The sequence below is a fragment of the Tenacibaculum sp. AWR4_210 genome (assembly GCF_056160945.1).
The window spans coordinates 344,526-402,196 of sequence record NZ_JBSWYF010000005.1; the positions used below are offsets into that span (position 1 = coordinate 344,526).

55 protein-coding genes and 2 tRNA genes (2 of these 57 cut by a window edge) are annotated in these 57,671 nt (G+C 39.2%); 30 read left to right on the plus strand and 27 right to left on the minus strand.

The annotated features are described in order from the left end of the window. The 4 genes from nqrF to ACXAG7_RS11560 all read left to right on the plus strand — a co-directional run. Window positions 1-24 carry the 3' end of an NADH:ubiquinone reductase (Na(+)-transporting) subunit F gene (gene nqrF / locus ACXAG7_RS11545; RefSeq protein ID WP_408045694.1) on the plus strand. Its footprint begins 1,284 nt before the window's first position, so 24 of the gene's 1,308 nt are visible here — the last part of the coding sequence; its start codon lies off the left edge, out of view; its stop codon occupies window positions 22-24. Between the two features lie 488 nt (window positions 25-512). Next, the gene (locus tag ACXAG7_RS11550; protein WP_408045389.1) at window positions 513-1,871 is read left to right on the plus strand and encodes a DEAD/DEAH box helicase; all 1,359 of its coding nucleotides are present in this window, start codon (window positions 513-515) and stop codon (window positions 1,869-1,871) included. Further along, window positions 1,871-2,233 carry a Na(+)-translocating NADH-quinone reductase subunit F gene (locus ACXAG7_RS11555; RefSeq protein ID WP_476666870.1) on the plus strand — a complete coding sequence of 121 codons (363 nt, stop codon included), beginning with the start codon at window positions 1,871-1,873 and terminating at the stop codon, window positions 2,231-2,233. Before ACXAG7_RS11550 ends, ACXAG7_RS11555 begins: the two co-directional genes overlap by 1 nt. 329 nt (window positions 2,234-2,562) lie before the next feature. Continuing rightward, window positions 2,563-3,126, plus strand: coding sequence for a uracil-DNA glycosylase family protein (locus tag ACXAG7_RS11560; RefSeq protein WP_476666871.1), 564 nt, complete (start codon window positions 2,563-2,565; stop codon window positions 3,124-3,126). Window positions 3,127-3,135: 9 nt separating this feature from the next. Here ACXAG7_RS11560 and polA read toward each other — a convergent pair whose 3' ends face one another. Continuing rightward, window positions 3,136-5,937: a DNA polymerase I gene (gene polA / locus ACXAG7_RS11565; RefSeq protein ID WP_476666872.1), complete on the minus strand. Its 2,802-nt coding sequence runs from the start codon at window positions 5,935-5,937 to the stop codon at window positions 3,136-3,138. A gap of 104 nt (window positions 5,938-6,041) precedes the next feature. Here polA and ACXAG7_RS11570 point away from each other — a divergent pair, with 104 nt between their 5' ends. Continuing rightward, window positions 6,042-7,265 carry a metallophosphoesterase gene (locus ACXAG7_RS11570; protein ID WP_476666873.1) on the plus strand — a complete coding sequence of 408 codons (1,224 nt, stop codon included), beginning with the start codon at window positions 6,042-6,044 and terminating at the stop codon, window positions 7,263-7,265. Between the two features lie 86 nt (window positions 7,266-7,351). Further along, on the plus strand, window positions 7,352-7,645 hold the full coding sequence (locus ACXAG7_RS11575; protein ID WP_408045384.1) for a thioredoxin family protein: 294 nt from the start codon (window positions 7,352-7,354) through the stop codon (window positions 7,643-7,645). On the opposite strand, the gene ACXAG7_RS11580 is transcribed toward ACXAG7_RS11575, so the two are convergent. Both ACXAG7_RS11580 and ACXAG7_RS11585 read right to left on the minus strand, forming a co-directional pair. Then, the gene (locus ACXAG7_RS11580; protein WP_476666874.1) at window positions 7,642-8,274 is read right to left on the minus strand and encodes a polysaccharide deacetylase family protein; all 633 of its coding nucleotides are present in this window, start codon (window positions 8,272-8,274) and stop codon (window positions 7,642-7,644) included. The two genes, ACXAG7_RS11575 and ACXAG7_RS11580, sit on opposite strands and share 4 nt — an antisense overlap. A gap of 4 nt (window positions 8,275-8,278) precedes the next feature. Continuing rightward, window positions 8,279-11,395 (minus strand): glycosyltransferase family 117 protein, encoded by a 3,117-nt coding sequence (locus ACXAG7_RS11585; protein WP_476666875.1) that lies wholly within the window; start codon window positions 11,393-11,395, stop codon window positions 8,279-8,281. A 174-nt stretch (window positions 11,396-11,569) separates the two neighbouring features. Here ACXAG7_RS11585 and ACXAG7_RS11590 point away from each other — a divergent pair. Together ACXAG7_RS11590 and ACXAG7_RS11595 are read left to right on the plus strand one after the other, a co-directional pair. Continuing rightward, a tRNA-Gln gene (locus tag ACXAG7_RS11590) sits at window positions 11,570-11,640 on the plus strand. Between the two features lie 63 nt (window positions 11,641-11,703). Further along, window positions 11,704-11,774, plus strand: a tRNA-Gln gene (locus tag ACXAG7_RS11595). 487 nt (window positions 11,775-12,261) lie between these two features. Here the strand turns inward: ACXAG7_RS11595 and ACXAG7_RS11600 are convergent. Beyond that, window positions 12,262-12,921, minus strand: a complete 660-nt coding sequence (locus tag ACXAG7_RS11600) for a hypothetical protein (protein ID WP_476666876.1) — start codon at window positions 12,919-12,921, stop codon at window positions 12,262-12,264. Continuing rightward, complete coding sequence (locus ACXAG7_RS11605; RefSeq protein ID WP_408045380.1) at window positions 12,921-13,178, minus strand: hypothetical protein; 258 nt, start codon at window positions 13,176-13,178, stop codon at window positions 12,921-12,923. Before ACXAG7_RS11605 ends, ACXAG7_RS11600 begins: the two co-directional genes overlap by 1 nt. A 455-nt stretch (window positions 13,179-13,633) precedes the next feature. On the opposite strand from ACXAG7_RS11605, the gene ACXAG7_RS11610 reads away from it, so the two are divergent. Beyond that, complete coding sequence (locus ACXAG7_RS11610) at window positions 13,634-16,069, plus strand: DUF4114 domain-containing protein (protein ID WP_476666877.1); 2,436 nt, start codon at window positions 13,634-13,636, stop codon at window positions 16,067-16,069. A 62-nt stretch (window positions 16,070-16,131) separates the two neighbouring features. Here the strand turns inward: ACXAG7_RS11610 and ACXAG7_RS11615 are convergent, their stop codons facing one another. Then, entirely contained in the window at window positions 16,132-16,476 is a 345-nt protein-coding gene (locus ACXAG7_RS11615) for an arsenate reductase family protein (protein ID WP_408045378.1), read from the minus strand. Between the two features lie 48 nt (window positions 16,477-16,524). Between ACXAG7_RS11615 and ACXAG7_RS11620 the strand changes: the two genes are divergently transcribed. The 5 genes from ACXAG7_RS11620 to ACXAG7_RS11640 all read left to right on the plus strand — a co-directional run bounded on the left by ACXAG7_RS11620 (window position 16,525) and on the right by ACXAG7_RS11640 (window position 20,028). Further along, window positions 16,525-16,980: a DinB family protein gene (locus tag ACXAG7_RS11620; protein WP_408045377.1), complete on the plus strand. Its 456-nt coding sequence runs from the start codon at window positions 16,525-16,527 to the stop codon at window positions 16,978-16,980. A gap of 32 nt (window positions 16,981-17,012) precedes the next feature. Next, a complete protein-coding gene (locus ACXAG7_RS11625; RefSeq protein ID WP_476666878.1) occupies window positions 17,013-18,161 on the plus strand; it encodes a cystathionine gamma-synthase in 1,149 nt (382 codons plus the stop codon). Between the two features lie 312 nt (window positions 18,162-18,473). Next, window positions 18,474-18,845 (plus strand): Fur family transcriptional regulator, encoded by a 372-nt coding sequence (locus ACXAG7_RS11630; RefSeq protein ID WP_408045375.1) that lies wholly within the window; start codon window positions 18,474-18,476, stop codon window positions 18,843-18,845. 50 nt (window positions 18,846-18,895) lie between these two features. Continuing rightward, window positions 18,896-19,489 carry a TetR/AcrR family transcriptional regulator gene (locus ACXAG7_RS11635; protein ID WP_408045374.1) on the plus strand — a complete coding sequence of 198 codons (594 nt, stop codon included), beginning with the start codon at window positions 18,896-18,898 and terminating at the stop codon, window positions 19,487-19,489. A gap of 53 nt (window positions 19,490-19,542) precedes the next feature. Next, window positions 19,543-20,028 carry an acyl-CoA thioesterase gene (locus ACXAG7_RS11640; protein WP_408045373.1) on the plus strand — a complete coding sequence of 162 codons (486 nt, stop codon included), beginning with the start codon at window positions 19,543-19,545 and terminating at the stop codon, window positions 20,026-20,028. A 74-nt stretch (window positions 20,029-20,102) separates the two neighbouring features. On the opposite strand, the gene ACXAG7_RS11645 is transcribed toward ACXAG7_RS11640, so the two are convergent. The 5 genes from ACXAG7_RS11645 to panB are packed head-to-tail and all read right to left on the minus strand — an operon-like array spanning window position 20,103 to window position 23,051. Beyond that, window positions 20,103-20,372 carry a TM2 domain-containing protein gene (locus ACXAG7_RS11645; RefSeq protein ID WP_476666879.1) on the minus strand — a complete coding sequence of 90 codons (270 nt, stop codon included), beginning with the start codon at window positions 20,370-20,372 and terminating at the stop codon, window positions 20,103-20,105. Window positions 20,373-20,404: 32 nt separating this feature from the next. Beyond that, window positions 20,405-20,794 carry a VOC family protein gene (locus ACXAG7_RS11650; protein WP_408045371.1) on the minus strand — a complete coding sequence of 130 codons (390 nt, stop codon included), beginning with the start codon at window positions 20,792-20,794 and terminating at the stop codon, window positions 20,405-20,407. Then, window positions 20,791-21,255, minus strand: coding sequence for a DUF1801 domain-containing protein (locus ACXAG7_RS11655; RefSeq protein WP_476666880.1), 465 nt, complete (start codon window positions 21,253-21,255; stop codon window positions 20,791-20,793). The genes ACXAG7_RS11650 and ACXAG7_RS11655 overlap by 4 nt, the downstream gene beginning before the upstream one ends. Window positions 21,256-21,283: 28 nt before the next feature. Continuing rightward, entirely contained in the window at window positions 21,284-22,219 is a 936-nt protein-coding gene (locus ACXAG7_RS11660) for a 2-hydroxyacid dehydrogenase (RefSeq protein WP_408045369.1), read from the minus strand. A gap of 13 nt (window positions 22,220-22,232) precedes the next feature. After that, window positions 22,233-23,051 (minus strand): 3-methyl-2-oxobutanoate hydroxymethyltransferase, encoded by an 819-nt coding sequence (panB, locus tag ACXAG7_RS11665; protein ID WP_408045368.1) that lies wholly within the window; start codon window positions 23,049-23,051, stop codon window positions 22,233-22,235. A 127-nt stretch (window positions 23,052-23,178) separates the two neighbouring features. Between panB and ACXAG7_RS11670 the strand changes: the two genes are divergently transcribed. The 5 genes from ACXAG7_RS11670 (at window position 23,179) to ACXAG7_RS11690 (ending at window position 26,179) form a co-directional block, all read left to right on the plus strand. Further along, complete coding sequence (locus ACXAG7_RS11670; RefSeq protein ID WP_408045367.1) at window positions 23,179-23,652, plus strand: nuclear transport factor 2 family protein; 474 nt, start codon at window positions 23,179-23,181, stop codon at window positions 23,650-23,652. Further along, window positions 23,652-24,572, plus strand: coding sequence for a TolB-like translocation protein (locus ACXAG7_RS11675; RefSeq protein WP_476666881.1), 921 nt, complete (start codon window positions 23,652-23,654; stop codon window positions 24,570-24,572). Before ACXAG7_RS11670 ends, ACXAG7_RS11675 begins: the two co-directional genes overlap by 1 nt. Before the next feature lie 15 nt (window positions 24,573-24,587). After that, the gene (locus ACXAG7_RS11680) at window positions 24,588-25,160 is read left to right on the plus strand and encodes a sigma-70 family RNA polymerase sigma factor (protein ID WP_408045365.1); all 573 of its coding nucleotides are present in this window, start codon (window positions 24,588-24,590) and stop codon (window positions 25,158-25,160) included. 3 nt (window positions 25,161-25,163) lie between these two features. Further along, window positions 25,164-25,424, plus strand: coding sequence for a hypothetical protein (locus tag ACXAG7_RS11685; protein WP_408045364.1), 261 nt, complete (start codon window positions 25,164-25,166; stop codon window positions 25,422-25,424). Between the two features lie 113 nt (window positions 25,425-25,537). Beyond that, window positions 25,538-26,179, plus strand: a complete 642-nt coding sequence (locus ACXAG7_RS11690) for an O-methyltransferase (protein ID WP_476666882.1) — start codon at window positions 25,538-25,540, stop codon at window positions 26,177-26,179. Between the two features lie 19 nt (window positions 26,180-26,198). Here ACXAG7_RS11690 and ACXAG7_RS11695 read toward each other — a convergent pair whose 3' ends face one another. From ACXAG7_RS11695 to ACXAG7_RS11730, 8 genes are all read right to left on the minus strand, one after another. After that, window positions 26,199-26,480, minus strand: a complete 282-nt coding sequence (locus ACXAG7_RS11695; RefSeq protein WP_408045362.1) for a Sec-independent protein translocase subunit TatA/TatB — start codon at window positions 26,478-26,480, stop codon at window positions 26,199-26,201. A 92-nt stretch (window positions 26,481-26,572) separates the two neighbouring features. Further along, the gene (locus ACXAG7_RS11700) at window positions 26,573-26,866 is read right to left on the minus strand and encodes a FoF1 ATP synthase subunit delta/epsilon (RefSeq protein ID WP_408045361.1); all 294 of its coding nucleotides are present in this window, start codon (window positions 26,864-26,866) and stop codon (window positions 26,573-26,575) included. A 14-nt stretch (window positions 26,867-26,880) separates the two neighbouring features. Beyond that, window positions 26,881-28,392 carry a F0F1 ATP synthase subunit beta gene (gene atpD / locus ACXAG7_RS11705; RefSeq protein ID WP_408045360.1) on the minus strand — a complete coding sequence of 504 codons (1,512 nt, stop codon included), beginning with the start codon at window positions 28,390-28,392 and terminating at the stop codon, window positions 26,881-26,883. Window positions 28,393-28,571: 179 nt separating this feature from the next. Next, a complete protein-coding gene (locus tag ACXAG7_RS11710) occupies window positions 28,572-29,930 on the minus strand; it encodes an OmpA family protein (protein ID WP_476666883.1) in 1,359 nt (452 codons plus the stop codon). A gap of 118 nt (window positions 29,931-30,048) precedes the next feature. Next, complete coding sequence (kbl, locus tag ACXAG7_RS11715) at window positions 30,049-31,242, minus strand: glycine C-acetyltransferase (RefSeq protein WP_408045358.1); 1,194 nt, start codon at window positions 31,240-31,242, stop codon at window positions 30,049-30,051. A gap of 51 nt (window positions 31,243-31,293) precedes the next feature. Beyond that, window positions 31,294-34,425 (minus strand): UvrD-helicase domain-containing protein, encoded by a 3,132-nt coding sequence (locus ACXAG7_RS11720; protein ID WP_476666884.1) that lies wholly within the window; start codon window positions 34,423-34,425, stop codon window positions 31,294-31,296. A gap of 96 nt (window positions 34,426-34,521) precedes the next feature. Continuing rightward, entirely contained in the window at window positions 34,522-35,358 is an 837-nt protein-coding gene (locus ACXAG7_RS11725; RefSeq protein ID WP_408045356.1) for a ZIP family metal transporter, read from the minus strand. Between the two features lie 28 nt (window positions 35,359-35,386). Beyond that, window positions 35,387-36,049 carry a metal-dependent transcriptional regulator gene (locus ACXAG7_RS11730; protein ID WP_408045355.1) on the minus strand — a complete coding sequence of 221 codons (663 nt, stop codon included), beginning with the start codon at window positions 36,047-36,049 and terminating at the stop codon, window positions 35,387-35,389. 105 nt (window positions 36,050-36,154) lie between these two features. On the opposite strand from ACXAG7_RS11730, the gene ACXAG7_RS11735 reads away from it, so the two are divergent. The 4 genes from ACXAG7_RS11735 (at window position 36,155) to ACXAG7_RS11750 (ending at window position 43,061) form a co-directional block, all read left to right on the plus strand. Further along, entirely contained in the window at window positions 36,155-38,386 is a 2,232-nt protein-coding gene (locus ACXAG7_RS11735; RefSeq protein WP_476666885.1) for a TonB-dependent receptor, read from the plus strand. Between the two features lie 3 nt (window positions 38,387-38,389). Further along, a complete protein-coding gene (locus ACXAG7_RS11740) occupies window positions 38,390-38,878 on the plus strand; it encodes a thioredoxin family protein (protein WP_476666886.1) in 489 nt (162 codons plus the stop codon). A gap of 134 nt (window positions 38,879-39,012) precedes the next feature. Next, entirely contained in the window at window positions 39,013-41,763 is a 2,751-nt protein-coding gene (locus ACXAG7_RS11745) for a TonB-dependent receptor (protein ID WP_476666887.1), read from the plus strand. 95 nt (window positions 41,764-41,858) lie between these two features. Then, window positions 41,859-43,061 (plus strand): hypothetical protein, encoded by a 1,203-nt coding sequence (locus ACXAG7_RS11750; protein ID WP_408045351.1) that lies wholly within the window; start codon window positions 41,859-41,861, stop codon window positions 43,059-43,061. A 52-nt stretch (window positions 43,062-43,113) separates the two neighbouring features. Here the strand turns inward: ACXAG7_RS11750 and ACXAG7_RS11755 are convergent, their stop codons facing one another. The 5 genes from ACXAG7_RS11755 to ACXAG7_RS11775 all read right to left on the minus strand — a co-directional run bounded on the left by ACXAG7_RS11755 (window position 43,114) and on the right by ACXAG7_RS11775 (window position 48,247). Then, the gene (locus tag ACXAG7_RS11755) at window positions 43,114-43,929 is read right to left on the minus strand and encodes a DNA/RNA non-specific endonuclease (RefSeq protein WP_476666888.1); all 816 of its coding nucleotides are present in this window, start codon (window positions 43,927-43,929) and stop codon (window positions 43,114-43,116) included. Further along, a complete protein-coding gene (locus ACXAG7_RS11760) occupies window positions 43,926-44,372 on the minus strand; it encodes an acyl-CoA thioesterase (RefSeq protein WP_476666889.1) in 447 nt (148 codons plus the stop codon). The genes ACXAG7_RS11755 and ACXAG7_RS11760 overlap by 4 nt, the downstream gene beginning before the upstream one ends. A gap of 72 nt (window positions 44,373-44,444) precedes the next feature. Next, window positions 44,445-45,521 (minus strand): ABC transporter permease, encoded by a 1,077-nt coding sequence (locus ACXAG7_RS11765; RefSeq protein WP_476666890.1) that lies wholly within the window; start codon window positions 45,519-45,521, stop codon window positions 44,445-44,447. 263 nt (window positions 45,522-45,784) lie between these two features. Beyond that, entirely contained in the window at window positions 45,785-47,479 is a 1,695-nt protein-coding gene (gene lysS, locus ACXAG7_RS11770; RefSeq protein WP_476666891.1) for a lysine--tRNA ligase, read from the minus strand. A gap of 264 nt (window positions 47,480-47,743) precedes the next feature. Beyond that, the gene (locus tag ACXAG7_RS11775; RefSeq protein ID WP_408045346.1) at window positions 47,744-48,247 is read right to left on the minus strand and encodes a DUF456 domain-containing protein; all 504 of its coding nucleotides are present in this window, start codon (window positions 48,245-48,247) and stop codon (window positions 47,744-47,746) included. 136 nt (window positions 48,248-48,383) lie between these two features. On the opposite strand from ACXAG7_RS11775, the gene ACXAG7_RS11780 reads away from it, so the two are divergent. From ACXAG7_RS11780 to ACXAG7_RS11805, 6 genes are all read left to right on the plus strand, one after another. Then, on the plus strand, window positions 48,384-48,755 hold the full coding sequence (locus tag ACXAG7_RS11780; RefSeq protein ID WP_408045345.1) for a BlaI/MecI/CopY family transcriptional regulator: 372 nt from the start codon (window positions 48,384-48,386) through the stop codon (window positions 48,753-48,755). 259 nt (window positions 48,756-49,014) lie between these two features. Next, window positions 49,015-50,535, plus strand: coding sequence for a M56 family metallopeptidase (locus tag ACXAG7_RS11785; RefSeq protein ID WP_476666892.1), 1,521 nt, complete (start codon window positions 49,015-49,017; stop codon window positions 50,533-50,535). 10 nt (window positions 50,536-50,545) lie between these two features. Then, entirely contained in the window at window positions 50,546-51,799 is a 1,254-nt protein-coding gene (locus ACXAG7_RS11790; RefSeq protein WP_408045343.1) for a tetratricopeptide repeat protein, read from the plus strand. Between the two features lie 36 nt (window positions 51,800-51,835). Beyond that, window positions 51,836-52,315: a hypothetical protein gene (locus tag ACXAG7_RS11795; RefSeq protein ID WP_408045342.1), complete on the plus strand. Its 480-nt coding sequence runs from the start codon at window positions 51,836-51,838 to the stop codon at window positions 52,313-52,315. A gap of 101 nt (window positions 52,316-52,416) precedes the next feature. Continuing rightward, a complete protein-coding gene (locus ACXAG7_RS11800; protein WP_476666893.1) occupies window positions 52,417-53,334 on the plus strand; it encodes an ABC transporter ATP-binding protein in 918 nt (305 codons plus the stop codon). Between the two features lie 4 nt (window positions 53,335-53,338). Next, window positions 53,339-54,121: an ABC transporter permease gene (locus ACXAG7_RS11805; protein WP_408045340.1), complete on the plus strand. Its 783-nt coding sequence runs from the start codon at window positions 53,339-53,341 to the stop codon at window positions 54,119-54,121. On the opposite strand, the gene ACXAG7_RS11810 is transcribed toward ACXAG7_RS11805, so the two are convergent. From ACXAG7_RS11810 to ACXAG7_RS11820, 3 genes are all read right to left on the minus strand, one after another. Continuing rightward, the gene (locus tag ACXAG7_RS11810; RefSeq protein ID WP_408045339.1) at window positions 54,099-54,638 is read right to left on the minus strand and encodes a hypothetical protein; all 540 of its coding nucleotides are present in this window, start codon (window positions 54,636-54,638) and stop codon (window positions 54,099-54,101) included. The two genes, ACXAG7_RS11805 and ACXAG7_RS11810, sit on opposite strands and share 23 nt — an antisense overlap. Window positions 54,639-54,707: 69 nt before the next feature. Beyond that, on the minus strand, window positions 54,708-55,253 hold the full coding sequence (locus ACXAG7_RS11815) for a Crp/Fnr family transcriptional regulator (RefSeq protein ID WP_476666894.1): 546 nt from the start codon (window positions 55,251-55,253) through the stop codon (window positions 54,708-54,710). After that, window positions 55,253-56,770 carry a GH3 auxin-responsive promoter family protein gene (locus ACXAG7_RS11820; protein WP_476666895.1) on the minus strand — a complete coding sequence of 506 codons (1,518 nt, stop codon included), beginning with the start codon at window positions 56,768-56,770 and terminating at the stop codon, window positions 55,253-55,255. Before ACXAG7_RS11820 ends, ACXAG7_RS11815 begins: the two co-directional genes overlap by 1 nt. A 123-nt stretch (window positions 56,771-56,893) precedes the next feature. On the opposite strand from ACXAG7_RS11820, the gene ACXAG7_RS11825 reads away from it, so the two are divergent. Next, a protein-coding gene (locus tag ACXAG7_RS11825; protein ID WP_476666896.1) for a DUF2797 domain-containing protein crosses the window boundary here: on the plus strand, window positions 56,894-57,671 show its 5' portion. It continues 14 nt past the right edge of the window; only the first 778 of its 792 coding nucleotides appear in the window; its start codon is at window positions 56,894-56,896; its stop codon lies off the right edge, out of view.

Sequence of the window (57,671 nt, forward strand, 5' to 3'; positions counted from 1 at the left end):
CGCTTTGATGACTTTGGTGGATAAACCGAAACAACTATATAAAAAACCAATACCGCGAGGTGTTGGTTTTTTTTATACCCCGAATTTTGACGTTGGTAAGTTCATATTCCCCTTTCGGAAACTTAATTTTAAATTAGTTAAACAATTTTGTAATTTGTTAGTGTCTACGTGTTTTTTCGTTCTTTTATCTGGTGGCTATTCGGGAAAGTAGCTCCATTCAACTAAGAGGAACTCCCACTTTCTATAGAGTGAAGCACGCAGCACGGTAAATTTGTCAACCAAGGGAAAAATTGAAAATTATGAACTGTCCAAGCTGTCAATCACAGTATACGCGCAGAAAGCGCAGAACTGTACTTCAACGTATGTTTTTTGTGTCGAGTAAGAAATACAAGTGCTTTCATTGCAGGTTAACCTTCTTATACGTACCGCTGCTCAATAAGTTTTTTAAACTTACCTAGGGCTATAAAAGCTTTGTGAAAACTAAACCGTACCTTTGTCAAAATTTTTACGACATGGTATTGTTCCAAGATTTAGATTTATCAAATCCGCTTAGAAATGCAATTGACGAACTCGGGTTTGAACAAGCCACTCCAATTCAGGAGCAGGCTTTTCCTGCAGTGCGTTCAGGTAAAGACTTAGTAGGTATCGCTCAAACCGGTACCGGGAAAACATTTGCCTATTTACTACCGATTTTAAGAGATTTGAAATTCTCTAAACAACAGCATCCACGCGTATTAATTATGGTGCCAACTCGTGAGTTGGTAGTTCAGGTAGTAGAGGAGATAGAAAAGCTCGCAAAGTATATCACGTTGCGCGTAATTGGAGTGTATGGAGGTGTCAATTTGAACAGACACAAAGAAGCTGTAGCGCAAGGAGCAGACATTATCGTCGCTACTCCAGGTAGGTTGTACGATTTGGCTTTGAGCAAAGTGCTAAAGCTAAAAGCGATCCAAAAGTTGGTTATCGATGAAGTAGACGTCATGCTCGATCTCGGATTTAGATTTCAGTTGTTGAATATTTTTGATCTCTTGCCTCCTAGACGCCAAAACATCATGTTTTCCGCAACGATGACCGAAGATGTGGAGCAATTGATTGATGACTATTTTATAGCGCCTAAAAAGATCGCTATTGCGGTGAGTGGTACTCCTTTGGACAATATCGAACAAAAAGCCTATGACGTGCCTAACTTCTACACGAAGATGAACGTGTTGATCGATTTGTTGTCAGATAAGCAAGTTTATGGTAAAGTGCTGGTTTTTGCACCGAATAAAAGAAATGCTGATCGCATGTTTAATTTGGTGGAAGAAGAGTATCCGGGACAAGTTTGTGTAATTCACTCGAACAAGACCCAGAACTACCGTCTTCGTTCTATTGAAGAGTTTAACAGCGGTAACCACCGTATTTTAATTGCAACCGACGTTATTGCTCGTGGTTTGGACATGGATGAGATTTCTCATGTGGTAAGTTTTAATCCTACCCAGTACCCTGAGAACTACATGCACCGAATTGGACGTACCGGTCGTGCAGATCACAAAGGAACTGCCATTTTGTTCGCAACGGAAAAAGAACAAGAGGCTAAAAAGCGTATTGAAGAACTCATGAAATACGAGATTCCTTTGGTTGCCATTCCTGAATACGTAACAATATCACAGCAGTTAACTGAAGAAGAGCGTCCTCGTGAAGATCAGAAACAGTCAAACAACAGAACGTCTCAAGAGTACGTTCCCGGTGATGCCTTCCACGAGAAAAAAGAAAAGAATAAAAAAGTAAACTTAGGAGGTTCATACCGAAGAGAAATCGCGAAGAAGTACAAAAAACCGAAAACTCGCGGAGATAAGAATTACAATAAACGCAATAAGAAACGTAAGTAATGCAGGCCTTAACAGAACAGGAACTACACAATTTAGGAATGAATCACGTAGGCAAACGCTTGCAAGAAATGGGCTATGAGTTTGTCGCAGTGAACAGTACGCTTAAACGACACCCACAGTTTGTGTTGTACAAGAAAGGGGAACCTACCATTTTTGTGTTGGTAAAAGTTTCCAACAACATACAGTCGCCCAGTGAATACGATGTGCTTTGGATGGAGACCTTTAAAGAGCACGCAGTAAAGCAGAATGCGAAAGTCTGGTATGCCGGTGTGGGTATTGCAAATGCTGAAAGTATTGACCTTCCAGTATTGAAAAATCAGCCCTATTACTTTGCTTTTGAGGATTTTATAGAAATTTTGTAAAATTAATAGCCTACCAAATACCTTCGTTTTTGGTGTAATTATCATCAATTTTCGACCATTTATATAGTTTAGACCAAAAAAGGGGAAAAACCTGTTGGTTTTCAGGGGGTTGAGTCTTAACTTTGTTATGGGGAAAATTAATAATTAACTAAAAATGAAAAAAAAATTACTTAAGGGGATTCAAAACTTTTTAAAAAATTTATCATTCATCCTGTCAGAATTTGGCAAGGGTGCAGGATATGCTATCAATCACTAAGATAGAACAGTTTTGAATGGAAAACACTCGTTTTTAAGGATTAAAAGCGAGTGTTTTTTTATTTTTTTTAAGCATGAGTAATTTATGGAAAGAAATTCGATCGTGTGAGCTATGTGCCGACACGTTGACCCCAAATCCCGTCATAGCAATACATCCCAAAGCGAAACTAGTGATCATAGGGCAAGCCCCCGGAACCAAAGTACATGCCAGTGGTATTCCGTGGAATGACGCCAGCGGTATACTATTGCGAAAATGGTTGGGTATGGAAACTGCCGATTTTTACGATGAAACGAAGGTTGCCATTGTTCCTATGGGTTTCTGTTATCCAGGAAAAGGAAAAACAGGCGATTTACCACCTAAAAAGATATGTGCGACTACTTGGCATCAGCGCGTTTTAGAAAGTTTGCCTGAAGCCAGATTGCTATTGCTTATTGGTAGCTATGCACAAAAGTATTATCTCAAAGATGTAGGAGGAAAGACACTGACGGAAAACGTCGGGAATTTTGAACAGTTTCTACCTACCTACTTTCCGTTGCCACATCCGTCACCGAGAAATCGATTTTGGATGCAAAAAAATAAGTGGTTTGAAACAGAAGTACTCCCCGAACTGCGCAAACAAATTCGGGAAGTACTGTAAGGTTATTATTTAGTGGGCTTGAAGCCAGTTGTCACCAATGCCAATTTCTACATCTAAAGGTACGGCCATGCTAAACGCATTTTCCATTTCTTCTTTGATAATTGGACGAATGATGTCAAGCTCGTCTTTATGAGCGTCAAATACCAATTCATCGTGCACTTGCAGTAGCATTCTCGATTGGAAGTTTTCTTGCTCGAAACGCTTGTGGATATTAATCATGGCTAATTTGATGATATCTGCCGCAGAACCTTGAATAGGAGCGTTAACTGCATTTCGTTCGGCAGCGCCGCGTACGATGGCATTTCTAGAGTTGATATCTTTCAAATATCGACGTCGGTTCAATACCGTTTCTACATAGCCGTTTTCGCGGGCAAAGTCTACTTGCTTAGCCATGTAGTTTTTTAATTTAGGATAGGTTTCGTAATAGGCGTCAATAAGCGCTTTGGCTTCTTTTCTATCGAGAGAAGTCTGATTGCTTAACCCAAAGGCCGACACTCCATAGATAATTCCGAAATTAACAGTTTTTGCATTGCTACGTTGTTCTCTCGTAACCTCTTCAAGAGGGACGTTAAATACTTTCGACGCAGTTGAGGCATGAATATCTTCCCCATTTTTAAAGGCTTCAATCATGGTTTCTTCTTCGCTCAATGCCGCGATGATACGGAGTTCTATCTGACTGTAATCGGCAGCGAGTAGCACGTGGTTTTCATCTCTCGGAATAAACGCCTTTCTAACTTCTTGTCCTCGTGGTGTACGAATAGGAATGTTTTGTAAGTTCGGGTTGTTCGAACTCAAACGTCCTGTGGCTGCAACTGCTTGTGCGTATACCGTATGTACCCGTTGTGTTTTGGGGTTAATTTCATTCGGAAGCGCATCTACGTAGGTGCTTTGTAATTTCTTGTATTGGCGATATTGTAAAATATTAGCAACTATCGCGTGGTCGCTCAAACTCGATAGGACATCCTCAGCAGTAGAGTACTGACCTGTTTTTGTCTTTTTAGGTTTGTCAACCAATTTTAACTTCTCAAATAAAATAGGACCCAACTGCTTTGGTGAAGCGATGTTGAACTCTTCTCCCGCCAATTCGTAGATTTCACTTTCTAGTTTTTGTAGATCAGTGCTCAATTCTGTTGAGAGTTCTTTTAGGAAGCTCGTATTTAAATTGATTCCTTCAATTTCCATGGCAGTCAATACGGCTACTAATGGAATTTCTACTTCTTTGAATAGTTGGGTGAGCTTACCGCTCTCCAATTCTTTTTCAAAATGAGTTTTTAGCTGATAGGTGATGTCAGCGTCTTCAACTGCGTATTCGGTTTGTCGTTCGAGCGATACTTGTCGCATTGACAACTGGTTTTTTCCCTTTTTACCAATCAAGTCTACTATGGGTATGGGTTGGTAATTGAGGTAGGTTTCCGCGAGTATATCCATGTTGTGACGCATGTCAGGATTGATCAAGTAATGCGCTATCATAGTATCGAATAAAGGACCTTTCACGCTAATACCGTAGTTAGAGAGTACCTTGTTGTCGTACTTTAAATTGTGGCCTACTTTCTCAATGGTTTCACTTTCGAAAAACGGGATGAATTCGTTTAATAGCGCCTGTGTTTCTGCTTGATCTTCTGGAAAACTCAAGTAGTATCCCTTTCCTGGTTCCCATGAAAAGGCAATACCTATAAGGCTTACCTCTAGGGCTTTTAGTCCAGTGGTTTCTGTATCAAAACATACGGACTTTTGTTGGAGTAGTTTATCGAGTAACAGCTTTCTACTCAGAGGTGTATTGACCAATTGATAGAAATGCGGATTGTTTTCACTGTTCTTTTTACCGTCTATGACGATTTCTTGACTACCACTACCAGGAGTGGCAAACAAGTCAAATTGTTGTGTATTTCCACCAGCAACAGGAGCTGCAGTGGTTGGAGCTTCTGGAGTTTTATAGGTGTTTTTTAAATTGTCGATCAAACGTCGGAACTCCAATTCATCGAAAATGGCCGCTGTTTCTTCGAGATTTGCTTGTTCAAAAATTAACTTGTCTTCTTCGAGTTCAACAGGAACGTCTAGCATAATGGTAGCGAGCTGTTTTGAGAGGATACCCAATTCTTGGTTCGCTTCCACTTTTTCTTTCATCTTACCTTTTAACTCGTGAAGATTTTCAAACAGCCCTTCCATACTCCCGTATTTGGCGATAAACTTTTTAGCTGTTTTGTCACCCACTCCAGGCAGTCCGGGAATATTATCAACAGAATCTCCCATCATCCCTAGGTAATCGATTACTTGTTCTGGACGTTCTACTTCGAACTTAGCTTTTACTTCTTCAACTCCCCATTTTTCGTAACCGTTCCCCATACGTGGTGGGCGGTACATAAAAATGTGCTCTGAAACCAATTGGGCATAATCTTTATCGGGAGTCACCATATAGGTGTCAAAACCGGCAACTTCTGCTTTTTTGGCAAGTGTCCCGATAATATCGTCGGCCTCATAACCTTCTTTGACGATGGCTGGAATGTTCATGGCACTTAAGATACGTTCGATATAAGGCACTGCAATTTTGATGGCCTCAGGGGTTTCTTGTCGGTTCGCCTTGTATTCGGGAAAGGCGGCGACGCGATCAACACTTCCTCCTTTGTCAAAACAAACCGCTAAGTAATCGGGTTTTTCTCGCTTGATAACGTCCAGTAAGGAATTGGTAAAGCCCAATACTGCGGAGGTATCAAGTCCTTTTGAATTGATACGTGGATTTTTGATGAATGCGTAATAACCTCTGAAGATCAATGCATATGCGTCTAATAAAAAAAGTCGTTTTCTTTCTGCCATGAATATAAAAATTGAAGCATGTAAAGCTACGAAACTTTAACAAGATGTTAAAAATAGATTTTGGCTTTTCCCTGTATCTTTACCGAGTTAAAATTTAATGATTTATGTCGCGTTGGATAATTCCCTTCTTAGTGTCTCTGACCTTGTTTTTGGTCATTGAAAGCTATGCCTTTCAAGTAATAAAAACGCTTACTAAAAATAGATGGTTGCGAGGATTGTGGCTGTTACCCAGCTTACTGGCTTACCTAAATTTTTATTGGGTGCTGTTCACTTCCGATAGAAGTGATGGACAAACCAAACAGTTTCAATGGGCAGTGGGATTTTTGCTAGTGGTACTCTTACCTAAGATTTTGTTGGTACTAGTTCTGTTAGGAGAAGATATTGTCCGCTGGGTTCGAAAGGGTATTTCGGCAGTAGCTTCGTCTCCGACGCGCGAATTAGGAGGGAGAAGAAAATTTATATCACAGCTGGCGCTCGGTATTGCAGCCATTCCGTTGGCGAGTATTTTGTATGGGATTTTTAAAGGGAAGTACAATTTTAAAGTTCTGACCTACGAATTGAGTTTCCCAGATTTGCCCGAGGCCTTTGACGGGATGACCATCACGCAAATTACGGACATCCACTCTGGGAGTTTTGACAACAAGGAAAAAATAGAGTACGCCGTTGATTTGATTAATGAGCAGGCCTCGGATATGATTTTGTTTACTGGAGATATCGTCAATAATTTTGCGAGAGAAATGGATCCGTGGATCGACTCGTTTAAACGCTTAAATGCTCCTATGGGGAAGTATTCAATTTTAGGAAATCACGATTATGGTGATTATGCCGATTGGGAATCAAAAGAAGCGAAAAAAGCCAATTTCCAGGCGGTAAAAGACGTGCATCCAAAAATTGGTTTTGAACTGTTGTGTAACGAGCATCGTTTTATAGAAAAAGACGGACAACGATTGGCCTTGGTAGGAGTTGAAAACTGGGGAAAAGGTTTTAACCAAGCAGGTGATTTGGAAAAAGCGACAGTCGGAGTAGACCGTGAAGATTTTAAAATTTTAATGAGCCACGATCCTAGCCATTGGGAGTACAAGGTAAAAAAGAACGATTTCAATTATCAGCTTACTTTGAGCGGACATACTCATGGGTTGCAATTTGGAATTGAAATTCCTGGATTAATTCGTTGGAGTCCATCGCAATACGTGTACAAGCAGTGGGCCGGTTTGTACGAGGAATACGGCCGTTACATCAATGTAAACAGAGGTTTTGGCTACCACGCGTTTCCTGGTCGTGTAGGGATTTGGCCTGAAATAACAGTGATAACATTAAAAAAAGCTTAATTTTAAGTCATTTTAAGGAGGGAATGTCAAAATACTAACAAAAAATTAGTATTTTTAGACAATTAGACTAAAATTAACTATTAATAATGACAAAGTTTGGTGAAATCATAAGCATTGACAAACCTGTGTTGATTGATTTTTACGCAGATTGGAGCGATACTGAACCGAGTTTAGATACGCTTCGAGATGTGGCTGCTGCTCTTGGTGACAAAGCGAAGGTGATTAAAATCGATATTCGCAAGAACGAGATTTTAGCAGAAGCGCTTCGCGTAAAAGGAAATCCCACGTTTATGATCTACAAAAATGGAGAAATGAAGTGGCGTCAAACAGGCGAACAAGACGCCAATACCTTGATCGGTTTGGTGCAGCAATACTTCTAAATTCCTTTGAATACATAGCCCCTGTCTGTAAAGTACTTCAATACCTTGGGTAAGCTGTATTCTAAATTTTTTCGAGCTTTTAAACTATCGTGAAATACGATAATACTACCGGGCTGTGCATGGCTAACTACGCGCTGGGTGCACTGTTCAGGACGTAACCGTTGGTCGTAATCAGCTGATAATACATCCCACATAATTATAGAAAATCCTTGGTCCGTTAAGGCAGCCGCTTGTTTGCGTGTTATTTTTCCGTAAGGAGGACGAAATAATTTACGAGAAGTAACTCCGTGCATCTCGAACTGTTCTTCTGTCAAATTCACTTCGTGCAGGTATTGTTGTAAAGGTGTTTTCCATCCGTTTACATGGTGGAAACTGTGGTTGCCTATGGTGTGGTTATCGCGTAGGAGTTGTTCGAAAATAGCGGGGTGCTTGGCGATATTATCACCGATGCAAAAAAAGCTTGCCTGTGCATTGAACTGTCGGAGTGTTGAAAGTACAAACTCCGTTACCTCGGGTATAGGACCGTCGTCAAAAGTGAGGTATATGGTCTTTTCTGTAAAAGAAAAACACCAGGTAAATTGCGAGTAATACCGCTGAATTATACCTGGTGTTTTTGCTGGAAACCTCATGTCACTAAGGCTTAATACTATCTGCTTCGTTCATTTTTTCTAGCATCTCTTGATCCGGTATCGGTCTAAAAAGTTGGTAGTACTTGAAGTATTCGCGAAGTAGTTTTGATTTGTATTCGTCGTCAGTATCGTATTTGTCGATCTGTTGTAATAATTCTTGGAACATGTACAAATTCGTACTCGTATTTTCATTGACCATCCAGAAATCGTGTTCGTTGAAAGTATAGTAGTATTCCAAGTTTTGCTTGATGATTTTTAACAGGGTCTCCGCAGTTTTACGTGCCGAATCCTGATCGCCAATCTTGTAGTATAACTCAGGATACCCAAGTGATAAACTGAAGTGTCCAAAATCTTCTATAGGCAACTTATACAGCGATAAATCCAACACATCTTTAGCTTTTGCCGAATCTTTCTTATTTAAAAAGGCCTCTGACAAACGGATGAGATTACTACGAATAGAAATGGCGTTTCGCTTGCTCTGCTCATCGATGTAAATAGCACCGTTATTGATGGTTTTCCAATCCCACTTTTTAACGCTTTCATACATGCGTTCTGGATTGATACGTCCCATCTCGAGCATGGATTTTCCTTTGTTGGATGTTTTGATAGGAACGAACTTATAGGCCATTCCATCTAGCTGTAAATAATCTTTTAACCAGATGTATTCATCCTCTGCGCTAGCACCTCCTGTAAAGTAGATTGGACGTTCCCAGTTAAAATTATTCAAGATGTCTAGCATGAGTATACGGTTCTTGGTGATGGCTTGCTCATCGATGGTAATGTCGATGTAGTCTACCATCTTATCAGCATCCTCTGGACGAACGATACCTGATTTAATGGCATTGGCTTTATTGACAGGGATACGGATTTTATTTGTAGGGTAGTACTTTTCCCTGATATCATTTTCTTCGTCAATATAGTAAGTTACATCGCTGTCGTGCTCTATCCAACGCATAAAATCGTTTAGCGACATAATGGAATCTTTATAGCGAGGGTGCGGGATGTGATAAGCTACATCAAGCGTACCGTATTTGTACTGATCGTGTTTTAAACGAGAAGGAATAGGTGCGGCCTCGTAGGTTTTCTTCTTCATTTGGTCAATATACCAATCCGTTTGAAACAAACTGGTGTTGACAATTTTGATATCGCGTCGAACGCCCTCAATTTGTTGCATATACCACAGCGGGAACGTATCGTTGTCACCAATGGTAAAGATGATGGCATTAGGGTCACAGCTTTCCAAATAAGTTTGCGCGTTTAATTGTGCAATATAGCGATCGGAACGATCGTGGTCATCCCAGTTTTGGAAGCCCATAAGTACTGGCACTGCCAGTAAGGAAATGGCAGATACAGCGATGGCAATACTGCGTTTATTTCCGTATTCTTTAAAGAAATTATAAAGTGACAAAACACCAAATCCAATCCAAATAGCAAATACGTAGAACGAGCCTACCACGGCGTAATCGCGTTCGCGAGGTTCAAAGGGTTTGGGGTTGGTATAGAAAATAATCGCAAATCCAGTAAAGGCGAAAAAGAGCCCCAAGATGTATAAGTTGTTTAGATCTTTTCGAGCTTGGTAGAATAGTCCTATGATTCCTAAGATTAGCGGTAAGAAGAAATAGGTATTTCGCCCTTTGTTATTCTTAATATGATCAGGGAGGTGTTGTTGCGAACCTAAAAAGAACTCGTCAATAGGAGTGATTCCACTTAACCAATTCCCATTTTCCATGTCGAGGTGGCCTTGAATGTCGTTTTGACGACCTACAAAATTCCACATAAAATAACGCCCGTACATGTATCCGAACTGATAACTCAGCATAAAGCGCATGTTCTCAGCAAAAGTTGGACGTCGTGTACTGCGGGCTGGAATACCGGCAATTTCTTTGTATTGTTTCTCTGAAGCTGGGTTCACCATACGAGGCATAAACCCTTTGTGTTTATTGGAGTAGTTAGGAAGTACGTTTTTGTACTTGTTTACAATAACGTATTTTCCGTCTTTCTTTTCGTATTTAGGTTTGTCATCGCGCAATGGATTTGCCGCGTCCTTCTCCTGACGGTACGCATAAGAATAGTACTTGTCGTAAAAAACATTGGCATCACCGTATTGCTCACGGTTGTAATAGGCCAGTAATTCACGAGCACTTGAAGGATTATTTTCGTTGATAATAGTATCTGCATTGGCTCTAATAGGTAACATTAACCAAGAAGAAAATCCAATCATGATGAATAAGATCGACAAAATAAGGGTGTTGGCAGTAACCATTCCTTTTTCACGAGTGCGTCGCAGGCCGACAATAAATAAAATGACTAAGACGATTCCTGCAATGATAGTTCCTGAGTTATAAGGCAAGCCAAAAGAATTCACAAAGAACAATTCCGAAACACTAAAGAATTTCAGCGTGTAAGGGAATAAGAGTTTAAACACAAAAGCCAAAACAAAAATAGCTATCACCGTTGCTATTGCGGTGGTTTTCAGTGTGATGTTTTTATAGGTTTTAAAGAAGTACAGCATTACAATGGCCGGAATTACCAAGAGCGATAAAATGTGCACTCCAAACGAAAGTCCGACGACAAAACTGATTAAAACGAGCCATTTATTTCCTCGAGGAGTAGATAGATCCGCTTCCCATTTGAGGCCTAACCAAAATAATAAGGCCATTAAAAACGACGACATGGCGTATACTTCTCCTTCTACGGCACTAAACCAAAAGCTATCTGAAAAAGTATAAGCTAAGGCTCCCACAACACCACTTCCGAGAACGGCAATGCCTTGATCTGCTGTGAGGTTTGCTTCTTTGCTTACCATGCGTTTTGCCAAATTGGTAATGGTCCAAAACATAAATAAAATGGTAAAAGCACTGGCGAGCCCTGACATAAAGTTCACCATATATGCCCAATTGCTAGGGTCGTTGGTAAACATCGCAAAGAAAGCTCCAAGCATTTGAAAAAGCGGGGCTCCAGGAGGGTGTCCTACTTCTAAGTTTACAGCTGTTGAGATGTATTCTCCACAATCCCAAGAACTAACCGTGGGTTCTAAGGTCAATGTATAAGTCACTAAGGCCACGGCAAATGTCACCCATCCGAGAAGTAAGTTCCATTTTTTATAGTTGAAATCGTTCATATAATTTTTTAAAAATAAGTTATCGCGAATGTACTAATTACTAGCGTTTTTTAGGTAAAACAAAAATATAATTTTGAAAAACAACAGCAGAATAAAGTTCTGTTAAAAGAAAAAAGTCAAAAAAAATTTGTCAAAATAAAAATAGATGTTATATTTGCACCCGCAATGAGCAATTGGCCTATGGTGTAATGGTAACACACCGGTTTTTGGTACCGATATTCAAGGTTCGAGTCCTTGTAGGCCAACAATTTTTTTTGTATCTTTGTACGAGAATTGTAAGGTTGCTCAAAGCAAAAAATACTTTACATTGGCCTATGGTGTAATGGTAACACACCGGTTTTTGGTACCGATATTCAAGGTTCGAGTCCTTGTAGGCCAACAAAAAAGCTTCTTAATCAGTAGATTTCGAAGCTTTTTTTGTGTTTTAGAAATTGCTGATTTTGTTTTGGATCATTCCTAAATGTTGCGGTTACGCAAAAACCAGTTTTAATCAGTAAAGGAAGAAAACTACATTTTTCCCCTCTAAATTGTACTCTAAAAACGTTGATTTTAGCGTTGAAAGATTCCACTGAAATATTTATGCTATTATTATCAAAATAGCTGAGTATAGGAAATTTTGAGTTAGTTTCTTATTAGTTCTTCGATTTGTTTGGCTCAGTATTATTTCCCATGCAGAACTTTGAAATTGCATCGAGCGGTTTCACTTTTCTGAAAAGACTAGTTTTTTGTGTCAGTAAAGTGAAACCACCGTTACAATGTACATCGGCAAAGAGAAATTATAGATTGCGAAGAATGCTAGGTACAGCACTTCGTAGAATTAATAATGTGTCTTAATGGGTTTATTTATAGTTATTTAAAGGTTTAAATCATCGTATTTTATCATAAAGTTTATAAGTAAATCCAGTCATTCCTTCATTTAGTAGGGTGGAGAGTAATCGTTCGCTAATAAGTGTGTTGAAATCAAATAACTGTGTTTCGTAAACGTCGTACTGGGGAAATGAGTTGGTAAATGATAACTGCTCCCATTTGATTTCTTGATACCAAGGAAGTGATGCATCTATTTCCTTTAGTTGTTCAAGATCTAATGACAGGTCAATATTTGAAACGGGTTCATTGGGTATTTTTTTTATGTTGTATATTGATGCTTTTGATATTGTTTTATCCAGTTGTGAGAAGAAAGATGTTACAATAAAATGAAACCAATAGTATTCAAGTTGTTTCCCTTTGTGGAAAACACATATAGGGTACAACTTGTAGGGAGGAAGATTAAATTGACAGAGAATACGTTTAAAATTTTTACTAATAATCATTCCAAAGTTAACATTTCGTTGAATAAAGTCTGTGGGATTTGCTTTTTTATGTATGGTCAGTTCTAAGTGTGGCGAAAAATTAGGGAATTCATTTGGGTTAATTTGCCAAAATCCATTAGGTAAGGAAGGATCATACCCCTTTTTGAATGTAGTTTGTGGATAATGTCCAATAACGGTTAAATTGCTGTAATCCCAGTCGATGGTATAATAGTTCATTATATCAAATTTTTAAAAAATTCATTTAGATTTAATCCTGAGTTTTTTGCTAAATCAATATATCGTAATAATTGAGGAATAAGCTGTATTTCTAAAAATTCCATTGATTTTTCTGGTGAAAAGTTAGGTTTTTTTCGAACGAATTCATCTAATTTTTTCTGAACAAAGGTATCATAAGCTGGGTGATTTCCATGAATACCAGTGCCTGTCAATTTTTTGAATTTTTCAAGAGCAATGCCATTAATCTTAGAATTCATATGAAATCCAGCTTTTGCTACTTTTTTAATGATGGTTCGTTCGGTGTATTCAGGTCTCTATTTGATTATTGATAGAAAGTAATCTAGTGTTTAAATTCTCAACTTTTTTTTTAAAACATGGCAGAGCAGCTATTAGAGTATACTGAAAACTGTCGTGTTGGAGAGGAGGTGTTGTTAATAACAGTTCTAATAGTTAGGGGAATACCTCAGGTATTTTCGTTGTAGTGCCGAGAGGCATTCTAAAAGCGCGCTAAGGAGTGTATTTTCTCAATTTTATACAATAAAGTTATGATTTTGTAGTGTTTTGTTAAAAGTTGTTGAGTGTTGATTATCAGTGTTTTGTCTGGATAACACGAATTTTAATCAGTTTATCGACAGAAAACTGCAATTCACCGAAAATCAATGAGTTAAATAGTGTTGTCCTTGTAATTTTGAAATTATCAAAACCGTGTATTATGAAAACAACTCTATTCTCAATCATTCTTATATTAAGTTTCTGGGCTGTCCCCGCTCAAAACTTTAATTACCTTGGAACTTACAGTTCCAACGGTACTCCAGATTACTTGGAAAGTCCAGGTGACAACGTTTCAATAGAAACGCTCGAACTTATTAACAATGCATTACCCGAAACCTTTCAGGTTCCCAGTTATAATCCACATTATATTACTTCAGGTTACGACAGTGATATTTTTGTAACGCAACAAACAGATGTATTCATGACCTTCGTTGACGAAGGAGCTGGTTTTCGAAATGTGATTGGTTTTTATACTTACGATCTTAATAATCCGCCAACAACGGCTCCAGAAGCAGAAGATATTACGATTATCTTTCCAAACAATTCTAAACTCGGAAGTGGAGGAGGATTGCAGGCTGGTGATAAGGTAAAACTCGGAACCTTTGATGCAGGTACTGGTATTGGTTTTGTGGTTTTGGCGAACGGGTGGAATGGAAGTCGAGTTACCAACGGGTACTGGCGTCTATTTTCGAATCCGAATTTTAATCCAGAAAGTGACATCTCTAAAAGACACCACAATGTGCTGATCAAAGATGACGATCACGAGTTGGTAATTCTGGGATTTGAAGATATCAACAGAGAGCATTCATGGTGTGATCATGACTTTAACGATGCACTTTATTATATTACAGCAACCAATTACAGTGATATCACGACGACCAATGTAATTAGCTCGGATACATCGACAGATGTGTATACAGCCAACCTTGGAGGGTTTGAAAGTAAAGGAGACCTCACAGGTAAAATGGCGTTGAAAAATATTTCTCGTTTGAAAGCAAGCGAAAAACAAGCGAGTACCAAAGCAAGACAATCAGCTTTGAAGAGCTACGCACAACGTGGGATGGGACTGGATAATTATTTCCCAGAAAAAGGAATGTTCGAAGTAGAAGAAGCCTTGGTGTCTACCTCTTCTGACCCTACGGCCTATTCCAACGCAACAGATGTATTTTCTGTCGATTATTATCTCAACAATGAACGAGTTTCAGCAGGTTTGGTAACCACAACAGATGCTAGAATTTACGATCATTCTAAACATATTTGTGACCGTTTAAATGGTTCGATACTCAAAGATGTACGTCCTGTAGTGATCAACAATCACAGAGTTATATTCTCGATCATCAAAAGAGCGAATGGCGCTATAGAATACACCGTGAGTTTCTCAATCAAGAAGGGAGCCTCTGAAAATACGCTGTATAGCTTGTGGAATATTGGTGATTATCCGGCAGGTGACTACATCAACTTCCAACTTTGGGGGAATTCAATGGGACAAGTAGCGCACTTGGTGCGTCATATTACAGGGAAATTAGCAGATGAAAAGACACTCGTATCCAATGCAGATGTGGACAAGTACATTCCGACGGTGTTTGTGAGTTCAGCAACCTACAGAAATAAAAAATTGAAAATTGATTTTATCAATAAATCGAAAACCAATCAGGTAACGATCAACGCAAATATTCGTAAATCAGAGCAAGCAGCTTACAATAATTCGGAACAAACAATTCCATTGACAGGAGCCTTTTATCAGTCAGTTGAGTTGGATACAGGATTTATGTTTGACGGTGGTTTTGCCATCATTAATAAAGACAATAACTCAGCAGATAATGTTTACCTCGCTGATGGTACTTGGGGATCGGATTATGATGCCGCGAAGGTGACATTGAATAAATTTGAAATTTTAGAACAGACAGAAGACCTGAGTACGGATGTTTATGAAATGGAGCGAAGTGTAGCGGTAGCTGCGGAGACGAAAGGCGTGTTTAATGTGTTCAGATATCCAAAACCAGGAGATTTGTCGATGAATACAAAACAGTTTGAAAGCGTTCAGTTTAATTTGAAAAGTAATGTTGAAATTGAAGTGTCGTTGGTAATTCCAAATCTCGATAAGTGGGAAAACAGGTGGAAGTATACCGTACCAGCAACTTCCGATGAGACCTTAATTAGCATTGATTTTAGTAAGTTCGAAAATCCGGGAGGTAAAAACAATGGTACCATTGATGAAATCAAAATGGTGATGTTCTCGGTGAAAGGAACAGATGCAAACCCTGTAAACTTTGCTTATGATGTCAAAAACTTAGCATTCAAATCATCTGGAACTTTATCAACAGATGAGGTAGTATTAGAGGCAACATCGGTTGTAAATTATCCGAATCCATTTAGCCAAACTACGTTCATACAGTTGCCACAAGCAGCAAATAAAGCAAGTTTATCTGTGTATGATATGCTAGGAAGACAAGTATTTGGAGCCGTCCTTCCAACTGTTAACAATGGGAAAACGATAGAGTACAACTCACCAAAAGTAACTCCAGGTGTGTATTTCTATCAACTCACAGATGATAACAAGCGTAAATACAAAGGGAAATTTATCATAGAAGAATAAGAAGAAAGAGGGCAGAGAATGAAAGGAAAGAGAGTATCGGTAAAAGGATGCTCTCTTTTTTATTACAAGGCGTTTTGTAAATTTTCGATAACCTTTTTGCTATTTCCAATAAAAATGTTTCCATCTACCAAGAATACCGGGCGCTTTAAAAAGGTATACTGTTCAAGTAAGTACTGTTTGTAATCCTCTTCGGTAAGTGCTTGATTTTTTAAATCCATTTCGCGATACAATTTCGCGCGTTTGTTAAAGAGGGCTTCGTAACTTTGGCTAATAGCATACATTTCTTCCAACTGATCAGCGGTGATTGGGTTCGATTTTATTTCTTGTTTTTCAAAGCCTTCTAAGGGTACTTCTTTGAGTATTCTTCTGCAAGTGTCGCAGGTTTGTAAAAAATAAACTTTCTTCATTTTATATCAGTCTTTAAATAATATATTTGAGCTAAAATAATCAGAAAAATGGATTCACAATTTAAGGTATTAAAAAAATCGAGAGAACTCGTTTTGCGTTTAATCGATGGATTGACATTAGAACAGTTACACGTTATTCCAACCGGATTTAAAAATAACATCGCTTGGAATGTAGCGCACTTGGTAGTTACACAACAGTTGTTACATTACAAATTATCGGGATTAGCTTGTTTGGTACCTGATGAGTTGATTGAAAACTACAGAAAAGGAACGGCTCCAACAGAAACGTTTACAGAGGAAGCATTTGAGGAAGTAAAGGACTTATTACTCGGATTGCCAGATACCTTGCAAGAAGATTTTGAAGCCGGAATTTTTACTGAGTATACTACCTATGAAACGAGCACCGGTTTTGTGTTGGACTCTATAGAGACAGCCTTAGCCTTTAATAATTTGCACGAAGGAATCCACCTCGGTGTGATTATGGCTTTGCGAAAGTTGGTGTAATGTTTTGTAAATTTGTAGACTAAATGAACGATATGAAATTTAATACAAAAACCATACATGGAGGACAAAAGCACGAAGAAGCCACTGGCTCCGTAATGCCTCCAATATTTCAAACCTCTACTTTTGCTCAATCGAGTCCAGGGGTTCACAAAGGATACGAATATTCAAGAGCGGCAAATCCGACAAGAACAGCATTAGAAGATGCTTTTGCAGCAATTGAAAATGGAACTCGTGGGTTCGCTTTTTCTTCGGGATTGTCTGCCGTAGATTGTGTATTGCGCTTGTTAAATCCAGGAGATGAGGTAGTCACAGGTGATGATTTGTACGGGGGTACCTACAGAATGTTTACCCGCTTATTTAGTAAGTACGGATTGAAATTTACTTTTGTAGATATGAATTCCGTTGAAAATGTAACCGAGGCAATTACGGATAAAACGAAATTAGTTTGGTTAGAAACTCCTACCAATCCGTTGATGAAAATTGCGGATATTGCCGGAATAACAGCGGCAGTAAAGGCAGTGAATTCGGAGATTATGGTTGCAGTAGACAATACCTTTGCAACACCTTATCTACAACGTCCTCTTGATTTAGGAGCGGATATCGTGATGCATTCAGCTACCAAGTACCTCGGAGGGCACTCTGATTTGGTTATGGGAGCATTGATGGTAAAAGATGCTGAACTCGCTGAAGAGTTGCACTTTATTCAGTTTGCAGGAGGTGCAGTAGCCGGACCTATGGATTCATTTTTAGCTTTGAGAGGTGTAAAAACACTTCACTTACGCATGCAGCGTCACTGTGAAAACGGGAAAGCAGTTGCAGCGTATTTGGTTAACCACCCGAAAGTAGCTGAGGTGTACTATCCAGGGTTGGAATCACATCCAAATCACGAAATCGCTAAGAAACAAATGGATGATTTTGGAGGAATGGTCTCTTTTAGATTAAAAGATGAAAGTCAGCAAGCGGCCTTTACCTTCCTTGAAAATACAAAGGTATTTACCTTGGCAGAGTCACTTGGTGGTGTCGAAAGTTTGGTTAACCATCCGAGTACGATGACCCATGCTTCTATTCCTGAACCAGAGCGTTTAAAAATCGGAATTACCGATTCGTTAATTCGCTTGAGTGTTGGTGTAGAGGATATTGAGGATCTCTTGGGAGATTTAGAAGCAGCCTTGGCGAAGTAAGTCATTAAAAAGTATAGAAAAGCGCATCTGAAAAAGATGCGTTTTTTTTTGCTCTAATTCTTTGGAAATCTCATAAGTATGTATATATTTGCAACTAAGTTGCTTTTATAGTGTGTAAAAGTAATAGCAGAAGGCAATGTTCCCTATGAATTAGCTTTGTTTGGGTTTGAAGTTAATCAATTTTTTTATTGTCTAGAAGAGTGCCGTTTCCACGGCACTCTTTTCTTTTTAAGGTGGAAGTATTTTCCTAGAGTAGCTACCAATAGTTTTTGTTATTTTTGTTATTGAAGAACGAACAAAATTTGATGAAATATGAGAAAAACAGCTTCGTTACAGGCAATTCGTGCCTATTTGGGGAATAAAAGTACCGCGGTTAGTGCCGTTGAATTAGTCGATCATTTTTCGGAACGCTTTAATAAAACAACTATTTATCGTGTATTGACTCGGTTAGAAGATGAAGGAGAGGTTCATTCCGTTTTGGGAAATGATGCGACGATGTACTATGCCATGTGTCATTCGAAGTGCTCTAAAGAGGCACATCACGATCAACACGTGCACCGTCAATGTCGCAGTTGTGGCGAAGTTTCCTGCGTTGAGGTCGCCATTCCTGCATTGGAAGCTATGGACTTTCAAGTGGAGGAGGCCAAGGTATTGTTAATTGGGTTGTGTAAAAATTGTCAATAAAAAATATACCAAGTGGTATATTTTTGTATATTTGACTGGAATTGAATCAAATGTCGAAGGCAGCAAGAACAAAAGCATTTATCATTGAGACCGTAGCGCCGATTTTTAATAAAAATGGCTATGCGGCCATGAGTTTATCGAAAATTACGGAAGCGACCGGCTTAACCAAAGGGGCTATTTACGGTCATTTCGGAAATAAAGAAGAATTGGCTATGGAAGCCTATAGGTATTCTATTCGACGCTTTTTTATGCAGTTAAACGCCGTCGTAAACCAAGGAGAGAATTCTTTGGAAATGTTGTTAAAGATCGCTGATTTTTACTTGGATTACTACGAGTATAGTAAAGAGTTTGGTGGATGTCCGATTTTGAATATCGGAGTGGATTCTGAACATCAAAAAACAGGTATAGGAGATTTGGTACGAACTTATAACCAGCGAATTCTCGACAAGTTTAGCGCATTGATCGAACGTGGTGTTCAAGAAGGGGTAGTCGTGGAATCAGCGGATGCCATGCTGTACGCAAGGCGTTTTTTCTATATGATAGAGGGAGCAGTGTACATGACCTATATTATGAAGGATAAAAATTATTTGACGGAAGTTGCCCAAGCCATGACCGATATGATTCACAAAGAATTAAAGAAGTAAATTTTTTTAATCATAAATATACCGATTGGTATATTTTAAAATAAGAAATAACGATGGAATTGAAGAAAATTTTAGAAAGCAAGACGAAAATACGATTTCAAGACTGTGATCCTTTTAATCATTTAAACAACGCAGCGTATTTTAATTATTTGATCAATGCGCGTGAGGACCAGGTGTTACAGCACTACGATTTGGACGTATATGCTCACGGGAAGAAAACCGGAAGGAGTTGGGTGGTGGCGTCTCATCAGATTGCCTATGTACGACCGGCCCTATTAATGGAAACGGTGACGGTAACAACTCAGTTAATCCACTTTAACGAAAAGAAGTTGTTGGTAGAAATTAAAATGTGGAATGAAGATAAAACGGAACTCAAGGCCGTGATGTGGAGTTCTTTTGTGTATTATAATTTGTTACAGCTTTCAGCTGATAAGCATTCAGAAGAATTGATGTCACTTTTTGAACAGGTGGTAGCACCGGTTAAACAAACAACTTTTGAAGAGCGCATGAGTGATTTGCGCTTGCAAAAAGTGTCTTAACACACATCAATAACGGTCATAAAAAAAGAGCAAGTTTTGGGCAACTTGCTCTTTTTGTATGGTGAAAGCTCAGTTTAAAACCAGCCTTTGTGATTGTTTTGATAGGTCGCTATAAATTCTTGATCAGATTTTGACAGATAGATGATTCCTTCGATAAAAGGAATGATCGTTGCTAAACCACAGGTGCAGATGTTGGCAACAATTTGAATAATGCCTTCCTTGGTATAGCCTAAAATGAATTTGTGAATGGCAAAGGATCCGAAAAGAATTCCCATTATTCCTGCTAAAATTCGTTTACTTTCCTGTTGTGGGATAGGATTCCCGTTGTTGTCTAGTATTTCCATTTAAATTTTCTTTTTACAAATAACGTAAAATATTATAAAAATGCCTCGTCTTTGGGTTCCCAAAGTTCAATTTTAGTTCCGTTGTTATCTAGTATCCAGGCAAATTTCCCATATTCGTATTCCGCTCGCTTATCGAGTACCTGTACACCTTGACTACGCAAATCTTCAAGGAGTTCTTCGAGGTGCTCAACGCGATAATTGATCATGAATTCTTGCTTTCCAGGTTCGAAGTACGCAGTGTTTTTAGGAAAAGGACTCCATTGGGTGGAAGCCTTGTTTCCGGCATGATCTTGCCACCAAAACGTACAGCCCCAGTCGTCTACCGGAAGTCCGAGGTGTTTTTGATACCACGCTTTGGTGGTTGCTGGATCGTCGGTTTTAAAAAAGACGCCTCCAATCCCTGTTATTCTTCCTTTTTTCATTTTTTGTGTTTTGCGAGGTTTTCTTCGTAAATAGTAATCCACTGTTCAGGAGTGAGTTTTCTAACCAACTCCCCTATAAGTGCATAAGGAATGTCATCAATTTTTTTGAATCGAACACAACTCTTGCCCATATCTAGTTTCCTACTACAGTGTTGGGGGTAGGCGTCTACAAACCAATCGTGAATTTCTGGCACCGCGTAAAGGCCACTGTGGTATAGGTTTATAGAGTTTTTTTGCGAGGCAAAGTTCATAAAGGGCAGTGGCTCCTTAGGATTACAGTGATATCCTTTAGGATAGCGGCTATGAGGAACGTAATACCCAATCATCCCGTATTGGATGCCTTCTTCGAATCCTTCAGGTAAATTGGTACGTATGGTTTCACGAAGTTTACGGAGCGCTGCTTGTCGCTCCGAAGGTACTTGTGAAATATAATCTTCTGGACTTGTAGCTTCGTATTTCATGGGTTGTGAATTAGGAAGCTACAAGTTACTAAAATTTTTCTTTGATTTTTGAGGCGATGGTTTGAGCGAGCTTTACATTACTCTCATGGGTCCATCCAGCTACATGCGGGCTGAGTAGCACATTGTCAGCAGTGACCAAGTAATCGAAGGCCGGTGGCATGCTTTCTTTGATAAATAAATTTTCAAAAGACTTTTTTTCGTATTCCAACACGTCCAATCCGGCGCCTAAAATTTGCCCCTTGCGCAAGGCCGAAACCAAATCAGAGGTCACTACGGCACTCCCGCGAGCGGTGTTCAGTAGCCAAAATGGTTTTTGAAAACGCTGTATAAAAGATTCAGAAATCATGTGCTTGGTTTGAGGAGTTTGAGGAGTGTGTAAACTCAAAACATCCGTCGCTTGAAAAAGCGCTTCTAATGACACCTGTTGAGCGTTCTCATCACCAACACCAGCTTTGATATCGTAACACAGAACAGTTACGTCGAAACCACGGAGTTTTTTAGCAAAAGCTTTTCCCATATTTCCGTACCCGATGATGCCCACCGTTTTTCCGTCTAGTTCAATACCGCGGTTTGCTTCGCGTAGCCATTGCCCATTACGGACTTCTCTATCGGCTTTATTTAGCTTATTAAACAGCGATAATAACATCCCTAAGGTGTGTTCACCAACGGCATTTCTATTCCCTTCAGGAGCTGAAATCAGTGTTATACCTCTTTGAGCGGCATAGTCTGTATCTATATTTTCCAAACCAGCACCTACGCGCCCTATAAACTTGAGTTTTGTAGCGCAATCGAGAAAGGTAGGGTCTATGGTAAAACGACTGCGAATAATGAGTCCATCGTAATCGGCAATGCGTTCCATGATGGATTCTTTTGATTCTTGATACGCTTCGTCATTTTGAAATCCGTAATCGCGGAGTTCTTGTAAGAGTACTGGGTGGTTGCTGTCGACATGTAAAACTTTCATTGCAGTTCGCTGCTTAGTATTGTTCATTTTCATTCGGGAAATCCAATGATTTTACATCGCTGATGTAATTTTGGAAGGCTTTGGTCATTTCGGCGTACAAGTCTAAGTATCTACGAAGGAAACGAGGGCTAAATTCGTGTGTCATTCCAATCATATCATGGGTAACGAGAACTTGCCCGTCTACACCACCACCGGCACCGATTCCGATCACGGGAATGGTTAAGCTTTCAGCGACTTCCTGAGCGAGTTTTGCGGGTACTTTTTCCAGTACTAAAGCAAAACACCCGAGTTGTTCTAAGAGCTTAGCATCTTCTTTAAGCTTAGCTGCTTCCGCTTCTTCTTTAGCGCGAACCGTATAGGTTCCGAATTTATAAATAGACTGTGGAGTGAGCCCTAAATGTCCCATGACAGGAATTCCCGCGGTTAAAATTCGCGATACCGACTCTGCAATTTCACTTCCTCCTTCGAGTTTTACAGCGTGCCCTCCTGATTCTTTCATAATGCGAATGGCTGAATCTAAGGCGTTTTTTGAGTTTCCTTGATAGGTTCCAAAAGGTAAATCGACCACCACCAAACACCTGTGAATTGCTCTGATAACCGAGCTCGCGTGATAGATCATCTGATCGAGTGTGATTGGTAAGGTAGTTTCGTGTCCAGCCATCACGTTTGAAGCAGAGTCACCTACAAGAATTACATCGATTCCGGCACCATCTACTATCTTGGCCATGGTATAATCGTAAGCGGTAAGCATTGAAATCTTTTCCTTGTTCGCTTTCATCTCTACCAATGATTTTACCGTAACTCTCTTATATTGTTTTTTTGCTGTTGACATTAGTTTTTGAATTTTGGGTGTGGTAAAAATAGTCAAATTCCATCGATATTTCCCCCGTTAATCTTCTGTTAATTATATTTTTTACTGTTATAATTTCATTAGATTTAGCTCACCAAACTCAAATTTTATGCAAAAAATAAGTACCCTAATTGTAGCACTGATGTTGGTGCTAGCTGGCCATGCACAAGAGAACAAAGAAGAAGTGCAAATAAAGAATACGATTGAACGCTTTTTTGAAGGTTTGCATAAAGGAGATAGTAGCATCGTTGCAAAAACCTTGCACAAAGAGATCAAGATTCAAACGACATTTACGGATAAGTCAGGAGTGAAGCAACTTAAAACGCAATCGCGAACGAGTTTGTTGCGTGCAATTGCAAGTAAAAAACCCAAGGACGTTTATTTCGAAAAGTTATTGCGATATGACATTAAGATCGACGGTAATTTAGCTGCTGTTTGGACCCCTTATGAATTCTATTTTAATGGTAAGTTTAGTCATTGTGGCGCTAATTCTTTTCAGTTATTTAATAACAATGGCCGCTGGGAAATTATTTATTTGGTAGATATGAGAAAGCGTCAAGGGTGTCAATCAAACGATAATTAATGAGGAAGTTGTGGTTTATAGGGATGTGCATGCTAGTAATGAATGTGCAGGCCCAAGGTCCGGTGCTCTTTGCGAAAGAGCTGTTTAACAACTTGCCCATGGTACGTGATTTATCATTCTCGCAAAGCAAGGATGAATTGTACTTTACGGTTGAGAGTTACCGAAAGGACATTTCGTTTATAGCCAGTAGCCACTTGGAAAAAGAGGGCTGGTCATCACCTGAAATCGTTGCCTTTTCCGGAAAGTTTAAAGACTTGGAGCCTTCGCTATCCCCTGATGGCTTGCGCCTATTTTTTGTATCGAATAGAGCAGTAGGAGGGGGGATTAAAAAAGATATGGACATTTGGTATGTCCACCGCGTTGATACAAAAGCTCCGTGGTCTGCTCCCATACGATTGGGGAATGCTATAAATACGGATCGGGATGAGTTTTATCCTGTCCTTACAAACAGTGGAAACTTGTATTTTACGGCTAACTATACTGAAGACACGAAAGGAAAGGAAGATATTTATTGCAGTCTATGGAAAAATGGTGCCTATCAAAAACCGTTTTCTCTGGGTAAGGCCATTAATTCGGAGAAATACGAATACAATGCCTATGTTGACCCTGCGGAAGAAAATCTGTTTTTTACGTCTTATGGTCGTGAGGAAGACTTAGGAAATGGTGATTTGTACTGGAGTATCAAAAAGGACGGAGTATGGCAACCGGCAGTGCATTTGGGAGCGGAAGTTAACTCTAAGTATTCGGATTACTGTCCCTTTTACGACGCAGCAACAGGACGATTGTATTTTACATCGACGCGTAGCACCCCTTGGAAGCAGCGTTCCCAATCCATTTCTATGAAAACTTTTTTAAAAGTATTAGGCGACCAGCCAAATGGCTTAAGTAGAATTTACTATGTCGCGCTAAATAAAAATTAATGTATATTTGGCACAATGAACCCAAACGAAAATAAATATAGTTTATCCCCTGACAAATGGGTAGATATGTACGCTGATTACCTGTTTAATTACGCGGTAGTAAGGGTAAATAACGAGGCCATAGCAAAAGATTTAGTGCAAGAAACATTTTTTGCAGGATTGAAATCGGCTAAGAATTTTGAAGGGAAATCAACAGAGAGAACGTGGTTAGTATCGATATTAAAGCGTAAAGTAATTGATTACTATCGAAAAATAAATTCAAAAAAAGGACAAGCTGAAGTAAAAGTAAACTTTTACGACAGTGGGGACAATGAAGGAAGTTGGTTAGAAGAACGCGTGCCTCAGTCGTGGAATAATCAGGCGGAGCAGCAGATTGAGAATCAAGAACTCAAAAGCCAAATTGACCGATGTATTGATGCGCTTCCAGAAAAATACGGAATGGTTTTTAGGATGAAAACGATTCAGGAGTTTGAAACGGAAGAAATTTGTAAGGAACTCGATATTACCCCGTCCAACTTATGGGTTATCATTCACAGAGCGAGAACCCAGCTCAGAAATTGTATGGAAAAGAACTGGTTTAATAAGTAAATTATGTTTAAAAGCTTTAAAATAACTTGTGATGAAGCGACGACCATCTGTGACAAAGCACAGTATGGTGAGGCTTCTTTTGTAGAGAAATTAAAACTGAATTGGCATATTTTAGTCTGTAAAATATGTAGGATGTACTCACATCAGAACGGAATTCTGACCAAGGTGTACAAAAACCAAGCAGTTGAATGTAGATCTAAAAAGTTTAGCTTATCAGAGGATGATAAACTAGCTTTAAAACAAAAGATAAAAGAAATTAGTTAACAATATTTTTAGGTTTTTTCAAAAAAAACCATTTTTTGATTTTTTGTTAGATTGAAACGGAATTTGTTGTAAAGATGAATTCCGTTTTTTTAATTTTGTCCAAAAATAAAATTATGCACTTTTTACCTGAAGCAATCGATGAATACGCAGTACGTCACTCTCAATCTGAGCCAGAATTGCTGCGACAGTTAACCCGAGAAACGTGGCAAACGGTACTGAATCCGCGTATGTTGAGCGGTGCTTTTCAGGGGAGGGTGCTCTCTATGATTTCCAAACTGATCAGACCCAAAACGATATTGGAAATAGGGACTTATACGGGCTATTCTGCTTTGTGTTTAGCGGAAGGTTTACAAGAAGGTGGGGTGTTACATACACTCGATAAAAACGAGGAGTTAGAAGAGCTACAGTACAAGTATTTTCAGAAATCTGATTACAGCGAGCAAATTCAGCAACACATCGGTTTTGCTTTGGATATCATTCCTACCCTAAACACGAAGTTTGATTTGGTGTTTATCGATGCGGATAAGTCCAATTATTTGAACTATGCGGAAATGATTATTCCTTTGATGAATAAGGGCGGGGTTATTTTGTCGGACAACGTGCTTTGGAGTGGTAAGGTAGTAGAACCCTTAGATCCTAAAGACAAGGATACGAAAGTATTATTAGCTTATAATAAGCTCCTGAATGAAGACGAGCGTTTGGAAACGGTATTACTGCCTATTAGAGACGGTTTAACCATCAGTAGAGTGCGTTAATGGAGCACTTGAAGGTTGTTTAGCGGCTTCTTTTGATAGGTCCCGTTAAATCGTCTATATTTTCCTTTACCTTAGATACTTCGTTGTTAATATCACTTACGATATCAGTGTCAATGCCGTGGTTTTTGGCACTGTTGTTAATTTCCTGCTTGATATCGTTGGTAGCATCTTTAATCTGACGCATTCCTTTACCGAGTGAACGTGCGATTTCAGGGATTTTATCGGCTCCAAATAGCATGACTACTACGGCGATAATGACAAAAATTTCTGGACCTCCAATAAATAAAAATACTGTACTCATAGTAGTGCAAAGATAACTAAAATCTGTGAAGTAGATTTAATAAAAAAGCCAAACCGGGAATGGTTTGGCTCTTTCATATAGTCTTAGGTAATTTAGTCTGCTAAGATAATTACCTTATTGTCTTTCATTTCAATAGTTCCTGACTTGATGGCTAAGGTTAAAATCTTATCATCAGCAGGTAACTTCTCGATGCTACCGTGTAAATCATCAAATGCAAGGTGATCTTGTGTATGTACGTGAACTTTTACAGTTCCTTGGCTTAAAATCGAAACTACCGGTGCGTGATTGTTCAGCATCTGGAAATCTCCATTAATTCCTGGTACAGTAACAGAATCGACTTCTGATGAAAATAAGATAGCCTCTGGACTTACGATTTCTAAAAACATATATAACTTGTTTTTTAAGCTTCCGCTAACATTTTCTCTCCAGCATCAATTGCTTCTTGAATTGATCCTTTTAAGTTAAATGCAGCTTCAGGATATTTATCTAATTCACCGTCCATAATCATGTTGAATCCTTTGATCGTATCTTTGATATCTACTAATACTCCAGGAATACCAGTAAACTGCTCAGCTACGTGGAAAGGCTGTGATAAGAAACGTTGAACACGACGCGCTCTGTGTACTACTAACTTATCTTCTTCAGATAATTCTTCCATACCTAAGATCGCGATGATATCTTGTAATTCTTTATAACGTTGTAATAACTCTTTTACTTGTTGTGCACAGCTGTAGTGCTCATCTCCTAAGATTTCTGGAGTTAAGATACGAGAAGTAGAATCTAATGGATCAACGGCTGGGTAAATACCTAACTCGGCAATCTTACGAGACAATACTGTAGTAGCATCTAAGTGAGCAAAGGTAGTTGCTGGTGCTGGATCCGTTAAATCATCTGCAGGTACGTAAACGGCCTGTACAGAAGTAATCGATCCTTTTTTAGTCGAAGTAATACGTTCTTGCATCGCTCCCATTTCCGTTGCTAAGGTTGGTTGGTAACCTACCGCTGATGGCATACGTCCTAAAAGTGCAGATACCTCAGATCCTGCCTGAGTAAAACGGAAGATGTTATCAACGAAGAAAAGTACGTCTTTTCCTTGTGCTTCACCAGCTCCATCACGGAAATATTCAGCGATCGTTAATCCTGATAAGGCAACACGTGCACGTGCTCCAGGTGGCTCGTTCATCTGTCCAAATACGAAAGTAGCTTTAGAGTCTCTCATTCCAGCTTTATCAACCTTCGTTAGGTCCCATCCACCATCTTCCATAGAGTGCATAAAGTCATCTCCGTATTTGATAATACCTGACTCTAACATCTCTCTTAATAAGTCATTTCCTTCACGAGTTCTTTCACCTACACCTGCGAATACAGATAAACCTCCGTGTCCTTTTGCGATGTTGTTAATTAACTCCTGAATTAATACAGTTTTACCTACTCCAGCTCCACCGAATAATCCAATTTTACCTCCTTTTGCATATGGCTCAATAAGGTCAATTACTTTAATACCTGTAAAAAGTACTTCAGTAGAAGTTGATAATTCTTCGAATTTTGGTGCTTGACGGTGAATTGGTAATCCGCTTTCACCAGTCTTTGGTAAGTCTCCAAGTCCATCGATAGCATCTCCAGTTACGTTGAATAAACGACCGTAGATATCGTTACCGATAGGCATTTGAATTGGGTTTCCAGTAGCTACTACTTCTTGACCTCTTTGCAAACCATCGGTAGCGTCCATAGAGATTGTACGAACTGTATCTTCACCAATATGTTGTTGAACTTCTAAAACTAAAGTAGACCCATCAGCTTTTTTAATTTCTAATGAATCATAAATCTTTGGTAATTCAGTATTTTCTGTATTAAACTCAACATCGATAACTGGACCAATAATTTGAGAAACTTTACCTGTTATTGTAGACATTACTATATGTAATTAAAGTTATTTAATTTGTTAAGTGAGTATTAACTCATTTTTTCAAGGTGCAAAGGTAATTTTTTAATAGCAATTTTAAAAATGATTGCTAGTATTTTTAAGAATAAAGCACAAAAAAAAGCCTCACGTGATGTGAGGCTTTGATTTTATTTAGTATAGATCGTAAATTACTTTACTAATTTGATCTCTACACGTCTGTTTTGTGCTCTACCAGCTCTAGTTTTGTTGCTAGCGATTGGATATTGCTCTCCAAATCCTTCAGATGATAATCTGTTAGCAGCGATTCCAGCCTTGCTTACTAAGTAATCTAAAACAGCCTTAGCTCTTTTCTTAGATAACTTTAAGTTAGTAGCTTCTCTACCAGCGCTATCAGTATGACCTTGGATGCTGAAGTTAGCTTTTGGATACTCCTTCATGATCTCAGCCATTAAATCTAATTTTCCAGTAACTCCTCTTCTAAATGAAGCTCTACCAGAGTTGAAGTAGATTGCTTTAGCGAACTCGTTTAATTTCTTAACAGCCTCTTCTTTGATTACAACTTCAGGACATCCGTTGTTAGAAGCAACACCTTTAACGTTAGGACACTTATCGTCTTTGTCTAATACTCCGTCTCCGTCAGTATCTGGCCAAGGACATCCGTTGTTAGCAGCAGGACCTGCAGTGTTAGGACACTTATCAGCGTTGTCAGCGATTCCGTCGCTATCAGCATCTGGACATCCGTTTAAAGACTTTAATCCAGCTTTAGTAGGACAAGCATCATCTTTATCAGCGATACCGTCTCCGTCAGAATCAGGACATCCGTTTAAAGCAGCTAAACCAGCAACCTCTGGACAAGCGTCATCAGAATCCTTGATCCCGTCACCGTCAGCGTCAGGACATCCGTTGAATTCTTTTAAACCAGCAACTTCTGGACAAGCATCATCCTTGTCATATACTCCGTCACCGTCAGTATCTTTTCCTCCAAACTTGAATACTAATCCAATAGAGTGTTGGAAGTGATCTTGTACTTTATCAGCAAATTCTTTCTTTGCTCCTGATTGGAAGTTTAAACCTAAGTTCTCGTTGAACCAAGTGTTAAATCCAACACCAGCATTTAAAGTTCCTTCACCTAAGTCACCTAACTTAGCGTAACCTCCCCCTAAATATACATAAGGATCGAACCATGCAGTATCACCAAACAAGTTGTTTAAGTCATACTTAACGTTCGCATCGATAGCCCAGTAAAGCTCATCCATGTCGTTCTCAGCACGGAAAGTTTCGATTTTGTTTAAAGAACCAGCTAATTGTAATGAGAATCCATCGTTTAAGTATCTGTCAACAGAAATTCTTGAAACTGATGGCAAGATGTTCCAGTCGCTAGTACCGATATAATCTTTTGCGTAGTCTCCAAATTTCTCTGGGATTCTAAAGTCAACCGCGTTAACTCCGAAACCAACTACCCATGGATTGTCTGAATCCTGTGCGCTTACCGTTCCAACTGTAGCGAACGTAAACAAAGCCATCACAGCTAATTTTAATTGTTTCATTATTAAAAATTTAAATTAAAAGTTCGTTTATATACAACGCAAATGTAAGTTGTTAAAACTTATTTACAAAAACAAATCTACAAAAACTTACTAGAAAAGCAAGTTTTTTGACCTATATCTATATTACTTTAAGCTCCTTACCAACTTTGATAAATGCTTGGATTGCTTGGTCTAAATGCTCTTTGTCATGTGCCGCTGATAACTGTACACGTATACGTGCTTGTTCTTTGGGAACTACCGGATAAAAGAACCCAATAACATAGATTCCTTCCTCTAAAAGTTTGTCTGCCATCACTTGCGAAAGTTTCGCGTCATATAGCATAACCGGAACTATGGCAGCATCAGCACCGACTAAGTCAAAACCAGCTTTTTCCATTTCAGTACGGAAGTAATTAGTATTCCATTCCAGTTTATCTCTCAATGAAGTGTCGTTCGATAATAGGTCAAAGACTTTTAAGGAAGCTCCTACAATGGCAGGTGCTAACGAGTTAGAGAATAAGTAAGGACGCGAGCGTTGGCGCAATACTTCGATAATTTCTTTTTTCCCAGTAGTATATCCACCCATGGCACCTCCGAGCGCTTTCCCTAAGGTTCCAGTAACGATATCTACACGACCGAGTACATTTTTGAGTTCCAAGGTACCGCGACCGGTAGCACCGATAAATCCTGCAGCATGACATTCATCTACCATCACTAAGGCGTCGTACTTGTCCGCTAAATCACAGATCTCATCGAGTTTGGCAACAATCCCATCCATAGAGAATACACCATCGGTAACAATAATTTTGAACCTGTGGTTGTTTTTGTTCGCTTCGATGAGTTGCTCTTCTAAAGCGGCCATGTCGTTGTTGGCATAGCGATAACGAGCAGCTTTACACAAACGAACCCCATCGATGATAGATGCGTGATTTAAACTGTCTGAAATAATAGCATCTTCTTTTGTTAATAAAGGTTCAAAAACCCCACCGTTGGCGTCAAAAGCAGCAGCGTATAAAATAGTGTCTTCTGTTTGGTAAAATTCTGCAATTTTTTGTTCCAATTGCTTGTGAATATCTTGCGTACCACAAATAAAACGTACTGATGACATCCCGAAACCATGCGTGTCCATAACGTCTTTAGCAGCTTGTATAACTTCTGGGTTGTTAGATAAACCTAAGTAATTGTTGGCACAGAAGTTAATAACCTGTTCTCCTGTAGCAATGTTGATTACGGCGTCTTGTGACGAGGTAATGATGCGTTCCGATTTATAAAGCCCAGCATCTTTGATGTCCTGGATCTCTTTTTGTAAGTGTTCTTTTATAGTTCCGTACATATTAAATGTATTTATGTTAAGTTGGATGTTTTGCAGGCCAAATGTACAGGGTTAAATTTCTTCAACCAAAATTTCTTCGTCGATATATACCAAGAGTTTTTTGTGAATAGTGTACCCCATGGTTTGTAGTGCATGTGCGTATTTTAAAAGTTGTTGGTGGTATTGCTTTGAGGGTTTTCCCGTTTTGTAGTCGATAATAACAACACCTTCGCCGTGGCGGACCAAGCGGTCGGGTATGATAATTTGTTTGTCTACAGTAACGAGTTCTCGCTCATTAAACACAGTATTTGCATCTTTAAAGTAGTCTTGAAGTTGCGGGTGTGCGACAATTTTTTCTAAACTATCTTTAATTTTTGATCGTGTGCTTTTAAGGAATAATCCTTGTTGTTCATAGGTGTTAACAACAGGAGTGATATCCTCAGGAATAAAAATTTTCGAGAGCATTTCATGCAGCAGGTTTCCAAATTTTACAGCTTCTTCTTGTTTGGTGTCCCAGAGTTTTGAGGCACTGGCAAGCATTTGTATATTGTGATCGTGCCATGGAGAAGAAATAAAAAGTTCCTGTTCCTCATTACTGGTATTTTCTTTGGGTTTCGTGCTTAACCGCTCGGGAGTACCGAATTCAAAAGAGGTTTGTTCGTCATTCCAACATTGCTGTTGTTTCAGGAAATTGATAAATAACCCTGAGTAATAATTCAAGTTTTCTCCAGTTTTTCCTATCCTCTTCTCAGTGATGATATAGAGCTGCTCTACAGGACGGGTCAAGGCTACGTATAGTAAATTGAAATTGTCCAATTCGAGCTCTTCTCGTTGAAAGTCATAGCGCTGCTTTCCGTGTTCACTAATAAAATTTAGCTCTTTGTTAAAAGGAATGAGGATCTCTTTAAAAGCGCCAAAACTAGGAGGAAGTTGATCTAACCAAATTTTAGGATTTATTTGTTGGTAAATGTCTAAATCACAGGGAAAAATCACTACGGGAAACTCCAGTCCTTTTGATTTGTGTATGGTCATGACCTGAACAGCATTGGCATTTTCAGGAGCGACTATACTGAGACTCTCCTTTTTGCGCTCCCAAAATTCCAGAAATTGTTGGATGTCGGTATCCTTTCGCTGTTGCTCTAATACGGTGTCTAAGAAAAATTGTACGTAGGCATCGGAGTTGTTGCTCAGTGAGAATACACGGATGAGCTCTTCCATTTTTTCGTAAAAAGGAAGTTGATTAAAATAGCTCAAGTCCAATTGAATACTATAGGGTTGTAAAGCGTCAAAAAACTCTTGGTGTGTCAAACGAATAAGCCTTGAAAAGAAGCTGTGTTTGTCTTCCGGGATTTTGAGGTGCTGATAGAGGAAAAATAATACTTCCAAAAGAGTTTCCTTATCCGAAGGGTAGAGTATGCACTGCAGTATATTGGTGATGAATCGAACCTTTTCATTACTGGCTAGCAATAGTGTTTCTGACGATACGATTGGAATTTCGTGCTGAGCCAAGTAGTTGGCTACAGCAATTCCATCAGATTTTTTTCGAACAAGCACACAGATTTCCGATAAGTCGTAGGTTGTCTTTAATTGCTGAATGTGTTCTAAAACGCGTTCCGGATATCTCAGTTCTGGTGTTTCGCTCTGCGCAGCTGGGGGTACAAAGTCTAGTTGTACATAGCCGCCTTGTTTTTTGTTTTCTAATTGCTGATTTCCATCGATAAAAAGTTCTTGGTAGTCAGGGTTGTTGAGCAGTGATGCAACATGTTGAAAGAATTGGTTGTTAAACTGTATGATCTCACTGTAACTTCTGTAATTAGTGCTGAGCGTTTTAGTTTCTTTTTCAATAGAAAAAGGATTGTTGGTATAGCGTTGTCCGGTACCGAGGTTGATGAATTGTTCTGCTTTACCACCTCGCCATCGGTAAATAGCTTGTTTTCCATCACCCACTAGGAGTAGTTGGCTGTCTTCTTGAGCGAGTGCGTTCCCAATAAGAGGGATCAAATTGTTCCATTGAAGTACGGAAGTGTCTTGCATTTCGTCAATGAAGTAATGTGTAAATCGCTGTCCAATTCGTTCGTAAATGAAAGGTGTGGGCTGCTGTTTGATATGGTCGGAAATCAGTTGATTGAATTCCGCATTTAGTCGAATGTTATGTTCTTCTTTTAGGTGGCTGAGTTCACTGTTAATATGGTTGAGTACCGCTAGCGGAATAATGCTCTTTAGGGTGAGCTCACATAGTACGAGCTGTCCGTAAATGGCTTTGCTCGTTTGAAAAAGCTTGATCAGCTCGGGTAAAATAGTTTCGATTGCTCCTACTACTTCCGGACTGGCCGATTTGGTGTAAAAAGAGTTGGCTGCTATAGCCTTATCAATAGTTTCACTTCGTTTTTTGTAGTCGAATTTCTTTGAAAATTCACTGAGGTCCACTAGAAATTTAGGAAAAGTAGCTCTGATAAAGTTCTTGTGTTCGAGGTTTTGGCTTTCTATCAGTGCTAGTCCTATGCTTCCTAGTTGTTTGATGTCATGAGTAAGCTGTACTTTTTGGCTTTGTAATTCCTTGTGCAGTATGGTAAAGTCCTCTAAGGATTTTGTTTTGAGCTTTCGGAAGTGCTTGGCATCGTCTTCTGATAGGAGTATCCTTGAAATATCGTTCAGTTCCCTCGAAATATCCCACGATTTATCTTCGTCAGTTTTACTCAGTGCAAATTTGATGAGCAGTCGAGTAATGTCTTTGTCGCTACCGATCTTTGAAACCAATAAATCTACCGATTGTGCGAGCATGGAAACGGCGTCCATCTCGACTTCAAAATTTAAAGGCAACCCCAAATCAAACGCAAAACTTTTGACAATTTTATGGGTAAAACTATCGATGGTAGTAATGGAGAAAGCCGCGTAATTTTGCAGAATGACCTCTACTATTTTCTTGCTTTTTCGCTGTACGTGCTCCTTCGTTAAGGAGGTTTCTTTTAATATTTGCGTTAGCAAGTCATTGCTTTCCTCATTGCCAAATTCCTGTAAGTTTTTTAACACGCGTTCCTTCATCTCTCCGGCAGCCTTATTAGTAAAGGTGATTGCCAGGATGCGCTGAAACATGAATAGATCTTCTGATTGTAATAGGATTTTGAGGTATTCCTTAACGAGTGTAAAGGTTTTTCCACTTCCCGCAGAAGCATTGTAAACGGTAAAGGTAGAGGCTTGTTGCACCGGTGTAAAATTAATTAGGTTGAAAGTACTGCTTTTTTACGACCTGGCAAAGGTAGTGTTCGAGCAAAAAAAAATCTTACCGAAGTAAGATTTTTATTATCCAAGGCCCACATCCAGTGACATCATGACGATAAAACCGCCGATGAAGCCTAGGGTAGCAATGTCCGTGTACTTATCTCGTTGCGTTTCCGGAATAACTTCTTCTACAACCACAAAGATCATAGCTCCTGCTGCAAATGCCAATGCATAAGGTAGTACTGGTGTGAAGAAAGAAACTGCTAGAGCACCAATAACTGCTGCAAAGGGTTCTACTATCGCTGAAAGCTGTCCGTACCAAAAGCTCTTGAATCGACTTACACCTTGTCTTCGCAATGGCATGGCTACCGCAAATCCTTCCGGAAAGTTTTGAATACCTATTCCGATAGCTAGGGAAATAGCAGCGATAATCATTTCGGTTTGCTCAGGACCTACCATAGTAGCTGCCGCACCAAAGAGAACACCGACAGCAAGTCCTTCAGGAATGTTATGTAAGGTAATCGCTAAAACTAATAAGGTTGTTTTGTGCCAGTTGGTTTTTACACCTTCTACCTCGTCGTCTTTAAAGTTGATGTGTAGGTGAGGGAGCCATTTGTCCATACCGAACAAAGCTAAGGCACCTAAAGCAAATCCAACAGCTGATGGAATTACTTTTACAAATCCCTCCCCGGGACTGTTGTCGATGGCAGGAGCTAATAGGCTCCAAAAACTAGCAGCGACCATCACGCCACCGGTGAAACCTAGCATACCGTCGAGTACGGCTCTGTTAAGTTTTTTAAAGAAAAAAACTAGTGAGGCTCCGAGCCCAGTTAATCCCCAAGTAAACAATGAAGCGTATAAGGCTCCTTGTATAGGGTGGTCTTTGCAAAAAGCAATGAGTTGATCTAAAGTATTCATGGTAATAGGTACTAATTAAAAGGATGTGTTAATCCTTAGCAATTTGAATGTATAAATTGTTTGCAATCTTGTTTGAGATTGAAATGGTCTTTTCGTTTAGTTTAATTTGAAGCGATCCGTCAAAGGGTTCTTTGTCTAGAATTTCTATTTGTTTTCCAAGTGCGATACCTTGCTTGTCCAGAAATTGTAAAAATTCAGAGGAGCTGTCATCTACCCCGATACAAATACCGCGATCACCAACTTTTAATTGGGCGAGTAAACTCTTTTCAATAATTTGAAGATTGCCGTCTTTGTCAGGAATAGGATCTCCGTGAGGATCTCGCTTTGGAAAGTCTAAAAAAGCATCGAGCTCATCGATGAGCTTTGGCGATTTGATATGTTCGAGTTGTTCGGCTACTTCGTGAACTTCATCCCACGAAAAGTTGAGTTTGTTTACTAAAAATACTTCCCACAAACGGTGTTTGCGTATAATTGATACGGCCGTTTTACTACCGAACTCTGTAAGGGTCACTCCTTGATATTTTTTGTAGAGTACAACTTCTTTTTCAGAGAGCTTTTTAATCATATCAGTTACTGAGGAAGCCTTGGTGTCGAGTTTTTTAGCAATCGCATTGGTGCTGATTCCTTTACTTGAAAGCGCCTCTAAATGATAGATGGTCTTAATGTAATTTTCTTCTGCTTGACTAAACATGGGTTTGAAATATGAGGCAAACATACGAATTTTGTATAATATAAACATATTTTTAGGTATGTCTAAAAAAATAATATACATTTGCGAAAATTAAATTTAAATAAAATGAAAAATATAGGGGCTTTCCTATTGTTTTTTGCAGTAAATAGCTTGCTAGCGCAAACTGTAATTAAGGGTAAGGTTAGTTTTAACGGGGAGCCATTAGAAATGGCAAATGTGTATATTAAAGGGAGTAAACACGGAGTAACTACCAATGCACAAGGGCGTTATTATTTAGAGATGCCTCTTGAGGGGAAGCAACGCTTGGTAGTATCGTTAATGGGCTTTAAAACGCGTACAAAAACGTTACGGTTAACAAAAGGAGCTGTACAGGAGGTGAACATTTCGTTACAAGAAGATCATTCTGCCTTGGATGAGGTCGTGGTTTCAGGTACAATGAAGCCGGTAAAGCGCTTGGAAAGTCCTGTGCCAGTAGAAGTGTATTCACCGGTGTTCTTTAAAAAGAATCCAGCACCTTCTTTGTTTGAGTCACTTCAAAATATCAATGGAGTGCGTCCTCAGGTAAACTGTAATGTTTGTAATACCGGGGATATTCATATCAACGGTTTGGAAGGGCCGTATACTTTTGTTATGATTGATGGAATGCCGATAGTTAGTGGTTTGTCAACGGTATATGGCTTGACAGGAATTCCTCAGTCACTAATTGAACGCGTGGAAATTGTAAAAGGACCTGCATCAACTTTATACGGTTCAGAAGCTGTAGGAGGAATTATCAATATCATCACGAAAAAGCCAGCTGCGGCTCCTCAATTGAGTGCCGAGACATTTGCGAGTTCGTGGGGAGAGGTAAATACGGACTTGGGGTTAAAGTATAACCTCGGTGCTGTAAACGGATTACTTGGGATCAATTATTTTAATTATCAGAATCCTATTGATAATAATAAAGATGGTTTTACCGATCTTACGTTACAGGATCGTATCTCTATTTTTAATAAATTGAGTTTTGCGCGTAAAAACAACCGATTGTTTACTGTTGGAGCGAGGTATGTATACGAAGATCGTTGGGGAGGAGAAATGAATTGGGCTCCAAAATTCCGAGGAGGCCGAGATGTGTATGGTGAGAGTATCTACACGAGTAGATGGGAAACCTTTGGGACCTATCAATTGCCAACAGACGAGAAGATCAATTTACAATTTAGTGCCAACGGACACGATCAGAATTCGTATTACGGAGATACCTTTTACAAGGCTACTCAGTACATTGGTTTTGGACAGTTAACTTGGGATACGCAGTTTGGTAAAAGTCACGATGTGTTGTTAGGGGTTGCATACAGGTATACCTATTACGACGACAATACGCCTGCTACAGGAACAACACTAAACAATCAGCCTTCAATAACTCATTTACCAGGTGTGTTTGCTCAAGACGAAATTACACTAGCTCCGAGAAATAAATTATTAGTAGGAGTGCGTTACGACCACAACAGTTTACACGGAAACATCTTTTCTCCACGACTGAACTACAAATGGAATTCAAAAGATAGTCGTGATGTTATCCGAATTAGTGTAGGAAATGGATTTAGGGTAGCAAATGTGTTTACCGAAGATCACGCTGCACTTACGGGTACTAGAACTTTAGAATTTAAAGAAGAGTTGAAGCCGGAAACTTCGTGGAATGCGAATGTGAATTACGTGAAAAAAATTGTCACGGATAACAATACCATTATCAATATTGATGCGAGTACTTTTTATACCTATTTCGATAATAAGATTATTCCGGATTACGAAACGGATACTCGTAAAATTATTTACGGAAACCTCGAAGGGAATTCAGTTTCGAAAGGAGTTTCTGTGAATGTAGATGTCAATTGGACTAATGGCTTGTCGTTGATTGCTGGAGCTACTTTGATGGATGTGTCTGTAAAAGAAAACGGAGTAAAGAGACGTCAATTATTAACAGAGCGTTTTAGCGGTACTTGGAATTTGTCGTATAAGTTTGCCGACTTAGATGTAAAAGTCGATTATACAGGGAATGTATATGCTCCGATGGAATTACCTCTTTTGGGCGCTAATGATCCAAGAGCGCGCATGTCGCCTTGGTACAGTATCCAAAATATTCAGGTTACCAAAACCTTCGCGAACAACCTCGAGATTTTTGGAGGTGTTAAAAACTTATTAGATTTTACGCCTGCAGCCAATAGTATTTTGCGTGCGAATGATCCGTTTGATAAAAATTTAGATCCCGCAAATCCGAACTTGACCTTTGATCCAGCTTATGTATATGCGTCGAATCAAGGAATCCGTATGTTCTTAGGATTGCGTTATAAACTATTTTAAACAATGAGAGTCCCAGTATTCTTATGGTTATTTTTTGTATCACTGCCTTTGATTGCTCAATCAAAGGCGGTGTTTCCTAAAGTGTACTCACCTCAGGAGGCTTTTGATCAACAAGAAACACAGTACAGACCGATCGTTTTTTTCTTTCACGCGGATTGGTGTAAGTACTGTAAGGCTATGGAGCTAAAAACGTTGCAAAATAAAGAAGTGGTAAGGTTGCTTGATGCACACTACTATTTTGTGATGATGAAAGACACCTATGCCGAGGAGGTTCGTATCAAGGGGCAGGTGTTTCGTTTGCCTACCCAAGGTAAGCACGCAGGGGTACACGACTTATTGCGTTTGCTGGCTACCAAAGACGGTGTGTTAAGCTATCCTAGCACAGTTCTTTTGGGCAAAGATTACCAGATAGACGAGCAAATTTCTTCCTTTATGACTGCGAATCAGCTAGTCAGCCTACTTCAAAAATACTTAGAAAAATCTTCGAATTAACACAGGGGTAACATAGCTGTATCTCGTTAACATTTCCGAAACATTCTGATAAAGCAACAATAATTTCTAGCTAACATTAGCTTTACAACTTAGCTTCAATTTTGCGGGATAAATAAACAGAATTCAAAGTCGGAATGAAAAAATTATTATTCATAGCTTTTTTAAGCTTATGTAACCTTGCCTTTTCTCAGAGTAAAGGTACTGTATCGGGGGTAGTTACCGATAAAGATATGAACGGGGAGCCCTTACCCTTTGCAAATGTCTTTGTAAAAGGTACTTCGATAGGAGGAACTACAGATATTGATGGGAAGTACTCATTTGCTGTACCAGCAGGAAACCAAACCATTGTTTTTAGTTTTGTTGGATATCAATCTGTTGAAAAAGCCGTACTTGTTAAGGCTGGAGAAACAGTAGTGGTAAATCAAGAAATTGGAGCCAGTGAAGGGGTTTCTCTTGATGAGGTTAAGATCAACGCTACAGTGAGTAAAGAAAAGGAAAGCGCATTGCTTTTAGAGCAAAAGAAAGCAACGGTAATTAAAGAGAGTATCGGAGCACAGGAATTGGCTAAGAAAGCGGTTTCTGACGCTGCCACTGCTGCTACTAAAGTTGCTGGGGTTACCAAGCAAGAAGGTTCGAATAAAGTATACGTTCGCGGTTTGGGTGATCGTTACAATTCAACTACCTTAAACGGGTTGCCATTGCCTTCTAATGATCCTCGTTTTAAAAACATCGCATTGGAATTGTTCAGTACAGGGATGATTCAAAATATCGGAGTTTCAAAAACTTTTTCTTCGAGTTTGAGCGGTGATGTTGCAGGAGCAAACATCGATATAGTATCAAAAGAACACTCGGGAAAGCCAGCCGTAAACGTTGGGTTTTCGTCTAGTGTAAATACACAAACTACGGGTAGGAGTTTTAAAACTATCGACGGAGCTAATTGGATTGGTGTAGCAAAAAGCACACAACACCCTGTGACGCGTTTAGATAACTTACCGTTTACAGATAGCTTTACGCCTGAAAACGGACATGCAGCTCCTACAACCAGCTTATCAGTATCGGGAGGTAAGCGTTATACTATTGGAGAGGAATCTTCATTGTCTGTGTTTTTAGTAGGATCTTTCGGAAATAAGTACAGTTTTAGAGATGGTGTTTCGATCAACTTCTTGAGAAACGATGGATCTACCGGAAACAACTTTACATCGGCAAAACAATACGCTTACGAGACTTCGAAATTAATGATGGGGAGTTTTGCGTATAAGATTAATGAGAATCACAAAGTTTCGTGGAATTCATTATTTATCCACTCGAATACTCAAAACATTCAAGACTACTACGGTAAAAAGCCAGACGTAGCGGATTCAGATGGGGTATTTGCGAGTATTATTTTACAGACGGAGAATCAAAATAATTTATTTGTAAATCAGTTGTTGTCTGAGCACAAATTAGGAGAGTCAATTGACGTAAGTTTAGGATTGGCTTACAATATCGTAGCAAACGATGAACCGAATCGTAAGAAAAACATGTTTGTTGTAAATAACAATGATAATACCATCAAGTTTGCGTCAGGTGCTGCCAGAAATAACAGTAGGTATTACCACAACTTATCAGAAGATGATTTTGCTGCTAAATTGAATTTCGTAAAGTACTTCGGAACTCGTATTCGCGGTGAGCACAAGGCGAAGTTAAGTCTTGGTTTCGATTTCAGAAAAACAGTGAGAGACTTTAGAGCTATTTACTTTGACTACGATTTAGCGGCTCCAACGATTGTTGATCCTAACAATGTAGATGCAGTATTGAATCAGCAAAACATGGATAACGGAGTGTTCAGATTGAAAACTGGATTCGGATTTGGTTCAGGAGCGTTAGATCCATTTACCTATGATGCTGAACGAATGATCGGTGCTGGATATGCGAGCTTGGATTACCAATTGACAGATAAATTGTTCGTTAATGTGGGAGCTCGTTTTGAAAATGTACAAATGGATGTGTCTTGGAGAACTAACTTATCGAGTTCTTTCCGTGATTACGGTGGGCCAAAAAAGATGAAAGACAGTTATTTTTTACCATCGTTAAACCTTAAATATACGATTAATGACGACAATTTGTTGCGTTTAGCAGCGAGTAAAACCTATACCTATCCACAGTTTAAGGAGGTGGCGCCGTTTGTATACGAAGGAATCGATTTCCAAGAAGTAGGAAACGCAAACTTAATGCCGTCTACGAATTACAATGTAGATATCAAGTACGAAATGTATCCGAGTAAAGGAGAATTGATTTCTGCAACGGTATTTGGAAAGATGATTCAAGATGGAATCAACCGCGTAGAATTACCTGCAGCTTCTGATAACTTCTTCTCTTTTTACAATACTGGAGACACCAAGATTTTTGGTGTAGAAACTGAAGTGCGTAAGAAGTTGTATTCGTTTGCAGGAGAAGATGCAGACTACGAAGAAGATTTAAAATTAGGGTTCAATGCGACCTATATGCATACGAAACAATCATTTAACAGAACGGCACAGTTTAATCCGACTAATGACGACGAACCTACTGAAGGAGCAGCGCCATTTTTGGTGAATACTGACATTACCTATAACTATAAAAAAGACAATAAAGAAACCTTGGCTGCACTTGTGTTTAACTATCAAGATGACAAGTTGTTTAGTATCGGGTCGGTGAATGGTTTACAGAGTATTTACCAACGTTCAATTCCGAGATTAGACTTCGTGTTTAAAAGACAGTTTAACAAGCGTTTGGGATTGAAGTTTAGCACGAAGAACTTGTTGAATCCGAAGATTGAAATGTACAGAAATGTACCTAGAAAATTGGTGACGAGATCTTTCAAAAGAGGAATCGATTTATCATTGGGATTATCGTATAGTTTATAGGCGTTTTTATTAATGATTACTTAAACTTTAGGTAAACCTTATTTTAAGCATTAGCCCCACATTTGCAACACAATTTAGATAAACTTAAAACGAAAATGAAGACAATTAAATTATTATCAGCTTTAGCAGTTTCTGCTTCTTTAATGGTAGGATGTTCTAATGACGATCCAGCTCCACAACCGAATACTGGATTCGATTTAGAAATCAATAGTCAAAATGATTTTGACCCAAAAGATTTAAAAGGAAATGTAAATGCTGATATCACGTTAAAGGCGGGTACTGAGTATTTGTTAACGAGTTCTTTACGTGTTAAAGAAGGAAAGACCTTAACAATTGAAGCGGGAACTACAATCAAGTGTAAAGCTGGTGGTACTGATGTATTCGTTGCAGTTGAAAGAGGAGCTAAGTTAATGGCTGCCGGAACTGCTGCAAAGCCTATCGTATTTACTTCAGATGCAACTAACGGAAGACCAGGTGACTGGGGAGGTATCGTAATTGCTGGTAAAGCGAGAACTAACAAAGGAGCTGAAGCTGAAACTGAAGTTGCTGGTTTAAAGTACGGTGGTACTCAAGACGATGATAATTCAGGAGTTTTAACTTATGTAAAAACTCAGTATACAGGAGCTAAAATTAACGGTGATCAAGAATTTAATGGAGTATCTTTATATTCTGTAGGGTCTAAAACTGTAATTAACAACTTGTACATTGCTAACGGAGCTGATGATGGTATCGAGTTCTTCGGTGGTACTGTAAACGTTGAAAACATAATGTGTGTAAACATCAAGGATGATATGTTCGACTTTACTGGTGGATACACAGGAACTATGAACAATATGTTTGGAGTTAGAGAAAATGGATTTAACGATGCTACTGAAGATCCAAGAGGAATCGAAGGAGATAGCAACGGATCTGATCCTACTGCAGCACCAGTTTCTAAACCGACAATGAAGAATGTTACTATCTTAAACTTATCTCCAATCACTGCATTAAAAGCAGGAGCTGAGATCAGAAGAGGTACTGTAGCTACTATCGATAACGCATTGTTCGCTGCCTATAACGGAGCATCTTTCGGAAACTTAATCGATACGGATGATAGCAAAGGTAACGGTACTTTAACCATTACAAATTCATACAAAATGGGAACTGTAGGATCTAATAAAGTTGGAGGAACTATTACAGGAACTGTAACTGAAGATACTGCCGCTATCACTGCAAGTGGAAACAACTTGTCAATGAAAGCAGGTAGAGGAGCAGATTTTACTAAGTTCGCTTGGACTGGATACGCTTTAAAGAAATAAGTACTTACATAGTACATAAAAAAAAACCGAGCTAAGCTCGGTTTTTTTGTGCTTATAAAAGCCATGGTTGGTAATTTCGCTGCGCTTCTAATTTATTTTCTAAAGAGTCATCTAGTTTTGAAAAGAAGTCGATTCCAGTGACTTTTTCAATTTCATCTATCGATACAACGTAGTTGTAAATACTTCGCTTAGAAGCCTTGTGAGGCATTAAAAACGCAATGGTTTTATACGGTTTGCTACTGTAGTCCAATACTATTTTATAAAAGTAGTTTGGAACGCTGACTTTGTTTCTCTTTCCTATCGTTTTTAATTCACCGGTCAATACGCCTCCAGTTACGATGTATAACTGTTTGTTTTTCGCGGCCCAATGACGAATTTTATTTTCTAAACTGTGCCAAATACCCGCATTGAATTCGTGGGTTTGTGGACTCACGTTTGAGGTGTAAAACGTTTCGTTATACGCTGCTTTAGATGATTTGCGATCACCCGCTGGGCACAAGTGGCCTTTGTCGTATCCCGATTTTTTATAACTTTTCCAATCGGCCGATTTTGTGCGAACTTTAGGGTCGTTCGTAAAGTAAGGACGTTTGAATTTATTTCTGTTAAAGTCGTTTTTGTTTAAGGTGTAGGCTACCCATTCTGCTTGTTCGTGCTGTTCGTTGTACGACAGTTGGTAGCCTTGGTGTTTGATGTGGACTCCTGTGGTTGAATTGGGGGTAAACAATGCGCTGTGCTCATCGTGTTGTTGTACTGAAACTTCTGCAGTTTCTGTATTGGTAGCAACAAAGTGTTTTCCGTAGCGCTTCCAGGCAAAGTAGCCAACGCCAACCAGCGTAAGGCCTAGTTTAATACTTCGGGATAGGGTCATGCGTTTTTCATTGGGATTTCTTGAAAATCTTCTGTGCGTTCAACATTGCTAAAAATAGCTTGGAATTTTTCAGGGGGTGTTGTTAACTTTCGTTTTACCAAGTCGAGCCAAGCTCCGTATACAGTAATTACCGCTGAGAGTTGTCCTGCCTGATTAAAAACTTCGTGTTGGATTTTCCAGCGTTCTCCTTTGCTAGAAAGGCCGTTTACTTTTAGATTGACAGTAATGTCTTCGCCTAGGTGGATTTCACGGAGAAATTTGGTGTTCTCTTCAAAGAGAATTGGCCCTATTTTTTCCATTGAAAAATCGCGAATGGTAATGTTGTGTTTTTTAAAAAAGCGCAAGCGAGACTCCGCTGCATAGTCGTTATAGGCCGTGTGACGCATGTGTATATTGGCGTCGAAATCTGCCCAACGAGTTGTAAATTTTACAGAAAAACTCATGTAGTTATTTTTTTTGTGAAAAAACGAAATTAGTCAATTTCTTACGAGTTTTTTAAGGAATCCTTGTTAAGATTAGCCTTTGACGTCAAGGGTGTCTCGTAAGGTGTTTCCTAACAGCATAAAAGCCATGACGAGCATCATAATTGCCATGCCCGGTATCAGCGCTAAATAAGGTTTTCCTACGATGATGTAGTTGTAGTGGTTTTTTATAATTGCCCCCCATGAAGGTGTTGGAGGTTGCGCTCCGATACCTAAAAAACTCAAACCGCTTTCAATGAGTATGGCAGCAGCAAAATTGGCTGCAGAAATAACGATAATTGGAGCGAGTATATTGGGGAGTATATGTTTAAAGATGATGCGAACATCTGAATAGCCTAAGGCTCTGGCCGCTTCTACGTACTGCTGTTGTTTCGTGGTCATGACCTGTCCTCGTACTACACGAGCTACTTCTACCCACATGGTGAGGCCAACGGCGATAAAGACTTGCCAATAACCTTTGCCCAGCGCTAAAGTGATGGCGATAACTAGTAATAGCGTGGGGATAGACCAAGTAATATTGATAATCCACATAATGAAAGCGTCTACTTTTCCTCCGTAGTAGCCCGCTAAGGCTCCCAACGGGATCCCCACCAAAAGGGAAATAAACACAGCGATAAAACCGATAAAGAAAGAGATTCGAGCACCTACCAAGATTCTGCTTAATAGGTCACGACCGTATTTGTCTGTTCCAAACCAAAAGGTGCGCTGTTGCAGGTAGTTTTTCGGTTGCTGCTGAAACAGGCTAAGAGGATATTTTTTTTCGAGCTTGCTGTCGATTGCTGAGGTAATTAGGTGGGTAGTACTTATGCGATAGCTGTCAATGGCGATTTCCGTGTGTAGCGTACGTGTTCCGAACAAGATTTTTGACAGGGAGGACTGTGATTGTGCTGTCGTTCCTGGAATTGAAAGTATCGTCGCTTCAAAACCCGGAGGTTTCGAATGAATCTCTAGATGCATTTGATTGGCGCTGTTTGAGCTGTCAGGGGCAAATAGGTAGCAAAAAACAGCGAAGAATCCACAGAGGCAGATGTATGCCAAACTGATAAGCCCGGTAGTTTTTGTTCTAAACTTGCGAAGGGCAAGTTGCCAGAGTGAATTTTGTTGCATCATTGCTCAAAACTAGAGATTAGATTTAAGAGTAACAAATTTTGCAGGATTTTCAACAGTGATTTTCTCTTTTGCTGCTCGATTTAAAATAGTATTAATCTTGTTGAAACGTGCAAGTGCCTAGTTATTTGAAACTTCTTCTTCTAAATAGACTATGAATTTTTCAATCTTTTTGGGTACTGTTGGCTAGCAAATGAAAACGAAAAAGAGAATCACCTTAAGCAATTCTCTTTCTCAATTTGTTTGATATTTTTCTGTATAGAATCTTAAACCACTTCAACAAAAAGTCCTTCTTCAGTCTTTTCAACTTTAGCCAATTTGTTCTTGGTCAGTCCTTTGATGGTTTTATCCCATTTTTTATTCGATAATCCACTTGCTGCTTTTAGATCGTTTAAACCAATTTTTTCAGCTTTTTCTAAGAGGGCTAAAACAGCTTTTTCCTCATCGTTTAAAGCTACAGTTGGAGCTTTTTTCTCAGGCTTCATTTGTGGGAAGAACAATACTTCCTGAATTGATTGGTTGTTGGTTAAGAACATGATTAAACGGTCCATACCAATTCCTAATCCCGAAGTAGGAGGCATTCCGTACTCTAACGCACGTAAGAAATCGTGGTCAATAAATTCTCCTGCCTCGTCATCACCGCGTTCTGCCAGTTTTAACTGAGCTTCAAATCGCTCGCGTTGATCTATAGGGTCGTTTAATTCTGAATAAGCATTGGCGATTTCCTTTCCACAAACCATCAATTCAAATCGCTCTGTCAATTCAGGGTTTTCTCTGTGTTCTTTACACAACGGAGACATTTCTTTTGGATAGTCGGTAATAAATGTAGGTTGGATGTAGTTTCCTTCACATTTCTCTCCGAAAATCTCATCGATTAATTTACCTTTCCCCATAGTATCGTCTACTTCAATACCCATTTCTTTGGCTGCACTGCGAATTTCATCTTCGGTTTTTCCGTTGATATCAAATCCGGTAAAGTGCTTGATAGAGTCAGCCATCGTAACACGGGCATACGGAGCTTTAAAGTCAACTTTGTGTTCTCCAAAGGTCGCTTCGGTAGTACCGTTTACTGCTAAAGCACAGTGCTCTAATAATTTTTCGGTAAAGTCCATCATCCAGTTGTAGTCCTTGTAAGCCACGTAAATTTCCATGGCGGTGAACTCTGGGTTATGGGTTCTGTCCATACCTTCGTTACGGAAGTTTTTCGAAAATTCATACACACCGTCAAATCCACCTACGATCAAACGCTTTAAATACAATTCGTTGGCAATTCGCATGTATAATGGAATGTCAAGAGCATTGTGGTGGGTGATAAATGGACGGGCAGCAGCTCCTCCAGGAATCGGTTGTAAAATAGGTGTTTCTACTTCAAAATAACCTGCATCGTTAAAAAATTGACGCATGGCCGTAAATAGTTTTGTACGCTTTACAAATACTTCTTTTACTTGTGGGTTTACTACTAAGTCGGCGTAACGCTGACGGTAGCGCATTTCTGGGTCGTTAAATTCATCGTAAACAACTCCGTCCTTTTCTTTTGGTAAAGGAAGTGGCTTTAATGACTTGCTCAATAAGGTGAAGTTTTTAACCAATACGGTAATTTCACCTACTTGAGTTTTAAACAACTCTCCTTCAATACCGATAAAATCTCCGATATCTAAAAGTTTCTTGTATACGTCATTGTATAGTGTATGGTCTTCACCAGTACAAATTTCATCGCGATTGAAATAAACCTGTACGCGTCCGTTGCTATCTTGCAATTCAGCAAAAGAAGCTTTACCTTGGATACGTCGAGACATTAATCTACCTGCAATAGTAACCTTTTTCCCTTCCTTATAGTCCTGTTTAATTTCCTTGGAGTTTGTATCTAAAGGATATAGGTTTGCTGGATAAGGATTGATGCCTAACTCGCGTAGTTTTGCGAGTTTTTCTCTACGTACAACTTCTTGTTCTGATAATTGCATTACTTTGTATTTTCTTGTTTCTATTAAAAGAGCAAAGATACAATCTATTGGAAAATAATACAATAATTCGACGTCTTGAACAGATTTGTTTTTTTTGAAAAAAAATGAAAAATATTTTGTGGTAATAAAAAACTTTGTATATTTGCAGGCTGTCTTTTTTTAAAGGCAGCGTTTAGTTGTGTTGTTAAGGTGCTGAAAAGCACCATGGTTTTGTTACCAATGGAAAGCTTCCCTGAGATGGGTTGCTTTTTTTTTGTGCCTATATCAACCCCAGAAATTGTGTTTGAATTCCCAGAAGGTCGTCAAAAAAAGTACGAAGTAAGTTGCCGATACGGTAAATTTAAGTACTACGGATACTAAAAACCCTAAGAACGCTCCAAACGAAGCCTTTATGGCTCTTCCTCCGTCTGAACTGTCGTAAAGCAGTTCGCCTACCAAAGCCCCGAGAAAAGCACCGATGAGTATTCCGAAAGGAATAGGAGATAATAAGCCTATAATGAGTCCAATTGTGGTACCATAAGCTCCGTACTTTGATCCGCCAAACCGTTTGGTACCCATGGCGGGTATAAAATAGTCAATGATAAATATAAAAAGAGCAATGACAAATGTAATAATGAGAAAGGTACTGTTGTTCGGAACCGCTTTGGTTAGATGAAGTAGTAGAAGTCCTACCCAGCCTGTGATGGGACCTGGTAATATCGGTAAAAAAGAACCTATCAATCCCAAAATGGCAAAAAGAAAGCCAATGAGTACTAGAAATGTGTCCATAGCATTAGTGTTTTTAAAGGTTGTATGCTTATTTGACGATTGAAAAGGAGGACTGTTACAAAAAAATAAAACTAAAAAATTAGTTTAAACTAAATAATTAGTTATATTTGTGAGGAATTAAATTTAATTACATAGTATGAGCAAGCAATTAACCAAAGCGGAAGAGCAGGTGATGCAAGTGTTGTGGAGGTTAGGAGAAGCCTCGGTTAAAGATGTCAGAGCCGAAATGGAGGATCCTAAACCTGCTTACAATACCGTATCGACGATTATTCGCATTTTGGAGGTAAAAGAGTTTGTAGCGCACAAGCCTAAAGGACGTGGTTATCTGTATTATCCATTAATTGAAAAATCAAATTACAGTAATCAAAGTCTGCACAAATTACTCAATGGGTATTTTGGAGGTTCGTTTAAGTCGATGGTTTCTTTTTTTATGAAGGAGAATAAAATGGATACGGCAGAACTTCAAAGTATCATGGAAGAACTTGAAAAGAGAAAAAGAAACGAGTAAAAAGGGAAGATTGCGGTGACAGGGAGTTTCGGGGTTTTTGATACTCGAGATTTCATTTGAAGAGGAGTTGTGCGGGGAATTGCCGTGAAAGAGAGGAAACTTTTTTAGAGTGAGAGCTCATAAAGAATTGCTACAGGGCTTTTTTTAGTGTGTATTGAGGTGTTTATGTGTTTCATAAGTAGGTGAATCGCAGTGCTCCGTAGTAATGAAAGGAGCGTCTATACTGTTTGTAATAACTATTGAAATAAAAAGATAAAAGATGATTAATTATATAATTCAGGTGGTAACCCTGCAGTTGTTGTTTTTAATGTTGTACGATTTCTTTCTGAGTAAAGAAACGTTTTTCACAAAAAACAGATGGTATTTGTTGATAACGGCAGTGCTGGCATTTCTGCTACCCTTGTTTAAGGTGTCGAGCGTTCAAGAAGCGTTTACTGCAGAGTATATGGTGGTTTTACCGGAGTTAGTGCTATCTCCTCAGTCGGTTATCGAAGAATCGAAGTGGTATCAGTCTATCGATTACTTTGGGCTTGTTTACAGTGCAGGGGTAGGGCTGTCTTTACTGGTTTTTCTATACAAGTTAAGTAAAATTATTCGATTTTATTTTCTTGCTGAGAAATCGGAAAAAAGAGGGAAGTATCGGATCGTAGAGCTTGCCAATAGTACCAAAGCCTTTTCTTTCTTTAATCTGATATTTATCGGTAGTGCCGTTCCCAAAAGTAAGCGGAGAGAAATCCTAAAGCACGAGCTGGTCCACAGTCGTCAAAAACACAGTTTAGATTTGCTAGTTTTTGAAACGCTTAAAGTATTGATGTGGTTTAATCCATTACTGTATGTATACCAAAAGAGAATCATTTTAGTTCACGAGTATATTTCTGATGCAGTCATTGCTGAAGAGTCTTCACCCGATCGTTATATCAATCAATTATTATCGGAAGTATTTGAGGTGGAAGGAATATCGTTTGTGAACCAGTTTTATAAACAATCCCAAGTAAAAAAGAGAATAGTTATGATTTTAAAAAAACAATCAGCAAGAACAAAGCAACTCAGGTATTTATTGCTGGTACCTGTTATGGTTTTCGCAATTATGTACACTTCCTGCTCGGAGGCAATCGCACAAAATACACAAGCAGGTGCACAAAAAGATTTGATCGAGATTATTTTGGCGAGTAAGAATAAATCGAAGAGGATAACCACTAAAAGAACGGGGTATTTTAATCTTATGATGGGGACGAAACACCCTGATTTAAGAGAGGTGCCTCTTACGGAGTTGACAAAAGAAGAGTTAGCAGAGTACGAGAGGCTAGAAAAAGCGAGAGTGAAGCACGATGACGGAACCTTTTTACACAAGCCGTTGAAAGTACTAGAAGACAAAGGTGGACGAAAAATTTTGTTTATCTACTTAGATATGGAAGCAAAAGCATCGGATGATAATAGTGTCGCTTTTGGGAATTTAGAATTTTCACCAACTTTCCCTGGTTGTGAGGAAGGGAATAGAAAGTGTTTGTCTACTTCGATTAGCAAATTTGTGGTTGAGAATTTGGATATGAAATCTTGGACAAAATTAGGGCTTAAAAAAGGGGGACATCGCGCATATGCTATTTTTAGGATTACCAAAAAGGGAACCATCGAACATATAGGTGTTCGAGCACCCCATGAAAAAGTTGAGAAAGATATAGTAAAGGTGTTAAAAAAGTTGCCGAAACTAAAACCAGGTAAGGTTGACGGTAAGGAGGTATCTGTAAAGTATACCTTGCCTATTATGTTTACGATTTATTAAAAAAAGAAGGGTGAAGAAAATATTTTTAACGATTATCGTATTCTTGGTTGGCTTACCATTAGCCAGCCAAGAATCGCAGTTTAAGCAAATTGCAGAAACCTTAGAAAAAGGAAACTATATCGAGGTGCTTGGGAAGCTCGATAAAATGCCTGATTCATTTGAGAAGTACAATTACGTGGCTAAGGTGAATGCCTTACTCGATAGAAATCGATTGGCCATTGAGGCATATCAGCAAGCGCTAGCCTTGAGGTATGAACCAAAGGCAACGATGAAACTGGCTGCCTTATTGAAAAAGACGAAACAGTACGACGCCGCGCTGAGGTTGTATGAATCGCTGCATGAAAAAGAAGTAGAGAATATGTTAGTCGCTTATGAACTCGGAAAATTGTACCTGCTAAAGCGCAAGGCAAAGCAAGCGCTTTTGGTGTTTCAGAATCTTCAGAAAAGGGATCCTACAAATGCCAATTACCCGTATTACAAAGGGATCGTATTTGGGTTGTTGGGGAAGAATAATAAGCGTATTGACAGTTTTTTGGAGGCTTTTCAGCGCGACAGTTCGCATGTTAAGGTATTGGAAAAATTAGCTGTGAGTTACACTCTTTTAAACGATAGAGATTCTGCTGCGTTGTTTATGGAAAAGGGACTACGGCGAGCACCCCATCATTTCGAGTTAAACAAGCTACAAGCGAATGCCCGTTATCGCTCTGGGGAATTTGAAAAGGTTGTGGGGCAGCTAAAAAGTCTAGACAGCGTGCGGCCAAATGAACACTACATTAAAAAAATGTTGGGAAGAAGCCTGTTTAAGCTAAAGCGCTATCCAGAAGCAAGGGAGTATTTTATGGTAGCGCGTAATTTGGATAGAGGTGATCATAAAGTGTATACCTATTTAGGAGATATCGCATTTGAAACTAAAAATTACAAGCGAGCTGCACTGTATTACCGAATGGCAACATGGGTAGGGAAAGATAGCAGAGATGCGGAATATTACAGGTTAGCACGAACCTTAAGTGAGCAAAAAAAAGACCTAATGGCTATAAAAATGTATAAAAAAGCCATGGATGAGAACCGTGATAACTACAGAGCCTTGTACCAGCTGGCTACAAAATCGGAGTCGTATTATAAGGATAAAAAAATAGCTTACGAGTATTACAAAATGTATATCGATCGTTTTGAAAGTATCGATTCTCTGTTAACAGATCACGCCAAAAAGCGAGTACTCGTCATAAAAAAACACTACTTTCAAAAGGGAGAAATATTGGAATAGGATAAAATTTCGTACTTTCATCTCAAATAGAATGTCATGAGGTGGCCACAAACCGTCGTTTTCTTTGTTGTTATCGCTTTAAGCTTAGGAGCTTGTGATGGGTTTCCTAGGAAAACTACAGCTAAAATTGAGCCTGTAGTTATCGATACACTTACGGTGGATCAATCTCCAGCATTTGAATCGTGTAAGGATTTGTTGGGAACAAAGCGAGCCCGTTGCTTTGGAGAAACCCTAAAAAATCACATGGAATCGGTGATAAAAAGAGTCGATTTTACAGTGAAACAAGATCTTGATGCCGCTTTAGATATTTATCTGTTAATTCAGGCAACAGGAGTCGTTGAGTTGGATAAGGTGGAGGCTTCTATGGATTTAGCTGACAGTCTTCCGCAGCTCGACAGTATCATTGAAGTGGCAATACGGGAATTACCCGTAGTAATTCCGGCAACTAAACGAGGAATTCCAGTAAAAATTCAATACCGTCAACCCATTTTTATATCTACAAAAATTGAAGAGTAACCCGCTGTAAACAGATCGATTCTACAGCGGCGACTACTACTATTTCGTTACATTTTTTGAGCTTATTCGTTTAAGAGGTAATAAACTAATAAACCAAAATTATGAATAGTTTAATTGTAGAAACTAAAAACCTTGGCTTTTCTTATGGGAAATCAGGGAAGGATATCCAAGGAATGGATCTCCGGGTGCCTCAAGGAAGTATTTATGGTTTCCTGGGACCCAACGGTTCAGGGAAGAGTACAACCATCCGCTTAATTTTAGGGCTGTTGAAGAAACACGAAGGCGAGGTAGCGATGTTCGGAGCTCCTATGGAGTCTAGAACTCGCTTAACGAACTTGTCAAAAGTGGGGGCGCTTATTGAAAACCCGTCCTTGTACGGTCATTTATCAGCGTTAGAAAATCTGAGAATTGCTGCCAAATACAGAGGTAAAATCACCGAAGAACGCATTTTTGAGGTATTGGAAATCGTGAAGTTAGCACACGTCGGTTCCAAAAAGGTAAAAGCGTTTTCTTTAGGAATGAAACAACGGTTAGGATTGGCGATTGCCTTGTTGAGCAATCCAGAGTTATTGATTTTAGATGAGCCAACCAACGGCCTAGATCCTAAAGGGATTATTGAAATGAGAACGCTGATAAAAGAACTCAATACGAAATACGGAACTACCGTTTTTGTGTCGAGTCATTTGTTGAGTGAAATAGAAAAGACCTGCTCTCATGTAGGGATTATTCGAGATGGGAAAATGCTATATCAAGATACCGTAACAGCGCTAAAAAATGCAAAAGGAGATCAGCTCCAAGTTGCCTTAGAGGTCGATAAGTTCATTGATGCCTTAGCTGTGCTAGAAACGCAAGGAGTGAAATTAGTAGAAAATGAAGACGGAATGTTGCTCGTGGAAATCGGTTGTAAAAGTGATATTGCCACATTGATAGATGGTTTTCGAGCAAAAGACGTAGCTGTGTATCAAGTAGTAATTAAGAACAGTTTGGAGGACCTATTTTTAACACTAACCGAAAATTAAAACCATGACAGCAATAACGTATTACTTCGCAAATACCCAAAATGAAATGGCAAAGTTGAGAAGAACCTTTGCCTTTTGGTTAACTTTAATCAGTGCTCTGGTGATTCCACTGCTGTTTTTTATTGTGTATGCAGTAAAACACGCTGAACTTGCCCCAGCGGAAGGAGTAAACCCTTGGACTAAATTTATGGCAAACCAAGTGGAGAATTCCATCCCTTTTTTCGTGCCGATGTTTATCGTGTTAATAACGAGTTTGATTATTCAAGTAGAACACAAAGCTACGGGGTTAAAACAGTTGTTTGTACAGCCCGTTCCTAAATGGAGTGTCTACTTCGGGAAACTTTCTGTGGTGCTAGTAACCATAGTGTTTACTTATGTAGTGTTTTTAACGGCGATTATCGGATTGGGGTACTTGTTGGGAATCTTATTTTCAGAACTACAGTTTGTAAATTATCAACCGCATTACTTGAAATATGTGAAAATGCTATCGTTGTCATTTGTCGCATCTCTAGGAATCGTAGGGATTCAGTTCTGGATGAGTTTTCGATTTAAAAATTTTATTATTCCCATAACTGTCGGAATGTGTTTGGTGATTACAGGGTTGATTGTTTCTCAAGCTCCTGAGTCTATATATTTCCCATATGCATACAATGTGTTATCACTTTCTTTAGGTGATCAGCAACCTTTGTTGTTGGGTTTGTCTAAAGTTACGGTTTTTAGTTGTGCGTGTTTTATACTAACGGCTGGAGTCGGATATTGGGACATCAGTAAACGAAATATAAAATAACCAAGAGTAGAGGAAAGCTGACGAGTGTGATACTTGTCGGTATGGCCATACAAAAGAGTATCCATAGGCGGATTTTTCGTGAATTGGATGCTCTTTTTTTCATACTTCGAGTAAGCTGGTCAAGAGAGAGTTCTTTGATGTCTTCCACAGTCCAAGGAAGTTCGTAGAAATTTTTTGAGTGTATGCCCGCACGATAGCCGTGGAGTGTTTGGATCGGGTAGAGCACTATGCTCACGCCAAATGCCCACAAGCTCAGGAGTCCGATAGGGAACTTTTGCCACAGTCCAGTAGCAATTTCCCATCCTGCTATAAAGGCTTCTCCCTTCCAATCGGTGTTTCGTTGGTATAGCACGTGCGTTAAGTCGTGATAAATGAGCTGTTGTTTTCGAAACGTTGGATTCGGGAGTTTCAGCGGTACATTTCCAATATACAAATTGAAGTGGGTATCGTTTACACCGCCATTTTCAGGGAGTTTATTGCCTTTGTAAAAAGCCTGAAGTAGTTCTTTGATTTTCATAAATAAATATCTTTAGTCAAAGATACTCAGGGGGATTGATGAAGTTCTTGACATTTGTCAAGACTTTGGCTAATACCGAATTCTACTAAAAGTTTCCGCTGTCATACCCAAATACGAAGCGAGGTGCTTTGCGGGTACTCGCCGAAGCAAGTCGGGGTGTTTTTGTGTCAAAATTTGATAGCGTTCACGCGCGGTGTGCAATTGTAAATGGTGTAATCGAGTCGCCAGTTCGATATAAATATTTTGGGTAAAGAGGCGTCCAATACGCTCGTAATGCGGCTTTGAGCTTAACAATTGTTCGAGTGCTTCTGCAGATATTCGAATGAGTTCACTAGGCTCTAAGGTTTCTATACTGTAGGTGCTTTTTTTGTTTTGAAATAAACTGTCAATAGCGGTAAAGCTCTCTTGTTCTTTTGCCAAATGAACCGTGATGTCTTTGCCTTCTTTGAGGTAAAAAACACGAATAAGCCCTGTGTTTACCAAGTAGAGATGATTGCAACGATGCCCTGCTTCGTGAATAGTACTGTTTTTAGGATGTGACTGTACCTGAGCAATATCGTATAGATCACTACTAAAATCAGGGTTTTCTAGGAGAAGTGCTGTGATGCTGGTCATTATACTTCTTGAAGACTGAGTAGTTCTTCCAAATGTTCTCTAGTATTGGAAAGTCTCGGGACTTTGTGCTGTCCTCCAAGTTTTCCTTTCCTCTTAAGCCACTCGTAAAACAGTCCTTCTTTTGCTTCGTGAACTTTGGGCATGGCAAGGGTCATGTTGTTATAGCGTTTTGCCTCGTAATCGGAATTACAATTCTTAAGCGTATTGTCTAGTAGCTCTGTAAAGAATGCTAAATTTTCCGGTGCTTTATCAAATTCGATAATCCACTCATGTGCTCCTTGAGTGTCACTGTTCATAAATACAGGAGCTACTGTATACTCTTTTACAGAAGCATTGGTTTTTTCACAGGCCGTTTTTAAGCTGATCTCGGCATTTTCGATAATGAGTTCTTCTCCAAAAACATTGATGTGATGCTTGGTGCGCCCGGTGATTTTTATGCGGTAGGGGCGTGTTGAGGTAAATTTAACCGTATCTCCAATCAAATATCTCCACAGTCCACCATTGGTAGTAATCACTACAGCGTAGTTTACGTCTTTTTCAACTGCTGACAAAGGAATGGCTTGCGAGTGTTCTCCGCGATAGTTGGCCATTGGGATAAACTCGTAGAAGATACCATAGTCCAACATTAGTAACATTTCGTCACTGTCGTTACGGTCTTGAATGGCAAAAAATCCTTCTGAAGCGTTATAGGTTTCGTAATAGCGAAAATCTTCTTTAGGAATGAGCTTTTTGTATTGTTCTCTGTAGGGATTGAAGTTGACACCTCCGTGAAAGTATACTTCTAAATTGGGCCAAACTTCTAGAATATTGTCTTTTCCAGTTTTTTCTAGTACTCTGTTTAGCAGTACGAGCATCCATGATGGTACGCCAACCAAACTCGTGATGTTTTCGTGAATAGTTTCTTCAATAATAGCCTCCATTTTGGTTTCCCATTCGCTCATTAAAGCAACTTCTTGTTTGGGAGCTGAGCTAAAGTCAGCCCAAAAGGGCATGTTTTCGATAATGATCGCTGACAAATCACCAAAATAGGAATTGTTGTCCTCATATACCGCAGCACTACCGCCAAGTCGAAGTCCTTTCCCTGTAAAGAGCTGTGCGTTTGGATTGTTATTGATGTATAGGCAAAGCATGTCTTTACCTGCCTTCATATGGCAGTTCTCTATCGCAGCTTCACTAACGGGAATAAACTTGCTTTTTGCATTGGTGGTTCCACTCGATTTAGCAAACCATCGGATGGGATGGGGCCAAAATATATTTTGCTCCCCTTTTCTACAACGTTCAATAAGCGGTTCTATACTTTCGTATTTCTGAATGGGAACCCGCTTAGCAAATTCTTCGTAACTTTTAATTTTTGAATACCCATATTGCTTGCCAAGTTCCGTGTTTTTTGCCGATTGAATTAGTTTTAGTAGCAGTTCATTCTGAACGTCAATAGGGTATTTTAAAAACAGTTCGACTTGGTGTTTGCGTTTCTTTAGAAACCAAGAAATGATCGAATTTATAAACGGAAACGCCATATATTTTTTAAGTTTGTGCTTTAAAGTCTATTCAGAACGGCTGTCGAAAAAAAAGCTACTAGGCTTCCAAGAGACAGCGAGTTCTAGTGTGAAATTTCAGCTAAAAGTAATAAAATTTAAGTTATGCAATATCAAGGAGTGTTAAAAAAAATGGCGACTGAAAATTTGGAGTCTGTGCAGTATTATCTCGATATGGGAGCCGACTTTTTAAATGTAAATCAGTTGCTTAACAAAACTGTGAGCTTGAGTTTTGTGGGGTATGAGTGTTTGAGCTGTGGAGAACCGAAAGAAATTTTTAGACAAGGGTTTTGTAAAAGCTGTTTTTTTGAATCAGCAAAGGCAGGAGACTGGATAATGAGACCAGAACTCAGTAAAGCCCATTTGGGGATTGAAGACAGAGATTTGGCCTACGAAAAACAAGCGCAATTACAACCTCATATCGTGTATCTGGCAAATTCTAGCAATGTAAAAGTAGGGGTGACCAGAAAAAGCCAGGTGCCTACACGTTGGATCGACCAAGGTGCCCATGAAGCTATTGAGTTGGTAGAAGTACCGAATAGATATCTAGCCGGAATTACCGAAGTCGCTTTAAAGGCAGAAGTGGCCGATAAGACGAACTGGAGAAAAATGCTTAAAAACGATATAGAAGACGCGGATTTAACAGAGTGGAGAGAAAAATTGAAACACCTGATTCCTGAAGAGGCGCAAGAGTATTACCGTGAGGAAGCCAAAGAAATGCACATCAATTTTCCAGTACATCAATACCCAGAAAAGCCAAAGAGTTTGAATTTGGTGAAAGAAGGAAGTTATCGAGGGAAACTCGTTGGAGTTAAAGGACAATACTGGATTTTTGAAGATCAAACAGTGTTCAATGTCAGGTCTAATGAAGGCTTGGTCGTAG

Coding starts and splice junctions, on each gene's coding strand:
- ACXAG7_RS11550 (WP_408045389.1), top strand. CDS start 513: ATGGTATTGTTCCAAGATTTAGATTTATCAAATCCGCTTAGAAATGCA.
- ACXAG7_RS11555 (WP_476666870.1), top strand. CDS start 1,871: ATGCAGGCCTTAACAGAACAGGAACTACACAATTTAGGAATGAATCAC.
- ACXAG7_RS11560 (WP_476666871.1), top strand. CDS start 2,563: ATGAGTAATTTATGGAAAGAAATTCGATCGTGTGAGCTATGTGCCGAC.
- polA (WP_476666872.1), bottom strand. CDS start 5,937: ATGGCAGAAAGAAAACGACTTTTTTTATTAGACGCATATGCATTGATC.
- ACXAG7_RS11570 (WP_476666873.1), top strand. CDS start 6,042: ATGTCGCGTTGGATAATTCCCTTCTTAGTGTCTCTGACCTTGTTTTTG.
- ACXAG7_RS11575 (WP_408045384.1), top strand. CDS start 7,352: ATGACAAAGTTTGGTGAAATCATAAGCATTGACAAACCTGTGTTGATT.
- ACXAG7_RS11580 (WP_476666874.1), bottom strand. CDS start 8,274: ATGAGGTTTCCAGCAAAAACACCAGGTATAATTCAGCGGTATTACTCG.
- ACXAG7_RS11585 (WP_476666875.1), bottom strand. CDS start 11,395: ATGAACGATTTCAACTATAAAAAATGGAACTTACTTCTCGGATGGGTG.
- ACXAG7_RS11600 (WP_476666876.1), bottom strand. CDS start 12,921: ATGAACTATTATACCATCGACTGGGATTACAGCAATTTAACCGTTATT.
- ACXAG7_RS11605 (WP_408045380.1), bottom strand. CDS start 13,178: ATGAATTCTAAGATTAATGGCATTGCTCTTGAAAAATTCAAAAAATTG.
- ACXAG7_RS11610 (WP_476666877.1), top strand. CDS start 13,634: ATGAAAACAACTCTATTCTCAATCATTCTTATATTAAGTTTCTGGGCT.
- ACXAG7_RS11615 (WP_408045378.1), bottom strand. CDS start 16,476: ATGAAGAAAGTTTATTTTTTACAAACCTGCGACACTTGCAGAAGAATA.
- ACXAG7_RS11620 (WP_408045377.1), top strand. CDS start 16,525: ATGGATTCACAATTTAAGGTATTAAAAAAATCGAGAGAACTCGTTTTG.
- ACXAG7_RS11625 (WP_476666878.1), top strand. CDS start 17,013: ATGAAATTTAATACAAAAACCATACATGGAGGACAAAAGCACGAAGAA.
- ACXAG7_RS11630 (WP_408045375.1), top strand. CDS start 18,474: ATGAGAAAAACAGCTTCGTTACAGGCAATTCGTGCCTATTTGGGGAAT.
- ACXAG7_RS11635 (WP_408045374.1), top strand. CDS start 18,896: ATGTCGAAGGCAGCAAGAACAAAAGCATTTATCATTGAGACCGTAGCG.
- ACXAG7_RS11640 (WP_408045373.1), top strand. CDS start 19,543: ATGGAATTGAAGAAAATTTTAGAAAGCAAGACGAAAATACGATTTCAA.
- ACXAG7_RS11645 (WP_476666879.1), bottom strand. CDS start 20,372: ATGGAAATACTAGACAACAACGGGAATCCTATCCCACAACAGGAAAGT.
- ACXAG7_RS11650 (WP_408045371.1), bottom strand. CDS start 20,794: ATGAAAAAAGGAAGAATAACAGGGATTGGAGGCGTCTTTTTTAAAACC.
- ACXAG7_RS11655 (WP_476666880.1), bottom strand. CDS start 21,255: ATGAAATACGAAGCTACAAGTCCAGAAGATTATATTTCACAAGTACCT.
- ACXAG7_RS11660 (WP_408045369.1), bottom strand. CDS start 22,219: ATGAAAGTTTTACATGTCGACAGCAACCACCCAGTACTCTTACAAGAA.
- panB (WP_408045368.1), bottom strand. CDS start 23,051: ATGTCAACAGCAAAAAAACAATATAAGAGAGTTACGGTAAAATCATTG.
- ACXAG7_RS11670 (WP_408045367.1), top strand. CDS start 23,179: ATGCAAAAAATAAGTACCCTAATTGTAGCACTGATGTTGGTGCTAGCT.
- ACXAG7_RS11675 (WP_476666881.1), top strand. CDS start 23,652: ATGAGGAAGTTGTGGTTTATAGGGATGTGCATGCTAGTAATGAATGTG.
- ACXAG7_RS11680 (WP_408045365.1), top strand. CDS start 24,588: ATGAACCCAAACGAAAATAAATATAGTTTATCCCCTGACAAATGGGTA.
- ACXAG7_RS11685 (WP_408045364.1), top strand. CDS start 25,164: ATGTTTAAAAGCTTTAAAATAACTTGTGATGAAGCGACGACCATCTGT.
- ACXAG7_RS11690 (WP_476666882.1), top strand. CDS start 25,538: ATGCACTTTTTACCTGAAGCAATCGATGAATACGCAGTACGTCACTCT.
- ACXAG7_RS11695 (WP_408045362.1), bottom strand. CDS start 26,480: ATGAGTACAGTATTTTTATTTATTGGAGGTCCAGAAATTTTTGTCATT.
- ACXAG7_RS11700 (WP_408045361.1), bottom strand. CDS start 26,866: ATGTTTTTAGAAATCGTAAGTCCAGAGGCTATCTTATTTTCATCAGAA.
- atpD (WP_408045360.1), bottom strand. CDS start 28,392: ATGTCTACAATAACAGGTAAAGTTTCTCAAATTATTGGTCCAGTTATC.
- ACXAG7_RS11710 (WP_476666883.1), bottom strand. CDS start 29,930: ATGAAACAATTAAAATTAGCTGTGATGGCTTTGTTTACGTTCGCTACA.
- kbl (WP_408045358.1), bottom strand. CDS start 31,242: ATGTACGGAACTATAAAAGAACACTTACAAAAAGAGATCCAGGACATC.
- ACXAG7_RS11725 (WP_408045356.1), bottom strand. CDS start 35,358: ATGAATACTTTAGATCAACTCATTGCTTTTTGCAAAGACCACCCTATA.
- ACXAG7_RS11730 (WP_408045355.1), bottom strand. CDS start 36,049: ATGTTTAGTCAAGCAGAAGAAAATTACATTAAGACCATCTATCATTTA.
- ACXAG7_RS11735 (WP_476666885.1), top strand. CDS start 36,155: ATGAAAAATATAGGGGCTTTCCTATTGTTTTTTGCAGTAAATAGCTTG.
- ACXAG7_RS11740 (WP_476666886.1), top strand. CDS start 38,390: ATGAGAGTCCCAGTATTCTTATGGTTATTTTTTGTATCACTGCCTTTG.
- ACXAG7_RS11745 (WP_476666887.1), top strand. CDS start 39,013: ATGAAAAAATTATTATTCATAGCTTTTTTAAGCTTATGTAACCTTGCC.
- ACXAG7_RS11750 (WP_408045351.1), top strand. CDS start 41,859: ATGAAGACAATTAAATTATTATCAGCTTTAGCAGTTTCTGCTTCTTTA.
- ACXAG7_RS11755 (WP_476666888.1), bottom strand. CDS start 43,929: ATGACCCTATCCCGAAGTATTAAACTAGGCCTTACGCTGGTTGGCGTT.
- ACXAG7_RS11760 (WP_476666889.1), bottom strand. CDS start 44,372: ATGAGTTTTTCTGTAAAATTTACAACTCGTTGGGCAGATTTCGACGCC.
- ACXAG7_RS11765 (WP_476666890.1), bottom strand. CDS start 45,521: ATGATGCAACAAAATTCACTCTGGCAACTTGCCCTTCGCAAGTTTAGA.
- lysS (WP_476666891.1), bottom strand. CDS start 47,479: ATGCAATTATCAGAACAAGAAGTTGTACGTAGAGAAAAACTCGCAAAA.
- ACXAG7_RS11775 (WP_408045346.1), bottom strand. CDS start 48,247: ATGGACACATTTCTAGTACTCATTGGCTTTCTTTTTGCCATTTTGGGA.
- ACXAG7_RS11780 (WP_408045345.1), top strand. CDS start 48,384: ATGAGCAAGCAATTAACCAAAGCGGAAGAGCAGGTGATGCAAGTGTTG.
- ACXAG7_RS11785 (WP_476666892.1), top strand. CDS start 49,015: ATGATTAATTATATAATTCAGGTGGTAACCCTGCAGTTGTTGTTTTTA.
- ACXAG7_RS11795 (WP_408045342.1), top strand. CDS start 51,836: ATGAGGTGGCCACAAACCGTCGTTTTCTTTGTTGTTATCGCTTTAAGC.
- ACXAG7_RS11800 (WP_476666893.1), top strand. CDS start 52,417: ATGAATAGTTTAATTGTAGAAACTAAAAACCTTGGCTTTTCTTATGGG.
- ACXAG7_RS11805 (WP_408045340.1), top strand. CDS start 53,339: ATGACAGCAATAACGTATTACTTCGCAAATACCCAAAATGAAATGGCA.
- ACXAG7_RS11810 (WP_408045339.1), bottom strand. CDS start 54,638: ATGAAAATCAAAGAACTACTTCAGGCTTTTTACAAAGGCAATAAACTC.
- ACXAG7_RS11815 (WP_476666894.1), bottom strand. CDS start 55,253: ATGACCAGCATCACAGCACTTCTCCTAGAAAACCCTGATTTTAGTAGT.
- ACXAG7_RS11820 (WP_476666895.1), bottom strand. CDS start 56,770: ATGGCGTTTCCGTTTATAAATTCGATCATTTCTTGGTTTCTAAAGAAA.